The sequence below is a fragment of the Flavobacterium sp. genome, from assembly GCF_052437795.1.
In the GTDB taxonomy this organism is placed as follows: domain Bacteria; phylum Bacteroidota; class Bacteroidia; order Flavobacteriales; family Flavobacteriaceae; genus Flavobacterium.
Map to the genome: position 1 here is coordinate 1 of NZ_JBQVPA010000002.1, position 57,671 is coordinate 57,671.

The 57,671-nt window shown below is 46.2% G+C and carries 53 protein-coding genes and 1 tRNA gene (1 of these 54 running past the window's edge); 27 read left to right on the forward strand and 27 right to left on the reverse strand.

Annotated features, from left to right (window positions below; all coding sequences use genetic code 11):
* The first annotated feature begins 307 nt into the window (after positions 1–307).
* Both ACT6R0_RS06680 and ACT6R0_RS06685 read left to right on the forward strand, forming a co-directional pair.
* Complete coding sequence (locus ACT6R0_RS06680) at positions 308–1,300, forward strand: PorP/SprF family type IX secretion system membrane protein (protein WP_444653163.1); 993 nt, start codon at positions 308–310, stop codon at positions 1,298–1,300.
* A 65-nt stretch (positions 1,301–1,365) separates the two neighbouring features.
* Positions 1,366–1,878, forward strand: coding sequence for a gamma carbonic anhydrase family protein (locus ACT6R0_RS06685; RefSeq protein ID WP_444653162.1), 513 nt, complete (start codon positions 1,366–1,368; stop codon positions 1,876–1,878).
* Between the two features lie 7 nt (positions 1,879–1,885).
* Here the strand turns inward: ACT6R0_RS06685 and murI are convergent, their stop codons facing one another.
* The 8 genes from murI to ACT6R0_RS06725 all read right to left on the reverse strand — a co-directional run bounded on the left by murI (position 1,886) and on the right by ACT6R0_RS06725 (position 10,438).
* Positions 1,886–2,671 (reverse strand): glutamate racemase, encoded by a 786-nt coding sequence (murI, locus tag ACT6R0_RS06690; RefSeq protein WP_444653160.1) that lies wholly within the window; start codon positions 2,669–2,671, stop codon positions 1,886–1,888.
* Positions 2,672–2,734: 63 nt separating this feature from the next.
* Positions 2,735–3,244, reverse strand: coding sequence for an OmpH family outer membrane protein (locus ACT6R0_RS06695; protein ID WP_444653195.1), 510 nt, complete (start codon positions 3,242–3,244; stop codon positions 2,735–2,737).
* 41 nt (positions 3,245–3,285) lie between these two features.
* Positions 3,286–4,452 (reverse strand): OmpH family outer membrane protein, encoded by a 1,167-nt coding sequence (locus tag ACT6R0_RS06700; protein ID WP_444653158.1) that lies wholly within the window; start codon positions 4,450–4,452, stop codon positions 3,286–3,288.
* A 37-nt stretch (positions 4,453–4,489) separates the two neighbouring features.
* Positions 4,490–7,234, reverse strand: a complete 2,745-nt coding sequence (locus tag ACT6R0_RS06705) for a BamA/OMP85 family outer membrane protein (protein ID WP_444653156.1) — start codon at positions 7,232–7,234, stop codon at positions 4,490–4,492.
* A complete protein-coding gene (locus ACT6R0_RS06710; RefSeq protein ID WP_444653155.1) occupies positions 7,167–7,907 on the reverse strand; it encodes an isoprenyl transferase in 741 nt (246 codons plus the stop codon). Before ACT6R0_RS06710 ends, ACT6R0_RS06705 begins: the two co-directional genes overlap by 68 nt.
* 4 nt (positions 7,908–7,911) lie before the next feature.
* Positions 7,912–8,592 carry a type IX secretion system protein PorG gene (gene porG, locus ACT6R0_RS06715; RefSeq protein ID WP_444653154.1) on the reverse strand — a complete coding sequence of 227 codons (681 nt, stop codon included), beginning with the start codon at positions 8,590–8,592 and terminating at the stop codon, positions 7,912–7,914.
* Positions 8,593–8,885: 293 nt separating this feature from the next.
* Complete coding sequence (locus tag ACT6R0_RS06720) at positions 8,886–9,773, reverse strand: NAD kinase (protein WP_444653153.1); 888 nt, start codon at positions 9,771–9,773, stop codon at positions 8,886–8,888.
* Positions 9,774–9,778: 5 nt separating this feature from the next.
* Positions 9,779–10,438, reverse strand: coding sequence for a CBS domain-containing protein (locus ACT6R0_RS06725; protein ID WP_444653151.1), 660 nt, complete (start codon positions 10,436–10,438; stop codon positions 9,779–9,781).
* A 97-nt stretch (positions 10,439–10,535) separates the two neighbouring features.
* On the opposite strand from ACT6R0_RS06725, the gene ACT6R0_RS06730 reads away from it, so the two are divergent.
* Positions 10,536–11,249 carry a pyridoxine 5'-phosphate synthase gene (locus tag ACT6R0_RS06730; RefSeq protein WP_444653149.1) on the forward strand — a complete coding sequence of 238 codons (714 nt, stop codon included), beginning with the start codon at positions 10,536–10,538 and terminating at the stop codon, positions 11,247–11,249.
* A 1-nt stretch (position 11,250) separates the two neighbouring features.
* Complete coding sequence (locus ACT6R0_RS06735) at positions 11,251–12,015, forward strand: alpha/beta fold hydrolase (protein WP_444653147.1); 765 nt, start codon at positions 11,251–11,253, stop codon at positions 12,013–12,015.
* 186 nt (positions 12,016–12,201) lie between these two features.
* On the opposite strand, the gene ACT6R0_RS06740 is transcribed toward ACT6R0_RS06735, so the two are convergent.
* The 4 genes from ACT6R0_RS06740 to ACT6R0_RS06755 all read right to left on the reverse strand — a co-directional run bounded on the left by ACT6R0_RS06740 (position 12,202) and on the right by ACT6R0_RS06755 (position 16,880).
* Positions 12,202–13,302, reverse strand: a complete 1,101-nt coding sequence (locus tag ACT6R0_RS06740) for a DUF4407 domain-containing protein (RefSeq protein WP_444653146.1) — start codon at positions 13,300–13,302, stop codon at positions 12,202–12,204.
* 126 nt (positions 13,303–13,428) lie between these two features.
* On the reverse strand, positions 13,429–14,751 hold the full coding sequence (locus ACT6R0_RS06745) for a M56 family metallopeptidase (protein WP_444653145.1): 1,323 nt from the start codon (positions 14,749–14,751) through the stop codon (positions 13,429–13,431).
* 12 nt (positions 14,752–14,763) lie between these two features.
* On the reverse strand, positions 14,764–16,512 hold the full coding sequence (locus ACT6R0_RS06750; protein WP_444653144.1) for a M56 family metallopeptidase: 1,749 nt from the start codon (positions 16,510–16,512) through the stop codon (positions 14,764–14,766).
* Positions 16,512–16,880 carry a BlaI/MecI/CopY family transcriptional regulator gene (locus ACT6R0_RS06755; protein WP_444653143.1) on the reverse strand — a complete coding sequence of 123 codons (369 nt, stop codon included), beginning with the start codon at positions 16,878–16,880 and terminating at the stop codon, positions 16,512–16,514. Before ACT6R0_RS06755 ends, ACT6R0_RS06750 begins: the two co-directional genes overlap by 1 nt.
* 172 nt (positions 16,881–17,052) lie before the next feature.
* On the opposite strand from ACT6R0_RS06755, the gene ACT6R0_RS06760 reads away from it, so the two are divergent.
* Positions 17,053–17,472: a DoxX family protein gene (locus tag ACT6R0_RS06760; RefSeq protein ID WP_444653142.1), complete on the forward strand. Its 420-nt coding sequence runs from the start codon at positions 17,053–17,055 to the stop codon at positions 17,470–17,472.
* A 39-nt stretch (positions 17,473–17,511) separates the two neighbouring features.
* On the opposite strand, the gene ACT6R0_RS06765 is transcribed toward ACT6R0_RS06760, so the two are convergent.
* Together ACT6R0_RS06765 and ACT6R0_RS06770 are read right to left on the reverse strand one after the other, a co-directional pair.
* Positions 17,512–18,048, reverse strand: a complete 537-nt coding sequence (locus ACT6R0_RS06765; protein ID WP_444653141.1) for an endonuclease V — start codon at positions 18,046–18,048, stop codon at positions 17,512–17,514.
* Positions 18,049–18,095: 47 nt separating this feature from the next.
* Positions 18,096–19,484 carry a dipeptidase gene (locus ACT6R0_RS06770; RefSeq protein WP_444653140.1) on the reverse strand — a complete coding sequence of 463 codons (1,389 nt, stop codon included), beginning with the start codon at positions 19,482–19,484 and terminating at the stop codon, positions 18,096–18,098.
* 144 nt (positions 19,485–19,628) lie between these two features.
* Here ACT6R0_RS06770 and ACT6R0_RS06775 point away from each other — a divergent pair.
* Positions 19,629–19,710: transfer RNA gene (locus ACT6R0_RS06775), tRNA-Leu, on the forward strand.
* A 92-nt stretch (positions 19,711–19,802) separates the two neighbouring features.
* Positions 19,803–20,453: a hypothetical protein gene (locus tag ACT6R0_RS06780; RefSeq protein ID WP_444653138.1), complete on the forward strand. Its 651-nt coding sequence runs from the start codon at positions 19,803–19,805 to the stop codon at positions 20,451–20,453.
* Positions 20,454–20,478: 25 nt separating this feature from the next.
* Here the strand turns inward: ACT6R0_RS06780 and ACT6R0_RS06785 are convergent, their stop codons facing one another.
* The 3 genes from ACT6R0_RS06785 to ACT6R0_RS06795 form a co-directional block, all read right to left on the reverse strand.
* A complete protein-coding gene (locus tag ACT6R0_RS06785) occupies positions 20,479–20,973 on the reverse strand; it encodes a hypothetical protein (protein WP_444653137.1) in 495 nt (164 codons plus the stop codon).
* Between the two features lie 78 nt (positions 20,974–21,051).
* Positions 21,052–22,605 (reverse strand): SGNH/GDSL hydrolase family protein, encoded by a 1,554-nt coding sequence (locus tag ACT6R0_RS06790; RefSeq protein ID WP_444653135.1) that lies wholly within the window; start codon positions 22,603–22,605, stop codon positions 21,052–21,054.
* A gap of 11 nt (positions 22,606–22,616) precedes the next feature.
* Entirely contained in the window at positions 22,617–23,864 is a 1,248-nt protein-coding gene (locus tag ACT6R0_RS06795; RefSeq protein ID WP_444653133.1) for an OmpP1/FadL family transporter, read from the reverse strand.
* A 249-nt stretch (positions 23,865–24,113) separates the two neighbouring features.
* Between ACT6R0_RS06795 and ACT6R0_RS06800 the strand changes: the two genes are divergently transcribed.
* The 5 genes from ACT6R0_RS06800 to clpX all read left to right on the forward strand — a co-directional run bounded on the left by ACT6R0_RS06800 (position 24,114) and on the right by clpX (position 29,687).
* The gene (locus tag ACT6R0_RS06800) at positions 24,114–25,709 is read left to right on the forward strand and encodes a hypothetical protein (RefSeq protein WP_444653132.1); all 1,596 of its coding nucleotides are present in this window, start codon (positions 24,114–24,116) and stop codon (positions 25,707–25,709) included.
* Positions 25,710–25,808: 99 nt separating this feature from the next.
* Complete coding sequence (locus ACT6R0_RS06805) at positions 25,809–26,159, forward strand: phage holin family protein (protein WP_444653130.1); 351 nt, start codon at positions 25,809–25,811, stop codon at positions 26,157–26,159.
* A gap of 117 nt (positions 26,160–26,276) precedes the next feature.
* Positions 26,277–27,602 (forward strand): trigger factor, encoded by a 1,326-nt coding sequence (gene tig / locus ACT6R0_RS06810; RefSeq protein WP_444653128.1) that lies wholly within the window; start codon positions 26,277–26,279, stop codon positions 27,600–27,602.
* A 96-nt stretch (positions 27,603–27,698) separates the two neighbouring features.
* Positions 27,699–28,382, forward strand: coding sequence for an ATP-dependent Clp endopeptidase proteolytic subunit ClpP (clpP, locus tag ACT6R0_RS06815; RefSeq protein WP_444653126.1), 684 nt, complete (start codon positions 27,699–27,701; stop codon positions 28,380–28,382).
* Positions 28,383–28,454: 72 nt separating this feature from the next.
* Positions 28,455–29,687, forward strand: a complete 1,233-nt coding sequence (gene clpX, locus ACT6R0_RS06820; RefSeq protein ID WP_444653125.1) for an ATP-dependent Clp protease ATP-binding subunit ClpX — start codon at positions 28,455–28,457, stop codon at positions 29,685–29,687.
* A gap of 120 nt (positions 29,688–29,807) precedes the next feature.
* On the opposite strand, the gene ACT6R0_RS06825 is transcribed toward clpX, so the two are convergent.
* From ACT6R0_RS06825 to ACT6R0_RS06835, 3 genes are all read right to left on the reverse strand, one after another.
* Positions 29,808–29,990 (reverse strand): hypothetical protein, encoded by a 183-nt coding sequence (locus tag ACT6R0_RS06825; protein WP_444653124.1) that lies wholly within the window; start codon positions 29,988–29,990, stop codon positions 29,808–29,810.
* Positions 29,991–30,060: 70 nt separating this feature from the next.
* Positions 30,061–30,729 (reverse strand): M949_RS01915 family surface polysaccharide biosynthesis protein, encoded by a 669-nt coding sequence (locus ACT6R0_RS06830; RefSeq protein ID WP_444653122.1) that lies wholly within the window; start codon positions 30,727–30,729, stop codon positions 30,061–30,063.
* Between the two features lie 10 nt (positions 30,730–30,739).
* Positions 30,740–32,269: a GH3 auxin-responsive promoter family protein gene (locus ACT6R0_RS06835; RefSeq protein ID WP_444653121.1), complete on the reverse strand. Its 1,530-nt coding sequence runs from the start codon at positions 32,267–32,269 to the stop codon at positions 30,740–30,742.
* A 40-nt stretch (positions 32,270–32,309) separates the two neighbouring features.
* Between ACT6R0_RS06835 and ACT6R0_RS06840 the strand changes: the two genes are divergently transcribed.
* Entirely contained in the window at positions 32,310–33,104 is a 795-nt protein-coding gene (locus tag ACT6R0_RS06840; protein ID WP_444653119.1) for a DUF2797 domain-containing protein, read from the forward strand.
* Positions 33,105–33,217: 113 nt separating this feature from the next.
* Here the strand turns inward: ACT6R0_RS06840 and ACT6R0_RS06845 are convergent, their stop codons facing one another.
* Both ACT6R0_RS06845 and gldA read right to left on the reverse strand, forming a co-directional pair.
* On the reverse strand, positions 33,218–34,216 hold the full coding sequence (locus ACT6R0_RS06845) for a metal-dependent hydrolase (RefSeq protein WP_444653117.1): 999 nt from the start codon (positions 34,214–34,216) through the stop codon (positions 33,218–33,220).
* A 73-nt stretch (positions 34,217–34,289) separates the two neighbouring features.
* Positions 34,290–35,192: a gliding motility-associated ABC transporter ATP-binding subunit GldA gene (gldA, locus tag ACT6R0_RS06850; protein ID WP_444653115.1), complete on the reverse strand. Its 903-nt coding sequence runs from the start codon at positions 35,190–35,192 to the stop codon at positions 34,290–34,292.
* A 166-nt stretch (positions 35,193–35,358) separates the two neighbouring features.
* Between gldA and ACT6R0_RS06855 the strand changes: the two genes are divergently transcribed.
* Together ACT6R0_RS06855 and ACT6R0_RS06860 are read left to right on the forward strand one after the other, a co-directional pair.
* Positions 35,359–36,450, forward strand: a complete 1,092-nt coding sequence (locus ACT6R0_RS06855) for a chorismate mutase (protein WP_444653193.1) — start codon at positions 35,359–35,361, stop codon at positions 36,448–36,450.
* A gap of 97 nt (positions 36,451–36,547) precedes the next feature.
* Positions 36,548–38,212, forward strand: a complete 1,665-nt coding sequence (locus ACT6R0_RS06860; protein ID WP_444653114.1) for a hypothetical protein — start codon at positions 36,548–36,550, stop codon at positions 38,210–38,212.
* A 52-nt stretch (positions 38,213–38,264) separates the two neighbouring features.
* On the opposite strand, the gene ACT6R0_RS06865 is transcribed toward ACT6R0_RS06860, so the two are convergent.
* From ACT6R0_RS06865 to ACT6R0_RS06880, 4 genes are all read right to left on the reverse strand, one after another.
* Positions 38,265–39,671, reverse strand: a complete 1,407-nt coding sequence (locus ACT6R0_RS06865) for an FAD-binding oxidoreductase (RefSeq protein ID WP_444653113.1) — start codon at positions 39,669–39,671, stop codon at positions 38,265–38,267.
* A 232-nt stretch (positions 39,672–39,903) separates the two neighbouring features.
* A complete protein-coding gene (locus tag ACT6R0_RS06870; protein WP_444653112.1) occupies positions 39,904–40,341 on the reverse strand; it encodes a DoxX family protein in 438 nt (145 codons plus the stop codon).
* Between the two features lie 193 nt (positions 40,342–40,534).
* Positions 40,535–41,758 (reverse strand): MFS transporter, encoded by a 1,224-nt coding sequence (locus ACT6R0_RS06875; RefSeq protein WP_444653111.1) that lies wholly within the window; start codon positions 41,756–41,758, stop codon positions 40,535–40,537.
* Between the two features lie 5 nt (positions 41,759–41,763).
* A complete protein-coding gene (locus ACT6R0_RS06880; RefSeq protein WP_444653110.1) occupies positions 41,764–42,675 on the reverse strand; it encodes an AEC family transporter in 912 nt (303 codons plus the stop codon).
* 125 nt (positions 42,676–42,800) lie between these two features.
* Between ACT6R0_RS06880 and ACT6R0_RS06885 the strand changes: the two genes are divergently transcribed.
* The 12 genes from ACT6R0_RS06885 (at position 42,801) to kynU (ending at position 57,113) form a co-directional block, all read left to right on the forward strand.
* Positions 42,801–43,208, forward strand: coding sequence for an Rrf2 family transcriptional regulator (locus ACT6R0_RS06885; protein ID WP_444653109.1), 408 nt, complete (start codon positions 42,801–42,803; stop codon positions 43,206–43,208).
* Positions 43,209–43,297: 89 nt separating this feature from the next.
* Positions 43,298–44,275, forward strand: coding sequence for a ribosome small subunit-dependent GTPase A (gene rsgA / locus ACT6R0_RS06890; RefSeq protein ID WP_444653108.1), 978 nt, complete (start codon positions 43,298–43,300; stop codon positions 44,273–44,275).
* Entirely contained in the window at positions 44,275–44,727 is a 453-nt protein-coding gene (gene dtd / locus ACT6R0_RS06895) for a D-aminoacyl-tRNA deacylase (protein ID WP_444653107.1), read from the forward strand. The genes rsgA and dtd overlap by 1 nt, the downstream gene beginning before the upstream one ends.
* Positions 44,728–44,779: 52 nt before the next feature.
* On the forward strand, positions 44,780–46,684 hold the full coding sequence (locus ACT6R0_RS06900; protein ID WP_444653105.1) for a DUF3857 domain-containing protein: 1,905 nt from the start codon (positions 44,780–44,782) through the stop codon (positions 46,682–46,684).
* Positions 46,684–48,642 carry a DUF3857 domain-containing protein gene (locus ACT6R0_RS06905; RefSeq protein ID WP_444653104.1) on the forward strand — a complete coding sequence of 653 codons (1,959 nt, stop codon included), beginning with the start codon at positions 46,684–46,686 and terminating at the stop codon, positions 48,640–48,642. Before ACT6R0_RS06900 ends, ACT6R0_RS06905 begins: the two co-directional genes overlap by 1 nt.
* A gap of 6 nt (positions 48,643–48,648) precedes the next feature.
* Entirely contained in the window at positions 48,649–50,655 is a 2,007-nt protein-coding gene (locus ACT6R0_RS06910) for a DUF3857 domain-containing protein (protein ID WP_444653103.1), read from the forward strand.
* A 9-nt stretch (positions 50,656–50,664) separates the two neighbouring features.
* Positions 50,665–52,608: a DUF3857 domain-containing protein gene (locus ACT6R0_RS06915; protein WP_444653101.1), complete on the forward strand. Its 1,944-nt coding sequence runs from the start codon at positions 50,665–50,667 to the stop codon at positions 52,606–52,608.
* Between the two features lies 1 nt (position 52,609).
* Positions 52,610–52,936, forward strand: coding sequence for a nucleotide pyrophosphohydrolase (locus tag ACT6R0_RS06920; RefSeq protein ID WP_444653100.1), 327 nt, complete (start codon positions 52,610–52,612; stop codon positions 52,934–52,936).
* Positions 52,937–52,964: 28 nt separating this feature from the next.
* The gene (locus ACT6R0_RS06925) at positions 52,965–53,171 is read left to right on the forward strand and encodes a hypothetical protein (RefSeq protein WP_444653098.1); all 207 of its coding nucleotides are present in this window, start codon (positions 52,965–52,967) and stop codon (positions 53,169–53,171) included.
* Between the two features lie 2 nt (positions 53,172–53,173).
* Positions 53,174–54,445 (forward strand): 3-phosphoshikimate 1-carboxyvinyltransferase, encoded by a 1,272-nt coding sequence (locus ACT6R0_RS06930; RefSeq protein WP_444653097.1) that lies wholly within the window; start codon positions 53,174–53,176, stop codon positions 54,443–54,445.
* 140 nt (positions 54,446–54,585) lie between these two features.
* The gene (queA, locus tag ACT6R0_RS06935; protein WP_444653095.1) at positions 54,586–55,635 is read left to right on the forward strand and encodes a tRNA preQ1(34) S-adenosylmethionine ribosyltransferase-isomerase QueA; all 1,050 of its coding nucleotides are present in this window, start codon (positions 54,586–54,588) and stop codon (positions 55,633–55,635) included.
* A 194-nt stretch (positions 55,636–55,829) separates the two neighbouring features.
* Complete coding sequence (gene kynU, locus ACT6R0_RS06940; protein WP_444653094.1) at positions 55,830–57,113, forward strand: kynureninase; 1,284 nt, start codon at positions 55,830–55,832, stop codon at positions 57,111–57,113.
* A gap of 80 nt (positions 57,114–57,193) precedes the next feature.
* On the opposite strand, the gene ACT6R0_RS06945 is transcribed toward kynU, so the two are convergent.
* Positions 57,194–57,671: the final stretch of a glycosyltransferase family 117 protein gene (locus ACT6R0_RS06945; RefSeq protein ID WP_444653092.1), read on the reverse strand. Its footprint extends 2,804 nt past the window's final position; the window shows 478 of its 3,282 coding nt (coding positions 2,805–3,282); the start codon falls outside the window, past its right edge; it ends in the stop codon at positions 57,194–57,196.

Below are 57,671 nucleotides of genomic sequence, written 5' to 3' on the forward strand. Positions count from 1 at the left end.
ATTACTGGTTCACCGTCGAGTTCACAATAGGCGATCAAAAGCGTGAATTCAAGGCGCATTTCTCGCTGAAAAGATAACATGAATGTTAATTGTAAGAATGCTGTCAGCAATGACAGCATTTTTACAATATTATTAATATTAATTTGCCAACCTAAAACAAAAAATTTATATATTTGACCGCTACGTAAAATTACCGGGAGGGAACGGGGGCACGGCAAAGGGAACAAGCCGTTGCAACAACCATCGCCTGATTGGAATGTTACCGGGAAGGGTTAAAAAGTCATCTCAATTAAACGATAAGGTTAACATGAATTTTAAAAAGATTTACCTGATTTTTGGATTGCTATTAACGCAAATGTCTTTCTCGCAGGAAGGTATTGCGGTTTATTCGGATTATCTGTCAGACAACTATTACCTGATACATCCGTCAATGGCAGGAGCTGCAAATTGTGCGAAGATAAGGCTTACGGCACGCCAGCAATGGTTCGGTCAGGACGATGCACCGCAATTGCAAACCCTTAGCTTCAACACCAGCCTGGGTGAGCAGTCAGGTATCGGTATCATTGCTTTTAATGATAAGAACGGTTACCACTCACAAACAGGAGCAAAGTTAACCTATGCCCACCACATCCGCTTTTCGCGTAGCGATGCCGATCTCAACATGCTTTCATTCGGTATGAGCGCCGGCCTTATCCAAAGCCGTCTTGACGAAAGCGAGTTCGATCCTGAATTCGACCCTATCGTAGATGGTGGTATGCAGCAAAAAGACTCTTACTTTAACGTAGATATAGGTGCTTCTTACCATTACCTGGACTTCTTTGCACACTTTACCGCTAAGAACGTTTTGGCCAGCAAAAGGGATATTTATACCGATATTGAGAGCGACAACCTTAAAAAATACCTTATCTCTGCCGGATATGTTTTCGGTTCACAGGAAAGCCTTCAATGGGAACCGTCGATCATGTTCCAAATGGTAGACGAGACCAAAGAGAAGACTATAGATGTTAACCTTAAAGTGTACAAGGAAATGGATTTCGGAAGGCTTTGGGGCGGACTGTCATACAGGAGGAGCCTTGACGGTGCCCAGTATGTAGATGGCAACGGTACTTCTGAACAAAACCTACAGTACTTTACACCTATCATTGGTGTGAATTATAAGAACTTTATGTTCGCTTACACCTATTCATACCTTACAGGTAACGTAAGGTTCGATAACAGCGGTTTCCACCAGATAACGCTTGGTATCAACCTTTTCTGTAAAAGGGAGAAATGGGATTGTAACTGTCCTGCAGTTAACTAATACTAAAGAAAATATTATTAATTCCGTCCCGATGATCATGTTATCGGGACGTTTTTTTTACAGCCATGGTAATAAAAGAAGTGAACGGGAAATACCCGCAGATACCGGAAGATTGTTTTGTAGCGGAGAATGCTACAATAGTTGGCGACGTTACTCTCGGGTCACAATGCAGCGTGTGGTTCAATGCTGTGATCAGGGGCGATGTAAACTACATAACGATCGGGGATAAGGTCAATATCCAGGATGGGGCGATAATTCACTGTACCTATCACAAACACCCCACAATGATCGGGAATAATGTTTCGATAGGGCACAACGCCATTGTGCACGGCTGTACGGTAAAAGACAACGTACTCATAGGAATGGGGGCCATCGTTATGGATAATTGCGTTATCGAAAGCAATACTATCATTGCTGCCGGTGCCGTGGTCACGCAGAACACAGTGGTTGAGTCCGGTACGATTTATGCAGGCATTCCCGCAAAAAAAGTAAAGGATATCAATGCTTCGGATTTTGCAGGTGAGATAGGCCGCATTTCCAATAACTATGTAATGTATTCTTCGTGGTTCAAGGAGTAGGCAGCTACTAAAAATCCTTCGTCTCTATATTGTATTTATCTTCCAATATCCCGTTCAGTACGTCCGGGCTGGCATTGGAATAAAATACGGGATTTCCTTTATGGTTCGCGTCAGGGTTAAGCATTTGGGTGCTTTCCAGTACTTTCTTCGTTTGGCGGGCCACTGCAGCGCCGGAGTCTAGTATTTTGACATGTGGCGGAAGTATCTCTTTGATCTGCGGGACTAGATAGGGGTAGTGGCTGCATCCCAAAACAAGATGATCTATATTGGCATCGATCATGGGCTGCAGGTATTCCCGAAGCAGCTCCCTTATTTCTTCTGATTGCAGCTTGCCCGATTCTATGAGCGCAACGAGGCCGAAACCCACTTGTTCCACCACATTAACGCCTTTAAAATCCGCTACGGTTTTATTGAACAGTTCACTGGACAGGGTCCCTTTTGTGGCCAATATGCCAATAGCATTCGTTTGGGTATGAATGGCGGCCGGCTTTATCGCAGGCTCAATGCCAATGAACGGCACATCATATTTTTCGCGCAGTTCCTTAATGGCATTAGTGGTTGCCGTATTGCAGGCCACAACAATAAGCTTGCTGTTCTGCTCCAACAGGAACTCGGTATTCTTGCAGCTTAATGCGATGATCTCCTCTTTCGACCTTTGGCCGTAAGGAGCATTTTTGCTGTCGGCTAGGTAAATGGTGTCTTCGCCGGGCAGGAGGCTGTGTATTTCTTTCCAGATGGACGTCCCGCCAATTCCCGAATCAAATAATCCTATGGGGTTTTTGCTATTCTCCATTTAGCAAATATAAAAAATACGGCTCAAATTGAGCCGTTTTGTACTATATGGTTTACAGGTTTATTAGAAACCAAGTTCTTTTTTAACATCGGCAAGAAGGTCCGGACCGTCGTGTACAAGTACGCCGCTTCCCTGAGAAGCATCAAGCACATACTGGTAGCCTTTGGCTTTTGCAACTTTAGAGATGGCAGCTCTTGCCTTATCGATGATAGGCTTGTAGATATCCTCCTGCTTTTGCTGAAGCTCTTTAGAAGCGCTTTGCTGGTACTCCTGGATCCTCTTCTGCATATCCTGAACTTCTTTGCTGCGTGTTTCATTAACCGCCTCAGTAACTGTAGCCGCCTCTTTTTCGTACTGCGTAACTTTATTCCTGAATTCGGTCACCATCGCATTATAATCATTGTCATAGGTTTTTGTAAGCTTTTCAAGTTGGGCATCAGCAGCTTTTTTATCCGGCATGGTGCTCATCAGGTCCATAACGTTAATGTGTGCTACTTTAGCTTGTGCCGATGCGACCTGGTTCATTCCCACAAAAAATATGGCGGCGATTAATAAAGATCTCATTTGTTTCATCATCTGTCTAATTTATAATTAATTTTTTGTTTTTGTTCCGTTTATTGAGGGTCATTGCCATCTGTTGGCGAACCCGGTGTTGATGGTGCCGGTTCAGCAGGTGTTGTTTCTGCCGGCTTATTCTTATTTTGTTTTTCTTCTCTTGCTTTTTGGGCTGCTTCTCTCCTGGCGCGGAGTTCGGCCTGCCTGTCTTCTATAGCCTTTTTCTTTTCTGCGGCTTTTTCGGCAGCTTTCCTTTCACGTTCTTCCTTCGCGGCAGCTGCGGCATTTTGCTTGTCTGTAGCAGCCTTAGTACCGTCTTTCGGGGTTTCTGTCGCTGTTGTTTTTACCGAAGTAGCATTCTCACCCTCTTTAACATCATCACCGTCCGTTTCTCCCGCAGGGGTTCCTGTTGCGGCATTCCTTTTGTTGCTTGCGGCAGGTTCATCTGTTTTTGCAGTTGGGGGTGTAGTGCCATTCTTTTTGGCTTCCCTCTCCTGCTTCAGCTGTTCTTTTTTGGCTTCATAAGCATCGCGTTTGGCTTGCTGAGCAGCTTTTTTGTCGTCTACGAGTTTTTGCTTCGCTGCTTTTTTATCGTCAAGTTTTTTCTGCCTTTCAATAATGTCAGGATTCGAGTTGCGCTCTTCCTCTTTTTCTTCTTCATCAAGCTTCTTAAGCTGGCGGCTGCTCAATGTTTCCTGCTTGGCGGCGCGGTCCATCCTTTTTAATACAAGGTCGCTTATATCGTGCTTATTAGCCGCAAAAAGCATGGTAAGGTCTGATGATTTGTCGAATACAAAATCATACTTACGTATCTCGGCCAGGTCCTGTACTATCGTAAATATCTGGTCCTGTATCGGCTTAACAAGAACCGACTTTTGTGTTATAAGGTCGCCCGTAGGCCCGAATTTCTTTTCCTGGAAATCAAGCATCTCCTTTTCAAGATATGTTATCTCTTCTTCCCTTTCTTCGATCAGCTCTTTGGTCAAAAGTGCCCTCTCGGCCTTTAGCGCATCGGCAAGTTTGGTTATCTCGCTCCTTTTTACATCGATATCCTGTTTCCATTTCTGCGCTTTCTGCTCCAGTTGGTTTTTTGCTTCGGCATAGTCAGGTGCTTTGTTCAGGATGTAATCCATGTCGATGTAAGCGATCTTTACACCTTTTGCACCTTGTGCTACAGCGGCAAGGCAGCTTAAAACAGTAACCAGTGTTAATAAATATTTCTTCATAGCTTTTTATGTATTAGAAAATATCATGCCAATTTTTTTAGAACTGCTGGCCTATGATAAAATGCGTTTCCCATCCGTTCTTTTGTGTCTGTCCGGGAAGCGGGTCAAATCCATGGCCAAAATCAATACCCAGTAGACCGAACGCCGGCATGAACACCCTTAGGCCGAAACCTGCCGAACGCTTAAGCGCGAACGGGTTGTAGTTGGTAAAGCTGTCATACGAAGCACCTGCCTCAAGGAATGTAAGAGCGTATATGGATGCCTGCGATTTCAGTGTAATAGGATAACGCAGCTCCAGTGTGAATTTATTATAAATGGTAGCACCGATCTGTATGCCGGTAGCATCTATAGGCGAAAGCGACTGGTTAGGGTAACCCCTTAACTGGATCACCTCGCGTCCGTCAAGTGCGTAGTTCGCCATACCATCACCACCAAGGTAGAACCTTTCAAATGGTACTAATCCCCTGTCAGAGTTATATGCGCCCATGAAACCGAATTCACCCAATGCGCGCAAAACCAGTTCGTGCGATGGCGCTCCTGCAAGCTTGGTGTAGGCATCGGCTTTGAACTTAAACTTCCAGTACTCCAGCCAGTTAAACCTTTTTTGGTCGTATTTGGCAGAGTTTACGGCTGCATCCTGATAAGTCGCTACACGGTTGCCATCGCTGTTGATGTAATCACCGGGGTTAATGGTTTGTCCATTAGCACCCGTGTAAGGCAGTCCTGTCTCATTTTTAAGTTTATAGGCCTCCTCATTCTTCAGGCCTGCATAGTCAATCCCGTTTACCAGCGAATATGGGAAGGTAGTCCTGAAGCTCGCGCTGAACAATGAACCGTAAGTTGGGTAAATAGGGTTGCGGCCCCTGTTGTCCCTGCTCAGCTCTACCGTATACGCAAGGTTCTTAGACGTTCCGTTACCAAAGGTAAACAATCCTGTGTTATAATTACTAAGACTGTAGTATTGGAATGTAAGCGAGTGCGATAACCTCATGTAGTAGTCAGGTTCACTTAACCTTTTAGACATACCCAGTGATATGGACGATATGGTAAAGCTCCTGTTCCTGTCTACATCACGCGATGAGAAATTGTAAAGGAATTGCTTACTGTGCGATAGCGACCCGAATAGCTGTATCGGTTTTTTACCCCCGAACCATGGCTCAGTGAACGACAGGCTGTACGTTTGGAAATAGGTACTACCCTGCGCACGAAGCGAAAGTTTTTGGCCGTCGCCCATTGGCAGCGGGTTGTAAGCCTCCTTGTTGAAAATATTCCTTATCGAGAAATTGTTGAACGAAAGCCCCAGTGTACCAATGAAGCCACCGCCACCATAACCTCCCTGAAGTTCTATCTGGCTCGATCCTTTCTCGGTCACGTTCCACTCAATGTCTACCGTTCCTGTTGCAGGGTCCGGGTTTTGCACGTCAGGACGGATGGTTTCCGGGTCAAAGAAGCCCAGCGCACCCAATTCGCGGATGGTGCCGATCACATCTTCCTTGTTCCACTTCTGGCCAGGCCTTGTGCGGAGTTCGCGGTATATTACGTGGTCATTGGTCTTATCGTTACCCACTACGTTTACTTTGTTAAAATAAGCTATTGGGCCTTCCACGATACGTATTTCAAAATCAATGGTGTCATTATAGGTCCTTACCTCCACAGCATTGATGTTAGAGAACAGGTAGCCGTTATTCTGGTACAGGTTGGTAAGGTCATCGCCATCCGGTTTTGTTGGGTCAGCGATACGTTTCTGGAGCATAACGCCGTTATAAACCTCGCCTTTTTTAATGCCCAGTATCTGGTTTAGCTGGTTGTTGTTGTATACGGTATTACCCAGGTATTTTATTTCCCCGAAGTAATACTTGTTACCTTCCTCTAAGTTGATGGTGATGCCTACCGTGTTCTTTTTCGGGTTGTATATTACAGTATCCGATGTGATACGGGCATCACGGTAACCTTTCTCCTTGTATTTGTCGATCACGCTCACAAGGTCTTCCTTGTACTTATCGGCTATGAATTTCGATGGCTTGAATATACGCAGCGGGTTGAGCGGGAATTTGCTCTTGCGTTTTGTGTTTTTCATCGCACCGCGCAGCTTGCCGTCGGTCAGCTGTGTGTTACCGTTAAATTCAATATCCGAAACACGAACCTTTTTGCCCCTGTCAATGTTCACTACCATCTTTACGGTATTGGTACTGTCAGGTATTACATTGATCGCTACTTTGGTATTAAAAAAGCCGTCTTTCCTGTATTTGTTCTCAATGTAGTTCTTGGTGTTCGTAATAAGGTTCTCATTTACGATCTTACCTTTATTAAGGTCAGTATCTTTAATAAGCCCTTCGATCTTACCTTTGCGCACGCCCTGGATCTTTACATCGCTGAGCTTCGGCAATTCGTTAAGGTACAGCTCAAGGTATATGCTGTCGCCCTCTACTTTATTCTGGTAAAAGTTAACGTCGCTGAAAAGCCCCAGCCTCCATAGCTTTTTGATGGCCGCGCTTATTTCCTCTCCGGGAACGTGGATCACCTGGCCCTTTTCAAGGCCGGTGAAGTTTACGACCGTCTGCTCGTTGTAGCTGATCTTACCTGTTACGGTAATATCTGCAAGGATGTATTCCCTTGGCGACTCCATCGTGCCAAAGTCCTGGGCATTCGCCGAAGTGCCTGCAAATAATAAAATGCCAAAAAGTATTGCAAGGCCCGTTCGGAGCTTGTGCGTGTTACTTAACTTGTTCACTGGTTTTTCCAAATCTACGTTCTCTTTTTTGGTAACTGATGATCGCTTCATGCAGGTCTTTCTCCCTGAAATCGGGCCAAAGCACTTCTGTAAAGTACAACTCGGCATAGGCAACCTGCCAAAGCAGGAAATTGCTTATGCGCTGCTCCCCACTGGTCCTTATTACAAGGTCCACATCCGGAAGGTCGTGCGTATACAAATGCTGGCTTAGTACCGACTCGCTAATATCAGCTATGTTTAATTGGTTATTCTGTACTTTTTCGCTTATCATTTTCACTGCCGAAATGATCTCCTCCCTCGAGCCATAGCTCAGGGCAAGTGTAAGCGTCATGCGGTTGTTGCCCTGGGTCAGCTCCATTACGTCCTGAAGCTTTTTACGGGCGCTGTCCGGCAACAGGGCAGTATTGCCTATCGTGCTCAGCTTAATGCTGTTCTTTTGCAGGGTAGGCAGCTCTTTTTCAAGAGAGCTTACCAGCAGGTTCATCAGGGTGTCTACCTCCAGTTTTGGCCTGTTCCAGTTCTCGGTAGAGAAGGCATACAGTGTAAGGCACTCAATGCCTAGTTTCGCACAGCTCTCTACAGTTTCCCGCACAGCTTTGGTGCCGTTCTCATGGCCAAACATACGCAGCATACCTTTCTTTTTTGCCCAGCGCCCATTGCCGTCCATGATGATGGCTAGGTGCTTTGGCAGGTTTTCGGTATTTAGTGTGGTAGTTGTATCCATAGATCTAGTCGCAATAGCACGGCTTCTCGCCAAAAGTGTAGGTTAGGGTAAAGCCTGAGAATACATACCAGTCCTTGCTTTCAAGGTTCCCGAAACGGAATTGCTGATTGTCTTCCTGATTGCTTCCATCGAGGTTGTCTGTAAATGTTGTACGTGCGCCCACTTCAAATCCAAGGACCATATTTTTTATTATGTTTGCCTTTACACCCACGGTCATGGGTATGGAAAGCCCGCCTTTCGAATCGCCGCTATGCGTTTCCCGCGTAAGTGTGTTTATATAAATGTCGTTATACCAAAAATAGCTCAGTCCTCCGTATATATAAGGAGTGACCTGTAAGTCCGATTCATGCAGGTTGAAATCAAAAAAATTGAATTCAAGCCCTAAAGATAATTCCTTTACGCTGTTCTCAAATTTGTAGCCGCGCTGTTTCCTGCCGGACATCTCAGAGTCCTTATCTTCCGAAGACAGTTTTCCATAAGTAAAGGATGCCCTCCACGAATGCCTTGGGCTGCGGTTCCATTTGTAAATGATACCAAGGGCAAGGTCATTGGGCGCGACATAATCCGTAGGCCCTACATCGCCTATGTAATTAGCGCCACCCGCGAAAATACCCAGTTCGTTGATCTGGGCTTCGCTCCTGAATGCCGTCATGATTATCAATATCAAAAATACAGTCCTCTTCATTCTACAAAATTGGGTGCAAATATAGTAATATAGATTTCTAATCTGCCTATTAATACCGAATTTACATCCTTAAAAAATACATAATTCGGCAACTTACAGACTTGAAAACGGAAGAAGTGTGTATGTAGTATGCGTGCGTGATAAATTTGTGGGTAAAGTTGTCTCTAAATTTCACCAAAAGCCGGTAAGGAGGAAAGTATAGTGCCCGAATACTGCGAAGCAATAAATCGCGGCTTAAGAAAATATCGGTCCACTATATGTTTGCCGCCTTTGCGTGAAATAGATCTTTCGGATTAATTCCTCTTGTCCTCACCCCAAAGCAGTTTTTTTCGCAGTGTATCGGTAAATTTCTCCTCGGCAAATTCTACAAGGTTTATTTTAAATCCTTTCTTTTTAATGCAGATGCAGGTTTCCACATCCATCGATATGATGCGGGAGTCGAGTGACACCAGGTGTTGTTCCTCACGGCTGCTTACCCTTAATTCGATCTCGGTATCGTCAGGGATTACCAATGGACGCGCGTTAAGGTTGTGCGGGGCAATAGGCGTTATTACCAGGCTGCTCACTTCGGGCATCAGTACGGGGCCGCCGCAACTCAGCGAATAGCCTGTAGATCCGGTAGGAGTGGAGATAATAAGTCCGTCCGCCCAATAAGAATTCAGGTATTCCCCGTTCAGGCGGGTCTCAATGGTTATCATCGAGGTGGTGTCCTTTCGGCTCACGGTCACTTCGTTCAGCGCGAAATCCAGCTCATCGGCCGGGGTTTCGGGCTTGCCGTCATAATCTACAGAAAGCAGGGTGCGCGGCGATATTTTATATTTATTTTCGAATAGCAGCGGCAGCAGGTGTGGAATGGCTTCCTGTTGTACGGTCGCTAAAAATCCGAGCCTTCCGGCATTGATGCCCACGATCGGGATGTTCTTGTCGCGTACGTAGGTGGCTGCCCTCAGCATCGTGCCGTCGCCACCGATGCAAATCAGGATGTCAAAGCCGTTCAGTTCTTCATGATTCGCAAACACAGGATAATTTCGACCTGTGAGCAGTTCCTTTTCTGCCAGGGTATCGTAAAAATTCGATTCAAAGGCAATGTGCGGGCCATAACTGTCGAAAACCGCCAGCAGCCTGTCGATGATCTCTTCGGTATTGTCCTTATAGTACTGCCCGTAAATTGCTATTTTCATTTGTGCTAGATATTCAGGTATTTGTCCAGATAGTCCGATCGGTCCTTAAGCGTATTCAGGTAGGCATCTTCCTGGTGCTCCGAAATGATGTCGTAATTATAGCGCCTGAAGGTCTGTATGATTTCACTCAGCCCGCCCAGGCTTATCTTCAGTGTGATCTGCACTTTTTGTATATCGGCCTGCGATATGAAAAAGCCCAGCAGCCTGCCATTGTTACTTTCTACTATCTGCGCCACTTCGCTCATGCTGTAGTCGGTAATGCCTTTCTCTACTACCAGTATGCCGCCTTCTTCCTTCAAAAACGGCGTTTGGTGGAACATCGTTATAATATCGGTGATCTCATAATAGCCAAGGTATGTATTATCGGCACTGAGCACAGGCAGCAGGTTGGTTTCATTCTTGGCAAAAACCTCCAGCACATCCAGCCAAATCGTTGTATCGCGTACAAAAAAACGTTCAAAGTTATACCGAAGGCCGGCCATGGTTGTTTCAATATCCATCAGCTCCGTATCTTCTGCTATGGCACACCCTATATATACGCCTTCTTCCAGCACAGGGAAGTGCGAGAACGGGTATTCTGCAAAAAGGTCCTGCGCGTCGGCAACGGTGTCGGTGGTGCGCAGCGGTTTCACGGTATTGCTCAGGAAGTCGGAAATGTCAGTCATCGGGGTTGTGCTAAATATTATGCAAAATAATCAAAAATAAGGATATTCTGCCTTTTTAACTTCGTATTTTTGCTGTAAAAGCAGACTTAACAAAGATATGGCAAAACTCAGTGTCAACATAAATAAAATAGCTACCCTGCGTAATTCAAGGGGCGGTAATGTTCCCGATCTTCTAAAAGTAGCCGCCGATGTGCAGCGCTTTGGTGCCGAAGGAATAACCATCCATCCAAGGCCCGACGAAAGGCACATCCGCTACCAGGATGCCCGCGACCTCGTGCCTGTGGTGTATACCGAATATAACATTGAAGGCAACCCGGTACCTAAATTCATCGACCTTGTTCTGGAAACAAAGCCCACACAGGTAACACTGGTCCCGGACGCGGATGATGCCATTACTTCAAATGCCGGCTGGGACACCCTAAAGCACAAAAGCTTTTTGCAGGAAGTGATACAGGAATTCCACCGCAACGGGATCCGCACATCGATATTCGTCGACCCGGTACTTACTATGATAGAGGGTGCCAAAGAAACCGGTGCTGAAAGGATAGAACTCTATACCGAGGCGTTTGCGCACGAGTATGGCCTTGGCAACCACCAGGGGATAAAGCCTTACACTGATGCCGCCACACTTGCCAACAGCCTTGGCCTTGGCGTGAATGCCGGGCACGACCTGAGCCTTGACAATATCAAATTCTTTAAGGAGAATATACCCGGGCTGCACGAGGTATCCATAGGACACGCGCTTATCGCGGAATCGCTGTACCTGGGATTAGAGAATGTGATCAATATGTACCTGCAAAAACTCAAATAACATGCTGTATTCAAGGATAGAAGGAAAAGGGAAGCCCCTGCTCATCATACACGGCTTCTTAGGCACGTCAGACAATTGGAAAACTTTGGGCGGGCAGTATGCGGCCAAAGGATTTCAGGTACACGCAATTGATATGCGCAACCATGGGAAGAGCTTTCATTCGGATGAGTTCAGTTATGATGTTATGGTGCAGGACCTTGTGGAATATTGCGATGCTAACGATCTCGACAAAACGGACATCATAGGTCATTCAATGGGAGGGAAGGCAGCCATGTTCTTTGCCGTGAAATATCCCGAAAGGGTTGGCAGGCTTTTAGTAGCCGACATTGGCCCCAAATATTACCGTCCGCACCATCAGGACATTTTAGCAGGGCTCAATGCTGTCGATCTTTCAGTAAAGCCGGAAAGGTCGGATGTGGAGGCTATCCTTTCGCAGCATATTGACGATGCCGGAACCCGTCAGTTCCTCATGAAAAACCTGTATTGGAAAGAGCCGGGGCAGCTGGCGTACCGCTTTAACCTCGATGTGTTCAACGAAAAGATAGATAATATCGGGCAGGCATTGCCGGAAGGGACCAAGTTTGACGGACCAACGCTTTTCCTGCGCGGCGACCGTTCCAACTATATAAAAGATGAAGACTTTGCCCTGATAAAGACCCATTTCCCCAATGCCGAAATAAAAGGCATCGCCAACTCCGGGCACTGGCTCCATGCCGAGAACCCGAAACAGTTCATGGAGGAAACGCTCGGATTTTTGGACGTATAACGGTGCTTTTTTAGTAGGATAGGTCCCGTAACATACGTCCGTCAGGATAACGCTGCTAACTGTCATTTCAAGCGGAGCCTGTGAAGAGAGAACCCTCAAAAATGAGAATCTTTCGACTATGCAGGCTCCGTTTAGAATAACAGGATCATTTTTGTAGGATCAACTTCAGAGATCCGGTCAAAAAAACTACATCACCCCTTTCTGCTTTTCGGCAAACTTGTCCGCCTGCATTTCGAGCATCTCAATGGCTTTCTTTTTCTTATAGTTGTAAAGCTCGCGGTCGTTTCGTATCTCGGCATACACATCGTCATAAATGCCTGCATCGGTAGTTTTTAGCAGTTCGCGCTGGTAATTGTTCTGCTCCAGGTTGGTTTTTACAGCCATTTCGGCATCTTCCAGTTTAAAGTCATATTCCCCTTTAGGCGAAAGCAGCTTGGCGATAATTGGCGAAGTTTCGATAGCTAAAAACAACAGCATGATGAAAAATGACGGCAGCCAGGGCAGTTTGTCCAGCGCGTTGATGCGCGCCATCAGCCCGTCGAAACCATCGATCACAGGCTGCGATTCGTTTATCTTTTTGTCGAGGTCGGTTTTCAGCGTAGCGGCTTCTTTTTCCTTTGCGGTTATCTTGTCGTTGTTGGCTTTTCGCAATGCTTCCAGCTCCTTCAGGGCTGCGTCATGCTTGTCGCGCTTTTCTGAATATACGGGGCCTTTGCCAAGCTTCATGGTCCCTTTTGTACCTTCGGCTTCTGTAATGTAGGTGCTGTACAAAGCGTTTACTTCTTTTTCCTTTTGGGTAATGGCCGATCTCAGGCTGTCAGTATCAGCTTTGTTCTTGTCGAGGTCTCCCTGGAAATAGTTGGCGATCTGCTTTTTATTGGCCAGGGCCATATCATTTTTTTCCCTGAGCAGTACAGTATCGATCTCTTTTTGGAAGATCTTTATCTCCAGTGGTTTTGATATAACAATGGCAATGATCATTGCCAGCAGTATGCGCGGGGTGGCCTGCAAAAGTTCCTGCCCGAATCGGTTGCGCTTGCGAATGGTCGATACAATGTACCGGTCGAGGTTGAAGATGAGCAATCCCCAAATGAACCCGAAAAATGCGGCCATCCACACATTATCGAACACTGTGTATAGTGCATAACCCGCGGCTATCCATGCCATGAGGGCTGTAAAGAATACGGTTGCCCCTATGCCGGCGTACTTGTTTTGCTCCCCATTGGAGCAGCTGTAAATGAGGTCTTTGTCGACCCCTGAAGAGATGATGAAAAAGCGTTTTAACATGATTATCGTTTTTGATGATTGATGATTGATCACACAAATGTAACGCGTTTTTCGATATAATGTTATAAACAGGTAGTATGTTTTACCAAATAGCAGGAGATCCGCCACAAGGGCAGATCTCGATAACTATTTTAGAGCTACGGTCTTTTTTAAAAAGATCTCCCGTATCACCTCTCCATTTTTCAGCATATATACCATCATGCTATAATTGAGATGGTTAGTGTCAGTATATTTATTGGGGCGTGCGTCGTGAAGCGAATCCATCTGCGCTTCAGTAAGGGAGTATACGTTAATGCTCACAAGATCGTTAGGGTCGATCTTGGCTACCCGGCTCTCCTGGTCGCGTTCGTAATCAGGTTCTACCGATCTTTTTGCATAACTGACTTTGGTTGACGTGCTGCCATCCTTTTTGTTTTCAGTTAGTGTTATCTTATGATAGCTTGCCGATGGGTCATCGAATATCTTAGGTTCCGTTACCAGCAATTCCCGTTTTTCATCTTCGGTGACCGATTCAACATCTACCTTATCTACAGATGTAACATCAGTAGCATTAACGGAAGCGCTGACAGTTCGGTTTTCATTCATTTCGGATGTACTGCACGAAAACAGCATCAGTGTCGCGGCTACGGGCAATACTGCGATCTGCAACAGCGCCGCCTTACTTTTTGAAGTGGTTTTTGTCATCATTATAAATCTTTTTTTGGTTATACTGAAATTAATACTGCTTGCCAGAGGATATATCCCTGCAGGAAGCGCCTTAGTTAAAAGCAGTTGCTGGTATGCCGGAATATTGAGATGGCTCCGCACCACGTTTTCGTCGGCCAGGAACTCGTGGTTCACCTGTATGGCTTTTTTATACAGGTACACCAGCGGGTTGAACCAAAGCGCCACCTTTACAGCTTCTATGAAAAGTACATCGAGCGTATGGCGCTGGCGTATGTGAGCCAGTTCGTGCGAAAGCAGTTCAGGGGTCGCCAATCTTTCCTGATAGTCTTTTTCGGAAATATAGATCGTGCCAAGGAAAGTGTGCGGCAGGATATCTTCTTTAAAAAGAACTAATGCCGCACCCCGGTAACTAACTCGTTCTCCTTGTTTTTTTATGCTGTAAAATCGTCCTATGTTAACCATAGATCGAATAGCCATTGCGAATGCAACAATACCGTAAATACACCAAAGCAAAGTAGGCATGTGATCGGTTGTTTCAGCGGTAACGACAGATGGCACTGATGGCAGCATCAGTTCGTGCGGCACGGCATTTAGAATTACAGGCTTCTCTATTATCCGAACCGGAAAAGGAAGTTCTATGAGAGGCATAATAAGCGATAGTACTAAGGCACACAGCAGATAGAACCTGTTGAAATGGTGCATTTTTTCCCTTTCTAAGAGCAGGTGGTACAGCCCGAGCAAAACTCCCATGCTTATGGCCGATGAAATGAGGTAATTTATCATGATCCTCCCGGTTTATTTTCCAACATTAATGCTGATCGGTAATGTATACAATGTCCGCACTGCCTTTTTGTTTTTTATGCCCGGCTTCCATTTTTCTGTAATTCCCTTTAATACGCGTTCGGCTTCAGCGCCCAGCCCCCTACCAGGGTCCCTCAAGATCTTTATTTCAGACATACTGCCGTCCTTTTCGACCACAAAGCTTACATATATCTTTGCATTGGTGCTTCCTGCCGCATCAGGACGTTTGAAGTTTTTAGCGATAAGTGCATAAAGCCCGTCCATGCCTCCCGGAAATAGGGGCTGCTCGTCCAGGTCGCCGGGACTGTAGAGCGTATCCTGTTTCAGGTAAAATTCCACATCAGCCCAGTCACCACTTTTAACTACTTTTCTATTGGCAACAGGTTCAACATCTTTAAGTTCTTTTGTTATTGTCATTGTAAATGTGCCACCCGGATAATGCTGATCCGTGCCCTTAAGGTGTTTTTCAAAATATTCAGGCGTGTAAAGCTGGTAATGAAATATCTGGGGCTTCGCTTTGGTCAGGGCCCTTTTGCTCATGGTATACCCTGAGTAGTAGGCAAAATCTTCAGGCTTATACTTGTTCAGCACCGCATTGTCAACATCTTTTCCGTCAATTTGCAGGGCATAACCCTTTTTATTTTTAAAGAGTTCATATTCCTGTTTTGATGGATGCTTTATAGCATATGTCTCCGGCGCATAAAAATGATACTTTTGTTTTTGTTCTTCCGTCAGGTCTTCAAACATCTTATCTATCCTGATGTCGCTGGCTTTATCGTTAATTATCACGCGAACGCCTTTGTAGTACGCATCACGCCTTTCATTATTGGTTTGCCCGGAATGAGGCATTACCTTTTCGGGTCTTTTATTCACAGGCTTTTCCTGTGCTACGGTCTCAATACACAACAGGGCGATCAACCCGGCAACAACAGGCACGGCCGAAAGTTTCAGCACCAGTGCCCTGGATGTTGTGGTGGCTTTTGTCATCATGGTAAAACGTTTTTTGGTTACAGAAAAATTAAGGCTGCTGGCAAGCGGGTACAATGTCGCAGGATGGGTTTTTTGCAGCAAAAGCATTTGATAATTGGCAACATTAGCAAAAGCAACCACTACCTCATCTGCAAGGAACTCATGGTTGAGCTGTATGGCCCTCTTATAGAAATATAACATAGGATCAAACCACAGGACAGCCTTTAGCATTTCGATGAAAAGGATGTCGAGCGTGTGTTTCTGGCTTACGTGCACCAATTCGTGCGTAAATAATTCGGGCTCAATGGCCCGTCGGCAGTATTCTACTTTATTGATGAAGATATTGTCCAGGAACGTGTGCGGCAGTATTTCATCTTCAACCAATACCAGCCGGGCATTTTTATATGGAATGCTCTCGTTGGAGCGGACCTTTTTTATCATCCGCAAGAAGTTGACCATAAATCGCGCCATCAATACGATGACAACAAATGCATAAATTCCGAAAATAATGTATGGCAAATAATTTGCTTCTTCAATCACCGGAGCACTCAGGCCAGCCGGTGTACTAGGGAGGTTTTCCAAAACGGGCATCGGTTCGGCGGCAACTTCGGTGTAAACCTCGATGGTCAGGAACGGAACGGCCAATGAGAAAACGAGCGATGCTAACAGGTAAAACCTGTTGAAGCAGTGCATTTTCTCCCGTTCGAGCAGTAGGTGGTACAGTCCGAGAAGGATCGCCATACTTATGGTCGATGTGATGAGGAAGTGGCTCATTACTTTTTCTTTTGGATCTCCTTATCAATGATCTTGCGGAGTTCTTCGAGTTCTGAGGCATTCAGGTCGGTCTCCTTGGTAAAGAAGGAGGCGAACTGTGCAGCGGAATTATTGAAGAAGCTTTTTATCATTCCGTTCACCTGTTTCGAAAAGTAATCGGATTTTTCCACCATCGGAAAGTACTCACGGCTCTTGCCGTACTCTTTATAGCCCACAAACCCTTTATCGGCCATGCGCTTTAGTAAGGTTGCCACGGTAGTTGTAGCCGGCTTGGGGTCGGGGAATAGCTCTAGCAGGTCTTTCATAAAGGCTTTTTCCTGCTTCCATAGCAATTCCATCAGTTGTTCTTCGGTCTTTGTTAATTGCATTGCTCTACAATTTTAGAATTGTTTCTACAAATGTAGAATAAAAATTTATCCGTGCAACTTTTTAGTGATTTTTTTAGGTTTAAAAATTCACAATTATTTAAATTTCAGAAAAGTAACATGGGAGTATTGATTTTCCTACCTTTAGCTTTAACCCAATAAAATGGTCACGGATATGAAAAGTACTGTACTTACAACCAGAACCCAGGACGCCTTCAGGATATTGCTGGGCCTGACGCTGCTCTTTACGGGTGCCAGCCACCTCACATTTGCCCGTACCGACTTCCTGGCGCAAGTCCCTGATTGGGTACCGCTGGAAGATGATCTTGTAGTATTGCTGTCGGGCATTGCAGAAATAGCTTTGGGGCTGATGCTTGTTGCGTTTGGAAGGTATAAAGTATATGTAGGCTGGCTCGCGGCGATCTTCTTCATTGCCATATTCCCTGGCAATTATGCACAATATAAAAACCATGTGGATGCCTTTGGATTGAATACCGATAATCTTCGATCGATGCGCCTTTTCCTGCAACCACTATTGGTCATCTGGCCGCTATGGAGCACAGGGGCCTGGAAGGCTACTTTTGGGAAGGAATAATTTCAGTCGCAGCCACAGTGGTGTGAAGCAAAAAAGCTTTTACCCATCAGCTTTTGTAAGACCGTCAAGCTTTTGGAGTAGTGTAGGCATGCGGTAAGTTCCATGCATGGCTTGGATATTTCGTGCAGAATCATTCAACGCTAACCCGATGGCAGTTACAAACAATGGGTTTTTGCTCTCACCGCGGTATACAGGTGCTTTGAGCTTTTCTATGGTGGCAAAGTTGGTTTTTGCTACGCCAATGACAGGGGTCTTAACTTCTAAAACACTGTACAAATGGCCGCCAAGGCCGTGAGTTTTGTCATCATCCAAATAAACAAAACCATCAATTATGATGCAGGTGATTTTGCTCAGATCGATCTGCTTCATCAGGCTGAGGATGCACGGCAGTTCCCTTTTGTAAAAATTCCCCGGCTCATACTCCGCGATCCCCTGTAATATTTCAGAATATACGGCAATCGGCTCTGCATCCTGCCAGTCGGCAAATTGGAGGGCGACAGTTTTTGCCTTGTTGTCGAAATAGTAGGAGTCGAATGCGAGGATCATAATAGTCTCATCCCTCAAGCCCCTCTTCAAAGGAGAGGGGCAGCTTTATTCGGGATGGGAAGTTGAAATTAAAAAGTTTATTTACTCATCTCTGTAAAATGCTTGTAGAACAACGGAATGGTCTCGATGCCTTTCATGTAGTTGAAAATACCGTAGTGCTCGTTTGGCGAGTGTATCGCATCGCTGTCAAGGCCAAAGCCCATCATGATGGTTTTACTCTTAAGCTCTTTTTCGAAGAGCGCGACAATAGGGATGCTTCCCCCCGAACGTACCGGTATCGGTTTAATGCCAAAGCTTTCTTCATAAGCAGCCGCTGCGGCACGGTAGCCTATGCTGTCGATAGGCGTTACATAAGCCTGCCCGCCGTGGTGTGGCTTCACTTTTACGCGAACACCTTTTGGGGCAATGCTTTCAAAATGCTTCGTGAACAGTTCTGTAATTTCGTTCCAGTCCTGGTCAGGCACCAGCCTCATCGATATTTTGGCGTAGGCCTTACTGGCAATGACCGTTTTGGCGCCTTCGCCGGTATAGCCGCCCCAAATGCCGTTCACGTCAAGCGTCGGGCGGATGGAGTTGCGCTCATTGGTCGTGTAAGTCGCCTCGCCGTATATGTCTTCTATGTCAAGCGCTTTTTTGTAGTTGTCGAGTGAGAACGGCGCTTTTGCCATCTCATCGCGTTCCTCGCGCGATAGCTCCTGCACCCGGTCATAAAAACCCGGAATGGTAATATGGTTGTTCTCATCGTGCAGCTGCGCGATCATCTTTGCAAGGATGTTGATGGGATTTGCTACCGCACCGCCATACAATCCTGAATGCAGGTCGCGGTTAGGGCCTGTAACTTCCACCTCAACATAGCTAAGGCCGCGAAGCCCGGTTGTTATCGACGGCTGCTGGTTGGATATCATTCCCGTGTCGGAAATAAGGATCACATCGTTAGCGAGTTTTTCCTGGTTGCGCTCTACGAACCATGCAAGGCTTGGCGAACCTACCTCTTCCTCACCTTCTATCATGAATTTTACATTGCATGGCAAGTCATTATTCTGCACCATGTATTCCAATGCTTTAACGTGCATGTACATCTGGCCTTTGTCATCGCAGGCGCCTCGTGCAAAAATGGCACCTTCAGGATGCAGTTCTGTTTTTTTGATCACCGGCTCAAATGGCGGCGAGTCCCAAAGGTCGACCGGGTCCGGCGGCTGCACATCATAGTGGCCGTATACAAGCACGGTCGGGAGGTTGGGGTCGATCATCTTTTCACCGTATACGATCGGGTAGCCCGGCGTTTCGCAAAGCTCCACCTTGTCGCAGCCTGCTTTTTCGAGGCTGGCCTTAACGGCATCGGCTGTGTTGATCACATCCTGCGAATACGCGCTGTCAGCGCTCACGGATGGTATTTTAAGTAATTCTATAAGTTCGTCAATAAATCTTTGCTTGTGCTGCTGCACATAGTTTTTTATGTTATCCATTTAAAATTAGTGATATACGTTCGTTAGCCAAAAGTACGAAAAAATAAATTTTAAAAAATTTCGATTTTCGCTTGCAAAGATGGAAAACGTTCGTATATTTGCATTCGCAATAATGAAACAACGCTACTTGTTCATTTAAAGCCTGCGGGTGTGGTGAAATTGGTAGACACGCCAGACTTAGGATCTGGTGCCTCACGGTGTGTAGGTTCGAGTCCTATCACCCGCACAAAAGCCTCTGAGAGATCAGGGGCTTTTTTTATGGCTATAAATTTCAATGGCTCAGGGAATTTCTCCTATATTTGGATAAAACCTTTCGCCATGCCGTCCACCCAAGATCACGCAACTCTTCCATCACCTGATAAGCTAAGATCCATCTGCAAGGCCATTTCCGTACTCGATGCTATACTTTCGCCCGAATGGCAATTCCGGTATTACTCCTATAGCAGCAAATGGGGCGATGGTGAGGAGTGCCTGCAAATGCGAAATGGCCAGGGTGATGAAATGCATATCCTGTTTACAGCCACAGGCTGCGCCATAAACGGCTTTGTCCACGAATATCCCCAGCCGGATAAGGAACAGGTAACAAAAGGGCTGCCGGCACAATTTGATGAGTTCATTTTTGGCGAACCGGTCAATTCCATTGGCACAACCTTCTGCCTGTGGAATGAAGGCAACGTATGGCAGGCAGGGAGCATCGAGAACTTTGATGATAATTCGGTAGAAATGCTTTCGATATTCGATTACGAGCCGCAAAGCTATATCAATTATGCTTCTGACTATTTTGAAACAGAACTGCCTTTGCCAACAGTTGCCTCAATTTATAGCGGTGAAACGCTTACAAAGGAAATGGTTTTGTCTATTGTAGAAGATCTTGCCGACTGGGATGTCCTGAAGAAAGATCTTATCGAGATCGATTATCCTTTTGATTTGCCGGATAACCCTAAAAAAAGTAAGTGGAAATTATGGTAGGGTATTAACCCCCGCTATCAGTGGCTCAATCAGTGACAAGGTATAGCCTTACGCACTCCTCTGTCAGGTAATAGCTGCCGTTAACGTTTATGGCATCCATGATGATAAAGCAAAGCTTTTTGCCGGAGCAGTCAAAATAAATGCTGATATCTGTAACGGTAATAGGATCAAGCCGTCTGCCTTCCCTTTTCAGTTTCATTTCGCGATCTGATGCCTCCGTTTTCGTTATAGTGACTTTTGAGAGGTCAAGCCCCATTTCTTTGGCTGTGTCCTGCCATTTCTGGAACTGTTTTATTCCCCTGGCCTTGTACAGTTCAAAAGCCTTAGGTATCATTTCGTCCGGGATCGTGGGGTCGACCTGCTGCATGAAACTCTTTATCACTTCAGGTGTAGCCAGGAGATCTTCATAACGCTTCATATCGTTAGCCCGGCAAGCCTCAAAGACACTGTTGGCAAATTCTGTAGCTTTATCCTGGGCAAAGGTGATACAAGGGAGCAGGAATAGGAGGAGGTATTTCATGATTATCATTTGACACGAATGTAATAAAAAAAGCGCCCCTCTCGGAGCGCTTTCTCATTTATATAAAGTGTAAAACCATTAGTTAGATGGCAGAACCGTAGCGCCAGGATAACTTCCTGCGCTTACAAATGGCAGCTTGGCATTGTAATGCGAGTTGATCACTTTTATCACCTCGTTGGCAATAAGAGCATAACCGCGGGCATTAGGGTGGATGCCGTCAAGCGAGAACATTACAGTGCTTAGCGTAGCCGTGCTGAAGTAATTGGCAGTATATATCGAGCCATCCTCTACACGAAGCCCTGATACCAACTGGTTCATGATAGCATTCATGTCTACCACGCCCAGGCCTTTCGCCTGTGCTGCGGTCCTGATTATGTTATTGAACGTGGTCGTCGCGGCTGTTACATCGGCAACTTCGGAAGCAATAAGCACATGCTGGTCATCAAGTGGGTAAGTAACGCCATATTTGTTTAGCGGGTCGATCGCCAGCGGGCTGCTTGGCGCTGTACCGATAACGCTCCTTGTAGTAAGCAGCACAAGGTCCTGCGATGTAGCGTGGCGTGCCTGGCCGAAGATCATCCCGATAAGTGCTGCCTGCTGTGCCGGAACACCGGCAGCGGTAAGCGCACCGGTAAGCTGCGGCTGCATGTTGGTAAGCGTCTCATCTTTTATAAGCAGCGGATTGGCTTCGGTAGTCGAAAGCAGCTGCAGCCTGTTACCCTGGCCAAAAGCCGTTAGCACCTGCTTTACCGGCCCGATAAGGGAGGTGTTCAGCTGGTTGATAAGCGCGGTACCGTTCGCCTCGTTGCCACCACCTATTGCTGATGCGGTAAGAGGATTGTAAGGCACTGTAGTAAAGAACGGGATAGCTGTAACGTTCGGGATGGTTGCTACAACGCCTTTTGCCCCGCCCGATGTAAGTGTATTGATGATCATGTTGTACGACTGGTCAAACACAGGGACCGGTGTAATGTCGCCACCACCAAGGCCGGCGGTCGTACCTACGCCACCGCCTGTAGCATAGCCCAGTACGTCGTTATTGCCTATCCAGTTGGTAAAGAATGTCGGGTTCTTCATCATGGCATCACCTAATACGGTAGATGTAGTAGATGTAGCCATCCTTACATAGTATGGGTTCGCCATCGGCGGGTTTTGGGCAAGCCCTGCTGGGTTACCATAACCGGCGGCAAGGAGGTGGAATGTTTTCGCTCCCGGCACCCCCATGTTATTAAAGGCCGATGCCTGTGGTGTAAGTGATACGGTCGACATACCTGCTATCGGCTCCGGCCCTCCGGCTGATGCATCGATGACAAGCCTTGTAGGGAATCCCGGGATCCCGCTTATGCCGCCCAGGTTATTCGTGTCTTCCGCATATGATGGCTGCGTGAATTCGCCGCCGCCAACCAGTGCGAACTGCTGCGCAAGGATGTTAGGAAACGAGTAGGACTGCCCAACCCTGGAAACGGTTCCGTCCATGTAGCCTGAAGTAAGCGAGTTGCCAATAGCCACATAGCTGCTGAAATCGGCATCGCCGGCGCTGTAATTGCCGTTGCTCAGTTCGTTCTCAAATTCCGGTTCGCATGAGGCAAAGCCTGCCGCGAGTATCGCTAAGTATATTACTTTATTTTTCATTTGATTTTTTATTAGAATCTATAGTTTAAGCCAACGCCCGGAGAGAACACAACGTTCTTGTAAGTGCCTCCGAAAGATACGTTCGGGTTGCCATCTTCGTTGTAGTGGTCGTAAGAAGCGTCCACCTGGTCGAAATGCAGGTAAAGGAATGACACGTCGATACCAAAATTAGCATTGATCATGTAGGTAAGTCCTCCTGTGTAGCCCATAGAGTCGTTCCTTGGCGTCTCAGGGGCAAAATAACCTTTGCGAACAGGGCTCTCATCGTGGTAAATACCCGCGCGCAGGATCAACTTATCATTTGGCTTGAATTGCGTACCGAACCTGAAGGTGCTGGCATCTTTATAGTTCCTTGGGTTAACCGATGTAGCGATGCCGGGATTAGCGAAGTCTACAGTAAGTGATTCGTAAACGTTCCAGAATGCCCTGTTGTAATCGAATGCAACAAGCCACTTATCGTTGATCTGCCATGAGATACCTGCAGTGATCTCAGCAGGCAGCGGCAGGTCGGCATTAAAGGTCGTATTGGTATAAATACCCTGTGCGAAAGCAGGCAGGTCGTTAAAAGTAGCATCGCCGTCACGAGCTTCCATGGTGATCTCAGAGCGGTAGTTAAGCCCCAGCCTTACATTGTCAACCGGGTTGAACATGAAGCCTGCGCTCCATCCCCATGCTGTTACGTTCTGGGCATCAAGGGTAACATCCGACCTGTTCCCTTCCTCATCGGTAAGGCTGCGGGTAAGGTTCCTGTTGAACTCCACACCGCCGGTAACGAATATAGGGCCACCACCGATACTGAATTTTTCGGTAAGCCTTATCGATGCGATCGGCTGTATGTAAATGGCTTTTAGGTCAATGTTATTAACAAGGTGCGAACCTGCCCAGTCCTGGTCCCACTCAACGGCAGAACCGTATGGCGAGTATACCGCAAGGCCCAGTGCCAGCCAGTCCATCGCTTTGTAAGAGGCGTATAGGCTGAAAGGCGTACCTGTATTCTCGGTAGAATCCTTCCAGTTGTAGGTTTCATTCTGGAACTTTGTACGGGCAAAAAGCGCGTTGGCACCTACCGAAATGTTGAAGCGGTCTTTAAGGAATACCGCACCGGCAGGGTTAAAGAACAATACCTCGGCACTGTTGGTAACAGCTACACCTGTATGGCCCATACCCAGCTGCTGCTGTCCCTGAAGGCTCACGCGGTATCCGCCCGCAAAGGCAGATGTAGCAAGGGCCATCATTGTTAAGGATAATAGTTTTCTCATAGTTGCAAATAAGTGTTAGTTTCTCGTTATTAATCTTATATCAAATTTAAGATAAAATATGAATTATACAATATTCCGGTAAAAATATTATGCATTCATAATAATATTATCTTCAAAAAATACGTGTAGTTTTTTGAGATTTCGTTAAAAGTGTCCTAAATCACATAAATACTCTCAAATATTAATTAAAACTTAAATGATTTCCGCATCAGGACGATCTGTAGTACATTACATCATAATCTAAACGAAATGAAGGTCTTAAAGAAAATTGCCGTTGGAATGCTTATTCTGCTCCTCCTTATCATATTAGGTGGTTACGGACTGGGATGGTATATAGAGAAGAAACTACCTTCCATCATCAGTGCTGAAAAGGGTATACCTTACAACGTCAGCTACAAAGACCTGGATGTTGACATCCTTGGCGGGAGCTTTACCATGCACAATGCCTTTATTGCGCCCAAGGACAGTGTGGGCGTATCGTTGCAGCAGGGCGCTTTCGCGGAAGTGAAAGCCATAAGGGTGGTAAACTTCGGGATATTGGATTTGCTGACGAACGACCGGATCACCGTAGATAAAGTGATTATTGATGAGCCGGAAGTTACCCTGTATCCCCGCCCGAAAAAATACAATACCAATGATGATATCAAGCCCTTTAAGAATGCCATTCGCACAGGGAGCCTTGAGATACGCAATGGTAAATTCCAATTGCTTGATTCGCTGAAAGGGAAGATATTAAGCGCCAATAAGATCAACTTCGAGCTGAACAATATCCGTATCGACAGCAATACCGTAGAGAAGAATATCCCTGTGCGTTATCGTGATTACAACTTTGCGTGCGACAGCCTTTTTTACAGGGTTGACGGATTTTATAACCTTTCGGCCGATAAGTTCACATCGTCGGATAGTACCATTGCCGTGAAGAATTTTAAAATGATACCGAAACAAAACCGTGTGCAATTCACCCAAATGCAGCCAAAGGAGAAAGACCAGTTTGCCATCGTGGCAGAAAGTATAAGCATACCGAAAGCCGACTGGGGTTTTGTGAACGATACGATGTACGTGCATTCGCCCGAAGTTGTGTTTGAAAAAGTGAATGCCAATTTATACCGCAGCAAGGTGCCAAAGGATGATCCCACCATAAAGAAGCTATACAGCCAGATGCTGCGCGAGCTGAAATTCGATCTGAAAGTGGAAAAACTGCTCTTTAAAAATTCTACCATCGTATATGAGGAACAGCTGAATTTTGAGCGTCCGCCCGCAAAGGTCTCCTTTTCTAAATTCTACGCAACGGTATCGAATATTTACAGTCCTGTGCGCAAGGGCAAACTGCCCAAAACCACTATCGATGTGCAGTGCCTGTTCATGAAATCCACGCCCCTTACCGTCAACTGGTCGTTCAATTCGCAGGATGCGAGCGATTCGTTCACCATTGTCGGGCGTTTGAAAGACATCCGCAGTGAAGAGGTAAATCCCGTATCGAAGCCGCTGATGAATGTTTCGACCACCGGTAGCCTCAATGAAGTATATTTTACCATGAACGGGAACCGCAACCGTGCCGAGGGTGACTTTGCCATCAACTACGACGATCTGAAAGTGACCATACACGACAAGGACGACCTGAAGAAAGAGAAAAAGCTGGTAACGGCTATCGGTAATTTATTGGTGAAGAACGACACGAAGGACGGCCTGAAGGAAGTCCATATAGGTGTAGACCGGAACAAGGACAAATCGGTTTTTAACTACATATGGAAATTCGTGCAGGAGGGATTGGTGCAGACAGTCCTGCCGAAGCCTGTCGCCAAAGTAGCCAGCAAGAAATTGGATAAGAAGAAAAAGAAAAAATAGGCGTAGGCATGAAAAGCCTTTGGGCTTTCCGGTATATTTTTATGAAAACTCATTGACTTTACAGGGGTTTTCGTATTTTTACAGTAATTCTTTACAGTAATGAAAGCACTCATCAATATATTCTTTACCACTGTTTTTGTACTGATATTGGCGCATTTGCTGCCGGGTATCTTTGTGCCTAACTTTATGACTGCCCTTTTGGTGGCGTTAGTTCTGGGTCTGCTGAATATGTTCGTAAAGCCGCTGCTGGTGCTGTTTACGCTTCCGGCTACCATTTTTACACTGGGTCTTTTCCTGCTGGTGATCAACGCTGTCATCATACTGCTGTGTGCCGAGCTTGTGCCAGGATTTAGGGTTGACGGTTTTTGGGCGGCACTGCTTTTCAGTGTGGTGCTTTCGCTCTGCCAGTCGCTGGTGTCGGGCATGACGAAGGAGGAGAAGCGGTCGTAGATCTCTCCCGGATAATATTTTCATGCACTTGTGATACAATGCCTTAAAAAGTTGTGCAGGTTGTAAAAAAACAATAATTTTGCAACCCAATATTTGAAGGTATAAACACATAGTAGAATGAATATTACAAGAGAGAATAAAGATGCATTGAATGCGGTAATTACCGTATCGGTTACGAAAGACGACTACAGGCAAAAAGTAGATAAAGTACTTGCAGATCACAGGAAGAACGCTTCTATCCCCGGATTTAGGAAAGGCGCTGTGCCTATGAGCCTTATCCAGAAGCAATATGGCAAAGCCGTGCTTCTTGACGAAGTGAATAAACTGCTTCAATCATCCCTTAACGATTACCTTGCTAAGGAGAAACTTGACATACTTGGCAACCCGCTTCCGAAAGTGACGGAAGACTTTAACTGGGATGCCGACGATTTCTCTTTTGAGTTCGAGCTTGGCCTTGCCCCTGAGTTCTCTGTAGATCTTGGCGCTAAGAACAGCATTGTAAAATATAACATCATTGCCGATGACAAAATGCTTGATGAGCAGGTAGAGCGCATCCAGAAGCAATATGGCAAACTGGTATCTAAAGATACGGTTGAGGAAGGCGACGACATTGTAGGTACTTTTACTAACGAAGAAAAAGGCATCAACAACAGTACAACGATCACGACGGAGATATTTAAAGATAAGAAAACGGCTAAGAAATTCATCGGTAAAAAAGTAGGCGATATAGTTACCATAGGTACTAAAGGCCTTTTTGATGACGACCACAAACTTATGGATCACCTTGCGGTTAGCCATGACGACGTACATGGCCTTGATGTTGAGGTGAACTTTACGATCGAGGAGATCAACACGCATGAGAAAACAGAACTGAACCAGGAGCTTTTCGACAAACTTTTTGGTGAAGGCAATGTTTCGTCAGTAGAAGAGCTTAAGGCAAAGATCAAGGAAGATGCCGAGCAGCAATTCGCACAGCAGGCGGACCAGAAATTCCTTAATGACGTTACTGAGTCACTTATCGCCAATACGAAATTCGACCTTCCGAATGAATTCCTTGTAAAATGGCTTCAGACCGCAGGAGAGAACCCGCTTACCCCGGAGCAGGCAGAGGAAGAGTTCAAAAAGTCGGAGAACGGCCTTCGCTACCAGCTTATCGAAGGCAAGGTAATGACCTCGAACAACCTGCAGCTTTCTTTCGAAGACCTTAAAGCGTACACTGCTGAGGTGATCAAAAAGCAAATGGCACAATTCGGGCAGCTTAACCCTACAGATGCTGATGTAGACGGTATCGTGGCAAGGGTGCTTTCTAACAAAGATGAAGTGAAACGCCTTTCTGAGCAGGTAATGAGCGAGAAATTGCTGAACCTCTTTAAAGAGAACGTAAAATATGAGACTAAGGAAGTTACTTATGAGAACTTCATTAAAGAAATGTACGGGGAATAATTCTCGTAAAAAATGAGTATCTTTGAACGTCAGGCCATAATGTGCCTGACGTTTTTTCGTTTCATTTAATAAACTAAAAAAATTATTACACAAACTATGGATCACGGTAAAGAATTCAGGAAATATGCCACGAAGCACCACGGTGTGAATAACTTATATTTTGACAAGATGATCGGCCGCGTGACGCCGATGAACCCAACGAACCTTACGCCCTACATCATGGAGGAGCGCCAGATGAACGTTGCGCAGATCGACGTGTTTTCACGCCTTATGATGGACAGGATCATCTTCCTTGGCACCGGTATCGATGACCAGGTAGCTAACATCGTACAGGCACAATTGTTGTTCCTGGAGAGCACAGATGCTTCCAAGGACATCCAGATCTATATCAACTCGCCGGGCGGCAGCGTATACGCGGGCCTTGGAATGTATGATACCATGCAGTACATCAAGCCCGATGTGGCTACGATATGTACGGGTATGGCGGCATCTATGGGTGCTGTATTGCTTTGTGCAGGCGCAGCAGGCAAGCGTTCGGCATTGCCGCATTCAAGGGTAATGATCCACCAGCCGTCGGGCGGCGCGCAGGGCGTGGCTACAGACATGGAGATCAACCTTCGTGAAATGTTGAAGCTGAAAGATGAGCTGTACCAGATAATCGCAAAACATTCGGGCCAGACCTTTGATAAGGTACACAAGGACAGCGAAAGGGATTACTGGATGAAAGCCCCGGAAGCTAAAGAGTACGGGATGGTAGATGAGGTTTTGATCAGGGAATAAATATAAAAATTTCAGCTTATCGCAACCTAAGGCGTTAAAAATGCGTCTTAGGTTGTATAAGCAAATAAACAGATGGCTAAAGAAGTATTAGAATGTTCCTTTTGCGGCAGGAAGAAGCCGGAAACCAGCCTGCTCATAGCAGGTATAAGCGCGCACATTTGCGACCGCTGCATTGAGCAGGCGCATGGCATTGTGATCGAAGAATTGCGCCAAAGCGGGTCGACCGCAATGGCCGCCGAACTGGAGTTGAAAAAACCGAAAGAGATAAGGGCCTTCCTTGACCAATATGTGATAGGGCAGGACCAGACGAAAAAGGTAATGTCAGTAGCGGTATATAACCACTACAAAAGGCTGATGCAGCAACAGGGCGACGACGACGTAGAGATCGAGAAGAGCAACATCCTTATGGTGGGGCAGACCGGCACAGGTAAAACGCTGGTAGCAAAAACCATTGCGCGCATGCTGAACGTGCCGCTTACGATCGTTGATGCTACGGTTTTGACCGAAGCAGGCTATGTGGGCGAGGACGTAGAAAGCATCCTGACACGCCTTTTGCAGGCCGCCGATTATGATGTGAAGAAAGCTGAGCGTGGCATTGTTTTCATCGACGAGATCGACAAGATCGCGCGCAAGGGTGATAATCCATCCATAACCCGTGACGTATCGGGTGAGGGCGTACAGCAGGCTATGCTGAAGCTATTGGAGGGCACTGTGGTGAACGTTCCGCCGAAAGGTGGGAGGAAGCACCCGGACCAGAAATTCATAGAGGTCAACACGCAGAATATATTATTTATTGCCGGTGGTGCCTTTGATGGTATCGAACGCATCATATCTAAAAGGCTGGGCCGCCAGGCAGTGGGCTACAGCAGTTCTAAGAACACGGATAACATCGATAAGGATAATCTGCTGCAGTATATTATACCTAAAGACGTGAAGGACTTCGGGCTTATCCCTGAGATCATCGGGCGTATGCCGGTACTTACGCACATGGATCCGCTGGACAGGGAAACGCTGCGTGCCATACTTACCGAACCTAAGAACGCTCTGGTAAAGCAGTACCAGAAACTATTTGCCATGGACGATGTGGCGCTGACCGTAGAAGACGATGCGTTGGATTACATTGTTGAAAAAGCATTGGAGTATAAGCTTGGTGCCAGGGGATTGCGTTCGCTTTGTGAGGCTATCCTTACCGAAGCCATGTATGAACTGCCGGGGTCGGATGATAAGGAGCTGCACATTGACCGTGAGTATGTGGAGCACCACCTTAACCGCACGCTGCTGAAGCGATTGAAAACCGCGTCGTAGAACGATATTGTAGAGACGCATTGCATGCGTCTCGCGTAATACGTGCCCTATAATACAATTGTACAGCACGTGAGACGCAGGCACTGCGTCTCTACTGTAGGAAAAACAAAAAAGCCACCCTTATACGGTGGCTTTTACTTTTTTGGCTATCTGCCCGGCGGTGGGCAGTGGTGTCTTGTCTTTAATTTCGTTCTCTACGATGCAACGGCGACGGCTGCAGCCGTAGCGGTGTACCTGCGGCCCACAGGAGGTTAATAATACTAATCCGGCAGCGGCAAGTGTTAAGAGCGTTTTCCTTTTCATTATATCATTTCGGTTTAACATACTATTTGCAAAGGTAATGCCAAAGTGTAAATTACTGTAAATGTTTGTGTTAAAGTTTTTTATCTTCCGGCCCGGACGCATCCATAAAATTATTCCACAGCTTTTTGGCGTACGTACGCACTTCCGCAGGAGCTTTCATAAAAGCGGGGTCAAATTTGTATTCGCCGCCATCATAGCTTTTATTGCCATTTTCATCTACTCCCTGTAATATCTTTTCCGTTCCCCGCATCGCATATTTCTTTCCATTCTCATACATGATCAGCTTCATTTCGGCAGGGCTTACATCGCCACGGCATGCGGTTTTATAAACCATCCAAACTTCTGCTATGCCGTTCTTGTCAATGTCGCTGATGCGAAAGTCGTCAAAAGAAGCGGTAAGGTCTAAGGGGCAGTCGGAAACAAGATCATATAATTTCCAGGACAGTGAAGGTTTACCATCTTTCATTATAAAGTGGTACGCGAACAATTCCGCGTCAATGCCGTCATCACCATCATGTTGGAGTTTAGGGTTCCGGTATTCGCCGGTCTCACAGATAAAAGCAATATTATCGCCCTTTGAATCGCTCCAACGGTAGCCGGACTTCAACTTTCCTTCATATTCGATACCGGGAGGCAGTTGCTTTGCATTGATCTTTGTTGCCGAAATTTTCGCTTGTGCTAAGGATACAGCACTATTTATGAGTAGTAGTAACAGTGTGAAATTACGTATTGTCTTCATAAACATAAAGTTAAGCCATTAGTCCGTCCAGTTGCATTGCCTTCAGCTGCTCCAGGTAATGGCGCTCGTTGGAAAGCCTCGGTATCTTATGCTGCCCGCCCAGCTTGTCTTGTTCCTTGAGCCAGTCGTAGAACAGTTTTGGCCGTGCCACGTTTAGAACAAGCGGGTTCAGGGTCATGTTGTTGTAGCGCTTGGCTTCGTAGTCGGAGTTGAGGGTTTGCAGTGTTTCGTCGAGTGTCTTGCGGAAATGCTCAGGGTCTTCAGGCGCGTGCCTGAACTCGATGATCCACTCGTGCGCGCCTTTCTCGCGCCCCTGCATGAACACTGGGGCGACGGTATAGTCAATTACTTCCAGCCCGGTAATGGCACAGGCTTTGGCAATAGCGGTATCGGTATTCTCTACCATGAGTTCCTCGCCAAACACATTGATATGGTGCTTTGTACGGCCTGTTACCTTTATGCGATAAGGATCAAGGGAAGTGAAGCGTACAGTGTCGCCTATCATGTAGCGCCATAGACCCGCATTGGTCGTAATGACGATAGCGTAGTTCTTGTTCAGCTCCACATCGGCCAGGCGGATGACCCTTTGGTTCGGTGTCCCGAAAGTATCCATAGGGATGAATTCGTAAAAAATGCCGTAGTCCAGCATCAGCAGGAGTTCGTTGCTGTCATTGGTATCCTGTATCGCAAAAAAGCCTTCGGAGGCATTGTATATTTCGTAGAATTGAAAATCACTTTTCGGCAATATCTTTTTGTACTGTTCGCGGTAGGGCTCAAAACTCACCCCTCCGTGAAAATACACTTCCAGGTTGGGCCATATCTCCAGCAGGTTGCCCTTTCCGGTCTCTTCGAGTATGCGGTTCAGCAACACCATCATCCACGAGGGCACGCCCGCAAAGCTGGTTACATTCTCGTGTATGGTTTCCTGCACTATGGCTGCCAGTTTGCTTTCCCACTCGCTCATAAGCGATACCTTATTGCTTGGCGTACTGCTGAACTCGGCCCATATCGGCATGTTATCGATGAGGATGGCCGATAGGTCGCCAAAAAAGGTGTTGTTATCGGCATACAGTTGTTTGCTTCCGCCAAGGCGAAGGCTTTTCCCGGTAAACAGCTGTGAGTCCTCATTGTTGTTAAGGTACAGGCACAGCAGGTCTTTCCCGGCTTTATAATGGCAGTCCTCGAGCGCTTCGCTGCTCACAGGGATGAACTTGCTTTTGGCATTGGTGGTGCCGCTCGACTTGGCGAACCATTTTATCGGCGTGGGCCAAAAAACGTTTTGCTCGCCCCTGCGGGTCTGCTCGATCAGTGGCTCAAGGTCTTCGTAGGTGGAAACGGGGACCCTTTCGGCGAATGCCCTGTAATTGCGTGCGCTTGCAAAGTCGTATTTTACTCCTATGAGCGTGTTTTCCGCGTTGCGGATAAGGTTCATCAGGAGTTCTTCCTGCACTTCATTGGGGTATTTCATGAACAATTCCATCTGGTGGATACGTTTTTTGAGTATCCAGGAAGCAATTGAATTGATGATCGGCAATGCCATATTTTAGTATCTTTATGCCCTAAATATACCAAATTTTTCCATGCAATACGAAGGCGTACTCACAAAAATGCAAACCGAGCCAGGCAGTCCCATACAATATTATATGGTTTTCGAAAATAGCTTTTTGAACGTGAACCAGTTATTGGGAAAGGAAGTCGAGATCAACTTCATGGGGTACAGCTGCCTTAACTGCGCTAAGAAAAAGAAGATCTACCGCATGGGCTTTTGCTACGACTGCTTTTATGCGATACCCTCGGCGGGCGACTGGATCATGCGCCCCGAACTGAGCACAGCGCACCTGGATATTGCCGACCGCGATCTGGACTACGAGAAAAAAGTACAGATGCAGCCCCACGTTGTGTACCTTGCCGCGGCATCTGACATTAAAGTGGGCGTAACGCGTAAGAACCAGATCCCCACACGGTGGATCGACCAGGGTGCATCATGGGCCATTCCGTTTATCGAGGTGCCCAACCGATACCTTGCCGGGATAACCGAAGTCGCACTAAAAAGCCATTGTTCCGATAAGATCAACTGGAAAAAGATGCTGTGCAATGAGATCAACGCGATCGACCTGATCCTGCACCGCAACCAGTTCCGTGCCCATCTGCCGGATGAAGTAAAGGACTATTTTGACACTACTCCCGAGAAATTATATACACTGGAATATCCCGTTCTTGAATACCCTAAAAAGATAAAAAGCCTTAACATTGCCACTACGCCGATATTCAGTGGAAAGCTGGTTGGCATCAAAGGGCAGTACCTCATCTTTGAGGATGGCACAGTGTTTAACGTACGGTCGTATGAGGGTTTTGTGGTGCAGGTTAATGTGTAGGCCTCTCCCCCAACCCCTCTCCGAAAGAGAGGGGCAGCTTCACTCGGGGCGGAAGTTTAGTGCGTGCCTGAATTGTAAATACGACCTGTCTTTGCCTGCAGGCAGACTAAAAACTAATTCCCCCCGATCCTTTCCCAAATCCCCTCCATCAATTTCTTCCCATCCCGCTTTTGTTTTGGCACTTCGTAGGCTTTCAATATACCATTCTCCTCTTTAAACACATAGCTGAAGGCAAATTGCGGGTGTGCGGGGTTGTCATTCAGCAGGCCGAAACGCAGGTCGTTGAAGTAATATTGCCCGTTGTTTTTGGTCACGATGTACCACCCTTCGCTAACGTCTTCCAGGGTTTGGAAGTCACGGTTGCGGGCAAGTTCTTGTGCAAGTGCGTTATTTTTTTCATAACGCTTAAAAGTGATAGGCTGACTGTCGAATAGGGAATAGTCCCCAAGCAGGTAGGCATCCTCGATCTCTACATTGGCATTCCACAAAATGCAGTTGAAAGCGGCAGGCTTTACAATGAGGCCGCTATAATTTATGTTTTGCTGTTCCAACGCATTCGAGAATTGTTGCAAGGCATACAACTTGATGCCGCAGGTCAGTGCCAGATAGGCCGAGCTGATATAGATACCCCGCAGGACGTACTTTTTGCGTAAAGCAAAGTCACGCTTCCGCCACGCGATGATAAGGCAGATGAGCAGCGGTACTGTATAGAGCGGGTCGACTACAAAGATGGTTTTAAAGGCTATGAAGTAATTGAGCGGCCAGAATACCTGTGTACCCCAGGAAGTGAACATATCGAGCATTACGTGCGTAAGCAGGCACCAAAAAGCCAATGTAGAGGCATTCGATAAACCGATCCTGCCTTTCTCGATCTTTGCAATAACCCTTCCAAGCAGGGGTGCGATAGCCATAAAAAGGAAAAGTGAATGGCTCAGCCCGCGATGGATGGCAACGCCGCTAACCGGGTCTAGGAATAACTTTCCCACCACCACGTCAAGGTCGGGAAGTGTACCCAGAACAGCCCCATACAGGAACGTCCTGCGCCCCAATTTATCACCGGCATACAATTCGGCCGTCGCAATTCCGAGGGCGATTTGGGTAAGGGAGTCCATATGATGATCGTACTGATTTTAGGGAATGAGTAAAGCTCGTTCCCTGTCCTTTGGAGCGGGGTTGGGGAGAGGCTTATTTCCTCGTCATTTCCCTGAACACGGTCTCTAAATTCTTATTCTTCAGCGAAAGCTGCAATGTCTTGAGCCCGTTCGCCTGCGCGAAGTCGAACAGCACCGGGCGCATGTCGTCTTCAGTAGTAAAGGCAAGTTCCCAGGTATTGTCTTTTGTATTGTTCGATGCCACAAGGTTGGGCAGTGTTTGGAGCAGGCCGGTAGTAACGGCCTTGTCAAATTCCACTTCTATGACCTGGCCTTTTTTATCTTCTCTTACAAGATTTTTGAGTTTCTTGTCGGTAACGATCTTGCCGTGATTGATGATGATCACGCGGTCGCATATCGCCTCCACCTCCTGCATGATGTGCGTGGAGAGGAATACCGTTTTATCCTTGCCGATGTTCCTGATCAGGTCGCGTATCTCCACTATTTGGTTAGGGTCAAGGCCGGTAGTAGGTTCGTCGAGTATCAGTACTTCCGGGTCGTGCAGTAGTGCCGTGGCAAGGCCCACACGCTGGCGATAGCCTTTAGAAAGCTGTCCTATCTTCTTATGTGCTTCGGGAGTAAGGCCGGTAAGGGCGATGACCTCGTCGATACGCGATCTGCTGACTTTATATACATCGGCATTAAAGGCAAGGTATTCCCTTACGTACAGGTCAAGGTACAGCGGGTTATGCTCAGGGAGGTAGCCTACCGACCGCTGTACAGCCTTTTGCTGTTCGGCCACATCGTTGCCATTTACTGCCGCCGTGCCTCCATCGGCATTGATATAGGTGGTAAGGATCTTCATCAGGGTCGATTTTCCGGCACCGTTAGGACCAAGGAAACCCACGATCTCTCCCTTATTGACAGTAAATGAAACGGCATCGAGCGCTTTCTGCTCGCCATAGCTTTTTGAAATATCCTTTACCTCGATAGACATATCCTTTAATTTTGAAACAAAAATAGCAATTCCAAATTCCAAATCGCAATTCCAGATCACAAATTCCAGATCACAGATGCCTGCTCCCATGCTTTCGACTTTCAACTTTCAACTTTCGACTCCTTTATTGCACCAAAACCCTTAAATTTGTACTATGATCGAGAAAATGGAAAACGACAAAAGCCTGCGCCAATGGCTGGATGAGTTTAAGCTTTCACGCCCCCTGGTGATCGCAGGGCCGTGCAGTGCCGAGACGGAGGAGCAGGTGCTGGACATAGCAAGACAGCTGAAAGGTTCGGAAGTGAGTATTTACCGCGCCGGGATATGGAAGCCGCGTACCCGCCCGGGTGGGTTTGAGGGTGTTGGGGCAATTGGCCTGGAATGGCTGCAAAAGGCCAAAGCAGAGACCGGACTGCTCATGGCGGTAGAAGTAGCTAATGCTACCCACGTAAAGCTGGCTTTGGAACACGATATCGACGTGCTGTGGATAGGCGCACGTACCACAGTAAACCCTTTTGCAGTACAGGAAATTGCCGATGCCCTTGTTGGGACAGACAAGATCGTACTGGTCAAAAACCCGGTAAACCCCGACCTCGCCCTGTGGCTTGGGGGTGTGGAGAGGCTGTACAATGCAGGTATTCGTAAGTTGGGCGTGATACACCGTGGTTTTTCCACCTATGAAAAAACAAAGTACCGCAACATACCCGAATGGCAATTGGCTATCGAACTGCATGGGCGTTTCCCCGACCTGCCCATCATTTGTGACCCGTCGCACATAACAGGCAGGCGCGACATGATACAACAGGTATCCCAGCAGGCACTCGACCTTAACTACGACGGCCTTATGATCGAGACCCACAATGATCCTGACAAAGCCTGGAGCGATGCCGCACAGCAGGTCACGCCTGTAAGGCTTAAAGAGATACTGGACAGCCTCATCGTTAGGGAACGCATAGATGACTCCCACGAGTTCAACGGCCACCTTAGGGAAATGCGTTTCAGGATAGATGACCTTGATACCAAGATCATTGAATTGTTGGGTAAACGTATGCGCATTGCCGATGAGATAGGTGGCCTCAAAAAAGAGAACAATGTGGCTGTGCTCCAAAATATACGCTGGAAACAGGTGCTCGAAAAAATGAAAGAAGAAGGGAGTGCAGAGAACCTGAGCGAGGAATTTATCCTGCGGCTTTTCCGTGCGATACACCAGGAAAGTATCGTACACCAGGAGAAAATAATTAATACTTCAAATTCCTAACAAAAAGTTAAATTTTAACATTTACGGCTTTCTTTACCTCATTTTCTTTTTGTACTATAGCGTACTGAAAAATACCTCATTAACCAACTATCACACAATGAAGAAAGCAAAGATCGTTTTGGCTGCCCTGCTATTGGGGCTTGGATCGCTACATGCCCAAAACAAACTTGAAAAAGTGAACATCACCTATGGTGAAGAACTCCCCGATGATAAACAGACCCTCGTAGAAATACTAGGAGAAGCCAACGGCAAGATCTACGGCGTTGGTTTAAAGAAGGATGATTATTTCCTGAAGATATTTGATCAAAAGAGCATGAAGCTGCTGTCTTCAAGTCCGATCAAAATTCCGGACCTTAAAGATAAAGAGGTAGAATTCGAGAACGTATATCTGCTCAACGGCAAGCTGTATGTGTTGGGAAGTGTTTACAACCGTAAGGAAAAAGCCTATAGCCTTGTTGCTAATCCGCTTTCGGAAGCAGGCAAGCTGGGTGCTGAAGGTACAGTATTGTTTAAAGTCCCTGTTGAGAAAAAAAGGGAAATGGGCAGCTTCTTTTTCAGGACCACACAGGATGAGGCAGGACTGTTGGTGATGCATGCCACAAAACTTAAAAAAGAAGATGCGGTAAAATATGAAATAAAGTTCTTTGACGACAACCTGAAGACAATTTTCAATACCACTGAAAAAGTAGTATTTGAAGATGACAAGAAAAAAGATGTGACCTTTAATATCCCTGATTTCCAGGTAGGGCTTAACGACGACATTTATGTTGTTGTAAGTGAAGGCTACCGCGACAAAAAAAGCAAAAAGCGCATTGAAACGTTTGAGGTGCACGCGTACAAGAGCGCTAAAGGTTATGCCAAGGAGGTGATCACGATCAATTCAGAGGGGCGTTATCCGCTCAACTGCCAGATCGTGCCGTCGGGCAACGAGCTGCACCTTATGGGCTTTTACCTTAGCGTTCGAGAAAGCGGAAGGGTAAACAACGACCTTGAGGGTGTATATGCCGCTACTGTCGACCTGAAGTCGAACACGACTACGGCACTTAAATTCAATGAGCTTGATCACAAGACCAAAGTAAAACTGATAGGTGAGCGCAGGGCGAAAAAAGGTAAGGACGTTCCGCCATTGTACAATATCATCCACATAATCGGCAGGCAGGATGGCGGCATGATCATGCTGTCGGAATACCAGACAGTATACGTAGGGCAGCCTAGCGGACTTGCCATTGGCGGAGTGGGTATAGGTGTAACACCGATCACATATACTAAAAATGAGATCATTGTAACTTCACTTTCAAAAGACGGTACGCACGAATGGAGCAATGTGGTGCCAAAAGAGCAGTCAGCTTCGATCACTACTATGTTCGTAGGACTTGCGGCCGGTGGTTTTGGCAATAATTTTGCCGTGGGTGGCGCAATTTCCATTCCGATCGCGCAAATGGGCAGCGGCCCTGAATATCTTGGTGCATTGCCGATCTATAAGAATGGCGAGCTGAGCATTATGATCAATGACAACGTAAAGAACAAAGGCATTACCGATATTGAGGAGATCAAGTCGATGGGCAACTATAACAAAGCGGTACCGTCATTGTTCATATTTGATAAAAATGGCAACATTACCCGCAAAGACCCCGAAGTGGCCGTTAAAGAAGCGCTTGTTTTAAGGCCGGGCGTGAGTTATGAAGTATCGGACAACGAATATATCATTTACTCTGCAAGGAAAAAGGCCGACAAGCTGGCCCGTATGGTGCTGGAAGATTAAATAAACCTTCTTATATATTTAAAATGCCGCTGCGATCACAGCGGCATTTTTATTACAGATTGTCAGGCAGGATCTTTCCCGGGTTGAGTATGTTATTAGGGTCGAAGAGTTGCTTGATCCCTTTCATCATTTGCAACTGCCCCTGCGGGAATGCGATGTCCATGTAATTCTTCTGCACATAGCCTATGCCGTGCTCACCTGAGAGCGTCCCTTTTAATGATACTGTGAGTTCAAAGATCTCCCGGATACCCTTCGGTACTTCGGTATTCCAATTCTCATCGGTCATGTCGCCTTTGATGATGTTAACATGCAGGTTGCCGTCGCCCGCGTGGCCGTAGCACACCGACCTGAAACCGTACTTCCTGCCCGCTTCCTTAATGCCGGCAAGCAGTGTTGGCAGTTCGTAACGCGGCACTACGGTATCTTCTTCCTTATAAACTGAATTGGATTTTACTGCTTCGCCCACGGCACGGCGCATTTTCCAGAGGGCATTTTTCTGGTCTTCTGTATCGGCAAAAAGTATTTCGTCAATGTCAAATTGCTCCAGCACGCCCATTATCTTTTCTGCTTCCGCGAAAAGCACGTCAGGATAGTTGCCGTCTACTTCGATAAGCAGGTGGGCTTCTACCTCGTCCTTAATATCGATGCTTACATCTTCTACGAACCGCAGTGTCCAGTCAATAGCATCGCGCTCCATGAATTCCAATGCGCTGGGAACGATCCCGGCACGGAATATTTCGGCGACTGCCTCGCACGCTTGCGCCGATCTAAAGAATGGCACCAGCATGAGAATGTTATGGTTGTTTTTCGGCAGCAGCTTCATTACTATTTTGGTAATGATACCCAGCGTACCCTCGCTACCCACCATCAATTGGGTTAGGTTATAGCCTGTGGAGTTCTTGAGTGTATTCGCTCCCGTCCAAATGATGTCGCCATTGGGCAAAACCACTTGCAGGTTGAGCACATAATCTTTGGTCACGCCATACTTGAGCGCCCTTGCACCGCCTGCATTCTCTGCAACGTTACCACCAATAGTACAGCTCCCCTGGCTGCTGGGGTCGGGTGGGTAAAAAAGCCCTTTTTCAAATGCCGCGTCACGAAAGGCCTGCGTTATCACAGCAGGTTCTACAGTGGCCTGCAGGTTCTTTTCATCGATCTCAATTTTATTGAAGCGTTCCATCGAAAGCCCTATCCCGCCGTGTATGCTGAGTGCACCACCGCTAAGGCCCGTCCTGCCGCCTATAGGCACTACGGGGATCTTATATTCGTTAGCCAGTTTCATGATTTGTGAAACCTCTTCAGGCGTGCCGGGCTTTACGACAACAGCAGGCGGGAAATTATAGTCTTCCGTTTCGTCATGGCCGTAGTGGCGGCGGGTCTCTTCGTCGGTAAAAATGTACTGTTGTCCTACGATCTGCTGTAGGGTGGTGATGTTTTCGGGGGAAAGAGTGGTGTTCATAATTATGGTACTTCAGGTTCAAAAGTACTATAATTTTTGGTTTAGCAAGGTTGCCCAGCTTACTTCTATACCATCAAAAACTTCAACCGCATAGATCCATAGTATTCATAGTTTTGAAAAATTTCAGGAGTCATAATGTCACATAAGGAAAAGAAAAGCTTCTTTCCATGTGCCTCTCTGCTTAAACTTTTGTCACCAAGCAATACTATGTACCTGTGTGGTAAAAAAAGCATCAATAATTCACAGATTTCTTATTCTTCCTGATTAAAAAATCAACAGAGAATTTCCCCGCACCGGTTACAAAGAACACTACAAAAACCAGCAGGTACAGTACAGGAAGTTCTTTCGCTTCAAGCGGGTCAGGAGCATGCACATAAAATATGGCCATAAACATGGTAACGATAAGCGGGATGCAGGAAAGCCGGGTCGCAACCCCAATGATGATCAGGAACGAGCAAACGACTTCGGCAAAAATGGCTAAAATGAGTGATGGCACTACACCGATCCCTATTGGATCGGGGAATTGTACCGTGTCAGGTGCCAAAAGCATAGTGAGTTTTTGAAGCCCGTGTGTCATGATGAGGCAGGACACCGTAATGCGGACTAATAATAAGGCAGTGTCATAAAGAATAGTACTGTTTGCTGTAGAGGAAGAACCGTACGAAGCCATTTTTATTTACTTTTTATGCTTATCATGCGCCCTCCCTTTGCGCATGATACTGCTATTCAACATAGTTAGATTTTCGATTTCCAAATATGGTGAAAAAAGTTAAATAAATGTTAATCTGTAAGTTATTTTTTATGTTTTAAAAAACCATTTTATTGTTGTCTAACCATATAGCTGATCATCACTACAGCAAAACCTACTTCTTCCCTTTCTTCAAATTGGGTAAAAACCACGCTATGATCCCTATTAGTGGGAGATAGGCACATATATGGTATACGTAGGTGATGCTGGTATGGTCGGCCACGTAGCCAAGCACTGCCGAACCAAGGCCGCCCATGCCGAATGCGAAACCATAAAAAAGGCCGGAGATCATACCCAGCCTTTTTGGCAACAATTCCTGTGCATATACCAGTATGGCAGGGAATGCGGATGAGATGATCGTACCTATAACGACAGATAGCACCCCTGTCCAGAACAGGTTAGCATACGGCATCATGAGCGTGAATGGCGCCGCGCCGAGTACCGAGAACCATATTACATATTTACGCCCGAACCTGTCGCCCAACGGCCCGCCCAGCAGTGTACCGGCCGCAACCGAAAGCAGGAACAGGAAAAGATGGAACTGCGCATCCTGTACTGAAAGGTGGAATTTCTCTATCAGGAAGAACGTAAAGTAACTGGTAATTCCCGCAAAGTAAAAATATTTGGAGAAGATGAGTACCAACAAGATGATCACTGAAAGTGTTACCTGCCTTGGCGTAAGGTTGGGAAGGTCGACTAGGGTAACTTTCTTTTTACCATTAAGGTCCAGATGGCTTTGGTACCAGCGGCCTATCCTGTACAGGACCGTTATGGCGATCACTGCAATGATCGCGAACCAAATGATGTACCGCTGTCCGTTTGGCACAACGATCCACGCTATGAGCAACGGAGCTATGGCCGTACCCGAGTTGCCCCCGATCTGGAAGATAGACTGCGCCAGGCCGCGCTTGCCGCCAGATGCAAGGTAAGAGACCCGCGATGCCTCAGGATGGAATATGGATGAGCCAATGCCTACCAAAACCACCGAGATCAGGATCATTGGGAATGAAGCGGCATAGGACAGCATGACGATCCCTGAAAGGGTAAATAGCATGCCGTATATCTTGGAGTAAGGTTTAGGTTTTTTGTCGGTATAAAAGCCTACGAAGGGCTGCAGTATCGATGCTGCCATTTGGTAGGAGAACGTAATGAGCCCTATCTGTCCGAAGCTAAGGTCATATTTTTCTTTGAGTATGGGATAGGCTGCCGGAATCACCGCCTGCAGCAGGTCGTTGAGCAGGTGTGCGAAGGCTACCGAGAAGAGTATCGAGTATACGGTTCTTTGCACTATTTGCTGGTGGTTATCATCAAGGATAACCGATTCGTTCTCTTTTATCATTTTAATTAAAAAGTATTTATTACCCAGTACCAAAATGCCAGCGTGATAAAGGAAAGCGGTATGCCTACGCCTATCATCATTCCGGCCAGCTTTGGCTTTAGGCCATATGTAGATGCCAATATGGCGGCAGTGATCATGGGGGCCATGGCAGCTTCCATGATGCACACATCAATAACCATCCCTTCACCTCCAAGCGCCAGTTTATAGAGCAGGAACAAGAACAGCGGCATTAGCAATAGTTTGAACGCAAGCCCCAGTGAGAGAAAACCCCAGTGCCTGCTTTTGCGCTGTATCTGCAATTGCATGCCTACCGCCACAAGTGCTACGGGCGTTACCGTACTGCCGAGCCTTTGGAACACGGGCTGCACCATATCATGAAAGTCAAAACCTGCAAGGTTCATGCACAGCCCTATGGCAAAGGCTACGAACGGAGGGAATAGCGCGATCTTTCGCAACAGTCCCGATGTACCCGCGTTCTCTTTGGAGTAGGCAGCGGCTACCAATATGCCCAGTGTAGACACTACGACAAACGTTCCGGGCTGGTCGATAATAATGGCTGTTTCGAGCCCCTGCTTTCCAAAAAGAGCTTCTATTACAGGAAAACCTACGAAGGCTGTGTTACCCAATCCGGCGGTCAGCACAAGGCACCCGATGATCTTTGGGGGCCAGCCGAGCCATTTTCCCAACAGGGCAAAAAATAGCCATGAGAGGCCAAACCCTATCCATGCTACACCAAGCGGTAGTAATAACTTACTGCTTATTTCGATCTTAGGGAGGTAATATAGTGCAAGCCCGGGAAGCGATATGTATATGACGAACTGGTTGAGGACCGTGTGCGCGCCCTGGAGAACTATCTTCATGCGGCGAAGGGCCACCCCGGCCAAAAGGCATAAAAATATCAGGATAATGCTGTCCATTTAGTCCCTTAAGGGTTAGGTTCCTGCAAATTTACGCATGCCTGTCCCATGCCGCAATAAAATTGGTATAAAAATTATGGCTGTTTAAAAAACTTTTATACTTTAGTCCATTATTTTGATAGACAATGATCTCAGGCAAATTTGCCATAACGCTACACATCCTTACGCTCCTGTATAAATTCCCGGAAGACTACCTCTCATCCGAATTTATCGCAGGAAGCATGAACATAAACCCTGTGTTGGTGCGTAAGGAAATTGCCAACCTCAAGAAGTACAGCATTGTAGAATGCCGCGAGGGTAAATACGGTGGTACGCGCCTTGCCGGGCAGGCTACGGGCATTACGCTCGAAGACATTTTCAAAATGACCTTTGAGGAAGTCAATCTCGGCTTCTCCAAGAACGACCCCAACCCCGCTTGTCCTGTTGGTAAAAATATCAACCAAAATCTTGACTCCCTTTACAAGGAGATCAATACCGACATCTGTAAAAAGCTAAAGGCAATTTCGCTGCGGGAATTTACAGAGGCTTTTTAAGCGCACTGCCATTTAGCCTCAGAATATCCATCGAAGACAGAACGCATTTTTTAATGTGCATCCAATGCCATATTCTTTATCTTTGCGCCATGACAGGACTGGTTTATAAATCTACAGGCAGCTGGTATACCGTAAAAACGGAGCAGGGCGAAGTGTATGAGTGCCGCATTAAAGGGAAATTCCGCATTAAGGGCATTAAAAGTACGAACCCCGTTGCCGTGGGCGACATTGTGGACTTTGACCTTGATGAGACTTCTGATGCCACTACAGGTGTGATAAAGAACATACATGAACGCAAGAACTACATAGTGCGCAAGTCGGTAAACCTGTCTAAGCAAGTCCATATCATTGCATCTAACATTGACAAGGTGTTCCTGCTCGTTACCATTAACAATCCGCCAACCACGACCAGCTTTATCGACCGCTTTTTGGTTACTGCCAAGGCTTATGACATTGAGGCTGTAATTGTATTCAATAAGATCGATACGTTTGACGACCCAATGCTCGATGAGCAGCTGTACCTGCAGTTCGTGTATGAAAGAATCGGTTACAAGTGCCTGCGCGTTTCATCGACAACTGGCAAAGGCATCGACAAGCTCAAGGAGGAAATGGTTGATAACGTGAGCATGTTCTCCGGCCATTCGGGCGTGGGTAAATCTACTCTTGTAAACACACTGCAGCCCGGCCTTAACCTGAAGACAAAGCAGATAAGCGAGCAGCACAGCCAGGGACAGCATACCACTACATTCGCCGAAATGTTCGACCTGGATCTTGGAGCCAAGATCATCGATACCCCGGGCATACGCGGCTTTGGCATCGTAGATATGGAAAAGGAGGAGATCGGTGATTACTTTCCTGAATTCTTTGCTTTAAAAGAGCAATGCAAATTCAACAATTGCCTTCATAAGGAAGAACCTCAATGCGCCGTAAAAGATGCCTTGGAAAATGACGAGATCGCCTGGTCACGCTACCGCAGCTACCTGCAAATGCTGGAAGGTGATGACGAACATTACAGGACTGACCATTATGCCGACGGGAAGAACAATGATAACGGTTTGGAAGAATAATGAGGGCCGTTATCCAACGCGTAACTGATGCTTCGGTAACCATATCGGGTAATAAAGTAGCCGAGATAAATACCGGGTTACTGATACTGGTGGGCATTGAAGATGCCGATACACAGGAAGACATTGACTGGCTCGCGGCCAAGATCGTAAAGCTGCGCATTTTTGGCGATGCCGATGGCGTAATGAACCTTTCAATTCAGGATATTGGGGGCGATATCATCGTGGTAAGCCAGTTCACCCTGCATGCTGCGACCAAAAAAGGCAACCGCCCATCGTACATTAAAGCCGCAAGGCCAGAGTTCGCCATTCCAATGTATGAGGAATTCGTAGCACGGATGGAGCAGGAACTGGGTAAAAAAATACAGACCGGGCAGTTTGGTGCCGATATGAAAGTCGCACTCCTTAACGATGGCCCTGTAACCATTATTATTGATACCAAAAACCGGGAATAAAGTTTTGATTTTTAACAAGATCGACTATTTTTGACGAAAATCCAACTTTAACATGTTTTTAAGAATTTCCCTGTTACTTATGCTGGTCCTTCAGCTACATGCCGTTGCGCAGGAGAATCCAACCGTATCTTCTATCCCCAAGGCTTTAATTGAAAATGCCAATGCCGTTATAAGGTTGGACAGGAAGGATATAGCCATTTCGTCACGAAAGTCGATGACCATTAAGACCACCAGGATAGTAACCATTTTTAATGAAAATGGGTTGGGATATATCGATGCATCTGAATATTATGACAAGTCGACGAGCATAAGGGACATCAAAACTGTAGTCTATAATGCATTTGGACAGGAAATAAAAAAAATAAAGCAAAAGGACTTTAAGGAAAGGGCAGTCTCTGAAGGCTCTATGATCACTGACAACCGTTTGATATATCTTGACTATATCCCGGTGCAATATCCATTTACCATAATATATACAAGCGAGACGCAGACTTCCAATACGGCTTTCCTGCCACGGTGGTCGCCGGTAGAAGGGCCTTTTGCCAGCGTAGAAAAGGCGGTGCTTTCGATCACCTGCGATCCCGAGCTGGGATTGAGGCACAGGGAGTATAATTTTGAAGGGCTGGCGCTGGATAAGCAGGAGGCCGGTACTACACTAACGCTGACGGCTACGAACATTGCTGCTCCCAAAAATGAGGATCTTTCGCCATCCTACCAAAAGTTGGTGCCACATGTGTTGTTTGGACTGAAGAAATACCATCTGGAAGGAGTGGATGGAGAGGCTGACAGTTGGGAGAACCTGGGGACCTGGATGCATAAGGCCCTAATAGCAGGTACAGACGAACTTTCGCCCGAAACGCAGGCAAAGATAAAAGCGCTGGTGGGAACTGAAACGGATCCGCTGAAAAAGGCGAAGATAGTATATGAATACATGCAGGGCAAAACCCGCTATGTAAGCATACAGCTGGGCATAGGCGGATGGAAGCCGATGCTGGCCAAAGACGTTGATCGCCTGGGATACGGCGATTGCAAGGCGCTGAGCAACTATACGAGGGCGTTGCTTAAAGCGGTAGGTGTAGACTCCTATTGCGTAGTGATATATGGGGACAGGAAAAAGCGCGACATGACGAACGACTTTGTGTGCATGCAGGGCAACCACATGATACTGGCCATACCGAATAATGGTAAATATACATGGCTGGAATGTACAAGCCAGGTAGCGCCGTTCGGTTTTCAGGGAGATTTTACCGACGATAGGATGGCATTGGTCATCAAGCCTGAAAAGAGCGAACTGGTGCGCACGGCAGTATACGATAAATTTGGGAATACCCAGGTTTCAAAAGGCAGTTATGCGATAACCGGCACAGGCAGCATTACCGGTGGCGTTATGATAACATCGAAAGGGTCGCAGTATGACAGCAAGTATGTGCTGGAGTCGAAGTCGAAAGATGAGTTGGATGATCTTTATAGATCAGTATTTAATACCATTGGCAACCTTAAGCTTAAAAAGACCGGCCTGAAAAATAATAAGGACAGCCAGGAATTTACAGAAGACATTGCGATCGAGGCAGAGAACTATTGCAGCAGGAGCGGGAACATGATGATGTTTGCCGTTAATGCCTTCAACCAGTATTCGTACATACCGCAGCGATACCGCGACAGGAAAACGCCTTTTGAGATCGCAAGGGGTTTTTATGATACCGATGAGATAACCATCGAACTGCCTGAAGGATTTACCATGGATGCGAAGCCGGATAATATAATCATAAACGAAAAATTTGGCGAATACAAAGCTGAGTATGTAATGGTAACACCTACACAAATGCTCTTTAAGCGTTCGCTGCTCATAAATGAAGGCTTTTATGACAGCAAGGAATATGAGAATTACAGGCAGTTCCGCGAGAAGATAGCCAGGAATGATAACGCCAAGGTGGTGTTGCTTAAAAAGGCGCAATAATGGTACGATACGTATTAATTTTTATATGGCTCTGGAGTGCCAGCATTTATGCGCAGAATGGTGTAACCAGGCCACCAGCTGTAACAATAGATGAGCTCTCGGAAAGTTTGCATCCTAACGACAGCAGTGCGGTCGCAGCTTACAAGTACCGTTATGGCAAAACCTGGTTTGAGCGTACTAATGGCGGCACATGGATAATGGTTACCGAGGTGTATACCCGGATCAAGGTATACAAAAAGGCAGGACTTGGTTATTCCAATTCTCAAATAATATATTATTCAGATACCAGAAAAGCCAAAGGCTCTTTTTCTGATGCAAATACTTATAATCTTGTCAACGGCGCTATTGAAAAAACACCTTTAAAAAAAGAGGGGCAGTTCGAGGAGGAAGCGGAGGAAGACTTTATGGTAAAAAAGATCGCTATGCCCAATGTAAAAGAAGGCAGTATAATAGAATATACTTACACCCTCAGGACTCCTTATTTTTTGTCGATCGAGGATTGGTACTTTCAGTTCACGATCCCGGCAGATGAGGTTTGGTATGAATTATATATACCCACTTATTTTAAATTCAATGTATACACAACAGGTTTTGTGCCGATCGAAAAAGGACTTACAGCATATAACCAAAATGAAAAAACAAACGTATCGGAGCAATATTACACCTATAAGGCCAAAAATGTGAAGGCGATCCGAAATGAAAAGTACGTAACTAATATTGATAACTATACATCGTCTATAAAGCATGAATTGTCATCTGTGTATGTACCCGGTATGCCATTGCAGCGATTATCGACAAACTGGAATAATATTGCCAATGAGATATATAAAAGGGATAAATTTGGTAGGGAACTGGAACTCGCTTCCTATTACAGGCATGACCTCGACCTGCTATTAAAACCTGGTTATACCCAAAGGCAGAAAACAGACAGTATTTATAAGTTCGTACGCAACAGGATGGCCTGGGACAAATATGTAGGTTTTTTTTGCCGAAAAGGGGTAGAAAAAGCATATGCTGACAAGACAGGCAATGCGGCAGAAATAAACCTGATGCTTACTTCTATGCTACGCTATGCAGGCCTGGATGCAAATCCTGTACTTGCAAGTACGCGCTCACATGGCAGTGCACTGTTCCCTACACCATTCGCTTTTAATTATGTGATCTCTTCGGTAAGTGTCGACGGGCAGATAATTCTATTAGATGCTACCAGCAAGTATTCTTTGCCGGGGATATTGCCGGAACGGGTTTTGAACTGGAACGGGCAAATGGTTAAGAAAGGAAAAGGAACTGTTGAGGTAAACCTTATGCCATCAATAAATTCTCATGAAACGGTAAGTGTTGTAGCAGCAATTGATGCTGACGGTAATGTAGCCGGTAGAGCGCGATACCTGCACATGGAATACATAGGGCATATTTTAAGGGAGATGTTTGCGATGATCCCTAAAGATGATTACGTCGAGAAACTGGAAGCAACCAATAAGGGTACTGTGATCAGTAATTACAAGATGCTGAATGATAATGATCCGGATAAGGTATTAACTGAGGAATTTGATTATGTAAATACAATGCTTGCAGACAATGTAGGAGGGAAAATATATTTCAGCCCGATGCTTTTATTTGGCGAAAATGAAAATCCATTTTTAAGCGAGACCCGTGACTACCCAATAGATTTTATATATCCCTTTCAGAAGAAATTCAATATAAATATTTCCTTACCGCAAGGATATGAAGTAGAGTCTTTTCCACGAAATATGTCATTGGCTATGAAAGATAATATCGGTAAGTTCAGGTATAATTTGAATACCAGTGCAAATGGTATACAGTTGTCTGCGGTATTCGAAATTAATTTTTCGGTAGTTCCTGTTGAATATTATAAAGAGATCAGGGAATTTTTCCGCCAGATGATAGAAAAGCAAAACGAAAAAGTAGTACTTGTAAAAACCAATAACCCAAAATAACCTGAAATGAAATTATTACGATTGATCGCGGCATTCCTTATAACTGGCTTTTCGGCGGAGGCGCAAAAGTATGAGCTTGGCGAAGTGACAAAGGCTGAACTGGAAGAGAAAAGCCATCCGCTGGATCCCTCTGCCGGTGCTGCCATACTGTTTAGCAAGGGGCAAACATATATGTCGTACTCTGACCAAAGCGGTTTTGACCTGGTGACAGAGACCGAGGTGAAAATAAAGATATATACTAAAGAAGGTTATGAATGGGCTAATAAGATCATACCCTATTATAGTACATCAACAACAAAGGAGACGGTAGATGTATCTAAAGCCGCGACCTATAACCTTGTTGAGGGCGCCGTAAAAAAAACCAAGCTGAAGGGCGAAGGTGAATTTGACGAGCAGGTAAATAAATTTTGGAAGCAGAAGAAGATCGTAATGCCCGAAGTGAAGGAAGGCAGTATAATAGAATATAAATATGTTGTACGGTCGCCTATCATTGACCAGTTCCCTGACTGGCAGTTCCAACAGAGCATACCGGTAAACCACTCGGAATATACGACCAAGATACCTGAGTATTTTATGTACAACACAAATTTCAGGGGCTATATTCCACCAAAAGTGATCAGGACAACAGCGAGTAAGTCCTTTACCATAAACTCGAAAGAGAGGACCGGGGTACATGTTTCCAAAACAACCTTTTCAACAGATAAAATAGACTATTTAGAGGCGCAGGTGTCTTATAAATTAGATAACCTTCCTGCACTTAAGGATGAGAGTTTTGTGAACAATGTACTCAATTATACAGCGGGTGTAGAACACGAGCTTACTATTGTGAAATATCCTAACACTCCGGTAAAGTCTTACTCTACAACATGGGAAGATGTTGTTAAGACCATTTATGCTTATGATGATTTTGGCCCTGAGCTTAATAAAACAGGCTATTTTGATAAAGATATCGACGCCCTCCTTGCCGGTCAAAAAACGGCTGCTGATAAAGCCAATGCCATTTTCTTTTATGTAAGGGACAGGATGAACTGGAATGACTATACGGGATATTCCTGTAATAGCGGTGTGCGAAAGGCATATAATGACAAAGTGGGCAACGTGGCCGAAATAAACCTGATGATGACAGCCATGCTTCGTTATGCCGGACTCAATGCCGATCCGGTCCTGGTAAGCACACGTTCCAATAAAATAGCGCTTTTCCCTAACAGGACAGCCTTTAACTATGTGATCGCTGCCGTTGAGATCGACGGTAAGCTGATGTTGATGGATGCAACGTCAAGATCGGCCATGCCTAATGTTGTGCCACCGCGCGCCATCAACTGGATCGGGAGGCTGATAAAGAAGGACGGTTCTTCGCAGGGAATAGACCTTACGCCTCAAACCAATGCTAAAGAGGTGGTGAACATTGCCGCCCAGCTCGATGAAAAGGGCAATATTACCGGTAAGGCAAGGGACCAGTATTTTGACCATAATGCCTACTATTTCAGGGAGAACTTTGGAGGGGCCAGCAAGGAAAGCTGTATGGAACACCTGGAGAAAAAATACAAAGGCCTTGAAGTGAGCACTTATACTATTGTAGATGATAAAATACTTGCAAAGCCGGCAATGGAAGAATATGAGTTTGTTCATAACGGCCTGTGTGACATTGTAGGCGATAAAATATACCTGAACCCAATGCTTTTCTTTAAGCAGGCCGAAAATCCGTTCACCAAAGAAAAAAGGGAATATCCGATAGATTTTGTTTTTCCGAGGCAGGATAAATACATGATAAGCATTGCGTTGCCAAAAGGTTATGTAGCGGAGTCGCTGCCTGCATCTGTAAATTTTGTCATGGAAGATGGTATCGGTTCTTTCAGGTACAATATCAAAGAAGTGAACAGTACCTTGCAGATAGGTGTACAGCTTGATATAAACCATGCGGCGATATCGCAGGACCGCTATGTTACGCTTAAAGATTTTTTCCAAAAGATGATCGACAAACAAAATGAGAAAGTTGTGCTGAAAAAAGCATAATTTAGTAAAATGAAGAAGATCCCATTGGCATTGTTGCTCCTGCTTACCGGCCTGTTGGCTTATGGGCAGGAGTACAGGCTGGGGAAAGTGAGCCGTGCCGAGCTCGAGCAAAGATCCCATCCCGCAGATACATCGGCCCCCGCGGCGATATTGTATAAAAAAGGCCATACCTATTTTGTGCTTGACCTGGACGGCTATTGGTCGATGATAACCGAAGTAGAATACCGTATCAAGATCTATAAAAAGGATGGCTATAAATACGCGACCGATAAGCTTACCTATTATACTGGGGGCAAAACGGTGAAAGCTTCTTATTCGGACGCATATACCTACAATCTTGTTGATGGTAAAATTGAAAGGACAAAGCTGAAGGGCGATGGCGAATTTCGGGAAAATATTGAGGATAACTATCGGCAACGCATTATTACAATGCCTAACGTGAAGGAAGGCAGTGTAATTGAATATAAATACACCATCACAACCCCATATTTTACGGTATTCAGTGATTGGCTCTTCCAGCATGAGATACCCGTTAACCATGTATCTTATGAAGTAGCCATACCGGTATACTTCAATTATAACCGTTTCCTGAGTGGCTATGTGAAGGTTGACCAGTCCGAAGGAAAAGTACGGCTGGGTGCCGGAGGAAGGTTCAACGAGTCGGTCACGACCTTTACGGCAAAAGATGTCAAAGCAATTAAGGATGAAGGCTACGTTAACAACATCAGGAATTACACTTCCATCCTTATGCACGAGCTGGCTTCTACCCACTTCCCGTCGGGCAAAGAAGAATATGCCACCGATTGGGGATCGGTCACTAAAAGGATCTATGACGATATGGACTTTGGTAAAGAGCTGGAGTATAACTCTTATTTCAGGGCCGATCTTTCCGAGATAACTGCGGGAATAACGTCTGTTACAGATAAAACAGCTGCGATCTTCAAATACGTGCAAAACCGCATGAACTGGAATGGAGAGACCAGCTATTATTGTGAAAAGGGCGTAAAGAAAGCCTATGAGGACAAGGTGGGCAACTCGGCCGAGATCAATCTGATGCTTGTTGCCATGCTTCGTGAAGCCCAGGTTCCCGCACATCCCATATTGGTAAGTACACGATCTAATGGTGTGGCGCTGTTCCCCAATCGCGCAGCATACAACTACGTTGTGGCAGGCGTGGAGGACGGGAAGAACATCGTACTCCTTGATGCTACAAGCAAAAATACGACCCCAGGGATCTTGCCGGTGAGGGCGCTAAACTGGGAGGGAAGGATGATACGCAATGACGGTTCGAGCGTTGAGGTCGACCTGATGCCGCACAGCAATGCGTGCGACATGGTGAGCATAACTGCCGCCATTGACCCGGACGGGAGCGTGGCGGGAAATGCCCGCCTGCAGCATTTTGACCACTATGCCTACTTGTTCAGGGAAAAATATGCCGGAATGGCTTCCGAAAGCTATGTGCAGCAACTGGAGAAAAAATATTCCAATACCGAAATAAGCGATAATGTTGTTGAAAATAGTGGTAAGGACCTGGCAAAACCTGTAACGGAAACCTATTCGTTTATCCATAACGGCAGTATTGAGATCGCAGGCAACAGGATGTACATTAGCCCCATGCTGTTTTTGGGCGGCAGACAGGACACGTTTACCAAAGAGACCCGTGAGTATCCGGTAGATTTTGGGTTTCCATACCAGGACAGGTATGTTTTTACGCTGACCATACCCGAAGGTTATGAAATAGAGTCGTTCCCTAAGCCCATAGCTCTGAAGATGGAGGAGAACATCGGCAGCTTCAGGTATAATATTACTGCTAAAGATGCTACGATACAGATCGGCATTACGCTCGATATTAATTATCCCAATGTGTCGCAAAGTTATTACCCCACACTAAGGAGTTTCTTCATGAAAATGAACGACAAGCAAAACGAGAAAATAGTACTTAAAAAGAAATAGCATGAACCTGCAAAACGCACAACTTGAAGTAGACAACTGGATAAAGGAACACGGCGTACGCTACTTTAATGAGTTGACCAATATGGCGCAGCTTACCGAAGAGGTCGGTGAGGTGGCCCGCATCATCGCGCGCCGTTATGGTGAGCAGAGCGAAAAGGAAAGTGACAAGGGCAAAGACCTCGGCGAAGAGCTGGCCGATGTGGTTTTTGTAGTGCTTTGCCTTGCGAACCAAACCGGGGTAGACCTTCAGGAAGCCTTTGATAAGAAGATGGACCTTAAATCCAAGCGCGACCACGACCGCCATCATAACAACGAAAAACTGCGCTAAAATCGTTACTTTTGGCAAAAGTATTTCCATGAAAGCCAAATTAGCCCAGTTCATTGCCGGACTTATCATTTACTTCCTCTTCGGGATGCTTATGGTATTCATTGCCATGGGCAGCCTCGCCTCCAATTGGGGTTTCATTGGTATCTGGACCGTTGGCATGGCATTGGCACACACATTTATCATGGAACCATTCCGAAAGCGAATGGCAGCCAAAAAAGAAAGGCTCAACAAATAGTTATGGACATCCGCCTTACTACACCGGGTGCTGTAGCCAACCGTCACATTAAGGTTTCAGGCTCGAAAAGCGAAACCAATCGACTGTTGCTCTTACAGGCGCTATATCCCGGGATCGCTATCGAAAATGCCTCCTCATCTGATGATAGTGAGGTAATGTTCAAAGCCCTTACGGGAGATGATGCTGTTGTCGATATCCACCACGCCGGTACGGCCATGCGTTTCCTTACCGCTTATTTTGCCATACAGGAAGGCCGGGAAGTTATCCTTACCGGTTCGCCCAGGATGAAGGAGCGCCCAATAAGTATTTTAGTTGATGCCCTCCGCAGCCTTGGTGCCTCAATAGATTATCTGGAAAATGAAGGCTTTCCACCGTTGAAGATCATTGGAAGGAAACTTTCCGGGGGCATGGTAACATTACCTGCCAACATCAGTAGCCAGTACATTACCGCGTTACTCCTGATAGCCGGAAGGTTGGATAATGAGATCGAAATTACCCTCCAGAGTGAGATCACTTCCCGGCCCTATATCGAAATGACGGTTGCCTTGCTGAATGAAATTGGCATTCCAACAAAATTTTCGGATAACAAAATTATAGTCAAGCCGGCAACCGGCAACCGGCAACCAACAACCGTTAACCTGACAGTTGAAAGTGACTGGAGTTCTGCCTCTTATTATTATTCCATCATCGCATTATCGCCCGAAGGTACTTCTGTACAATTATCCTCTTATAAAAAAATCAGCCTTCAGGGTGATAGTGAATTAGTCGAAATTTATAATACGCTCGGAGTTACAACAAAATTTAACAGCGATACTATCACGTTACGAAAGGAAAACCGACAACTGTCAACTGTCAACTGTCAACTAAATAATACCCCCGACATCGCCCAAACCATCGCCGTAACCTGCTTCGGACTTGGTATTGGCTGCCACCTCACGGGGCTCCATACATTAAAGATAAAAGAAACAGACCGCCTTGCCGCCCTTAAAACGGAACTCGAAAAACTGGGAGCAAAGGTTGATATAACAAATGACAGTTTAACCTTATCTCCATACCAAAATTTTGAGGGAATGAGTGAAGCTCGCTCCCCTCTACTTCGGAGAGGGGCTGGGGGTGAGGTCAATACCTACAACGACCATCGCATGGCCATGGCCTTTGCGCCGCTTGCCCTGAAAAGGGACATCATCATTAAAGATGCAGGGGTTGTTTCCAAATCCTATCCTGCATTTTGGGACGATCTTAAGGCATTGGGGTTTGGTATGGAAGAATTGTAAACTGTTGGTTTATAGCTCAATTTGTAAATAATTCGTAAAACACTTGACAACGCCTGTTTCACGATAGTATATTTGCACGCAATGAAAATTGCCGGGCAGGCCAATGAAGGCCCTCCTATAGCACAAGAAAAGACACATACATGAAATTATCAAACTTCAATTTTAACCTTCCGAAAGAGCTTCTGGCCGAATTTCCTGCAGAGAACAGGGACGAAGCACGCCTTATGGTGGTTGACAGGAAAACAAAGACTATTGAGCACAAGCTGTTTAAGGATGTACTGGATTATTTTGATGAAGGAGATGTAATGGTGCTTAACAACACCAAGGTTTTCCCGGCACGCCTGTATGGCAACAAAGAAAAAACAGGGGCAAGGATAGAGGTATTCCTTTTGAGGGAGCTGAACTCTGAGCAGCGCCTTTGGGACGTGCTTGTAGACCCTGCAAGGAAGATACGTATCGGTAATAAGCTGTACTTTGGCGATGACGATTCGCTTGTAGCTGAGGTTATAGACAATACCACATCGCGCGGGCGTACGCTGCGTTTCCTTTACGACGGTTCGTATGAGGAATTCCGTAACAAGCTTACCGAGCTGGGCGAAACCCCGATACCGAAATATATCAACCGTGAGGTAATGCCCGAAGATGCCGAACGCTACCAAACCATATATGCTAAAGAAGAAGGTGCCGTTGCCGCACCTACAGCCGGGCTTCACTTTTCGAAGCACCTGCTAAAAAGGCTGGAGATCAAAGGTATTGATTTTGCCGAGATCACCCTGCACGTAGGCCTTGGTACCTTCAACCCGGTTGAGGTGGAAGACCTTTCCAAGCATAAGATGGATTCTGAAGAGCTGATCATCACGCAGGAAGCCTGTGATATCGTGAACAAAGCAAAACTGAATAAAAGCCGTATTTGCGCCGTAGGCACAACTACCATGCGCGCTATGGAAAGTTCGGTATCGTCTGCCAAAACGCTAAACCCTTATGTGGGGTGGACCAACAAGTTCATTTTCCCTCCATACGACTTCAGTGTGGCCGATTGCATGATCACCAACTTCCATACGCCAAAATCGACCCTTCTCATGATGATCTCAGCCTTCACCGGCCACGACCTTATGCGCAAGGCGTACGATGAGGCGATCAAGGAAGGCTACCGTTTCTATACATACGGCGATGCGATGCTGATACTGTAATTTACAGTTACACATAATAGTAAAAGCAGCTCTTTTAGGGCTGCTTTTTACGTTATTTCCTCTCTGTGGCATCAGTCGTATCATTTTCCGTAGATCCATTAAAGATCTTCTGTAAAACTACAGAATTTAAAGCCGCTTTTAAGTTTGTTCCAAAATGATTAAAATCATATTTTTACCTCACAAACAAACAACACATGGAATTTCAGAATACGCGTGAATTCGCACAGGGGCTTGATGCCGCCGACAAGCTCGCCAAATACAGGGAGGAGTTCCTTTTTCCGCATGTGAATGGCAAACAGGTGATCTATTTTACGGGCAACTCGCTAGGGCTGCAGCCAAAACGTACCAAAGCTTATGTAGACGAGGTAATGGATGACTGGGCTAAGCTGGCTGTTGAGGGCCACTTTTATGCCGACAAGCCATGGTGGGATTACCATGAGCGCTTTTCCGCGCCGCTGGGACGCATTGTTGGCGCATTGCCATCGGAAGTGACGGTGATGAACACCCTTACCGTAAACCTTCACCTGCTGATGGTAACGTTTTACCGTCCTACGGCCAAGCGTTATAAGATCATTTGCGAGGAGAAGGCTTTCCCGAGCGACCAGTACATGATAAAAAGCCAGGTGCGTTTTCATGGCCTTGAGCCCGAAAATGCCATCGTGGAAATAAAGCGCAGGGAAGGCGAGCACAACATCCGCCTGGAAGATGTGCTTGATAAAATAAAAGAGGTAGGCGATGAGCTTGCCCTCGTCCTCATTGGTGGCGTAAATTACTACACCGGACAGGTATTCGATATGAAAACTATTACTAAAGCAGGGCAGGATGCCGGAGCCTATGTGGGCTGGGACCTTGCGCATGCCGCGGGTAATATCAAGCTGGAGCTTCATGAATGGAATGTAGATTTCGCCGCGTGGTGCAGCTACAAATACATGAACTCGGGGCCGGGCAATGCTTCAGGTGCTTTCGTACACGAAATGCACCACAACGACCTCGACCTGCCACGCTTTGCCGGATGGTGGGGCCACAATAAAGAGCGCCGTTTCCTCATGGAGCCGAATTTCGACCCGGTTCGAGGGGCGCACGGCTGGCAGATAAGCAATCTTCCGGTAATGTCGTTAGCACCATATTTAGCTTCGGTAGAAATGTTTGACGAAGTTGGAATGGACGCGCTCATCAAAAAGCGGGACTGTATCACTTCTTACCTTGAATTCATCCTGCATGAGATCGATAAGGAAGTAGACAGCACGTTCGAGATCATTACCCCGTCCGAACCATCCGAAAGGGCATGCCAGCTATCGGTATTCCTTCACGGGGAGGGCAGGAGCCTTTTCGAATATTTAATGAAGAACGGTGTTATAACCGACTGGCGCGAACCCAATGTGATCCGCCTCGCTCCGGTGCCGCTATACTGCTCGTATGAGGATATGTACGAATTTGGGCAGGTGCTTAAAGCAGGGATATTATCGCATAAGAAATAAGGGACAACGGACCTTACAGTAAATGAAAAAGCAGCAGGTTCAAAACCTGCTGCTTTTTCATTTACTGTAAGGTCCGGATGCTAAAGGTCCTCCCTTTTATGCATCCTGAATTTGGCATTATATTTATTAAATGCCACCTTATGTTTTTCGTAATATTCCATGTCCTTTTGGTCTTCCATCAGGAACAGCAGGCTCCTGTAGCGCTCAATATTGGTAATGATCTCCATGTGCTCATCAAGCTGCTGTGCCGGTGAATAGCCCGCGTAGAAGTCAAGGTTCTCCTGGTATTTCTTTATCAGCTTGTCGAGCAGTTTGCGCGCCTCGTCCCTTTGGCTTACTTCATAATACCCTTGTACGAATGGCTCCAGTAAGGTGTAGTAGCCATAATATTCTACCGGCATTTTGGCCATGGCAAGGTCTATGATCTTTTTAGCCTTGTCCCTTTTGCCCTCGTTAATGAGCGACTGCATCAGCCTTGCAAGGTTCGTGCGATAAGTAATACTGTTCTTGCGTGTTTCCGGGTCGTGGTATATGTCAGGGCTTTCGCTGTTGCCCCAG

Coding starts and splice junctions, on each gene's coding strand:
- ACT6R0_RS06680 (WP_444653163.1), top strand. CDS start 308: ATGAATTTTAAAAAGATTTACCTGATTTTTGGATTGCTATTAACGCAA.
- ACT6R0_RS06685 (WP_444653162.1), top strand. CDS start 1,366: ATGGTAATAAAAGAAGTGAACGGGAAATACCCGCAGATACCGGAAGAT.
- murI (WP_444653160.1), bottom strand. CDS start 2,671: ATGGAGAATAGCAAAAACCCCATAGGATTATTTGATTCGGGAATTGGC.
- ACT6R0_RS06695 (WP_444653195.1), bottom strand. CDS start 3,244: ATGAAACAAATGAGATCTTTATTAATCGCCGCCATATTTTTTGTGGGA.
- ACT6R0_RS06700 (WP_444653158.1), bottom strand. CDS start 4,452: ATGAAGAAATATTTATTAACACTGGTTACTGTTTTAAGCTGCCTTGCC.
- ACT6R0_RS06705 (WP_444653156.1), bottom strand. CDS start 7,234: ATGAAGCGATCATCAGTTACCAAAAAAGAGAACGTAGATTTGGAAAAA.
- ACT6R0_RS06710 (WP_444653155.1), bottom strand. CDS start 7,907: ATGGATACAACTACCACACTAAATACCGAAAACCTGCCAAAGCACCTA.
- porG (WP_444653154.1), bottom strand. CDS start 8,592: ATGAAGAGGACTGTATTTTTGATATTGATAATCATGACGGCATTCAGG.
- ACT6R0_RS06720 (WP_444653153.1), bottom strand. CDS start 9,773: ATGAAAATAGCAATTTACGGGCAGTACTATAAGGACAATACCGAAGAG.
- ACT6R0_RS06725 (WP_444653151.1), bottom strand. CDS start 10,438: ATGACTGACATTTCCGACTTCCTGAGCAATACCGTGAAACCGCTGCGC.
- ACT6R0_RS06730 (WP_444653149.1), top strand. CDS start 10,536: ATGGCAAAACTCAGTGTCAACATAAATAAAATAGCTACCCTGCGTAAT.
- ACT6R0_RS06735 (WP_444653147.1), top strand. CDS start 11,251: ATGCTGTATTCAAGGATAGAAGGAAAAGGGAAGCCCCTGCTCATCATA.
- ACT6R0_RS06740 (WP_444653146.1), bottom strand. CDS start 13,302: ATGTTAAAACGCTTTTTCATCATCTCTTCAGGGGTCGACAAAGACCTC.
- ACT6R0_RS06745 (WP_444653145.1), bottom strand. CDS start 14,751: ATGATAAATTACCTCATTTCATCGGCCATAAGCATGGGAGTTTTGCTC.
- ACT6R0_RS06750 (WP_444653144.1), bottom strand. CDS start 16,512: ATGAGCCACTTCCTCATCACATCGACCATAAGTATGGCGATCCTTCTC.
- ACT6R0_RS06755 (WP_444653143.1), bottom strand. CDS start 16,880: ATGCAATTAACAAAGACCGAAGAACAACTGATGGAATTGCTATGGAAG.
- ACT6R0_RS06760 (WP_444653142.1), top strand. CDS start 17,053: ATGAAAAGTACTGTACTTACAACCAGAACCCAGGACGCCTTCAGGATA.
- ACT6R0_RS06770 (WP_444653140.1), bottom strand. CDS start 19,484: ATGGATAACATAAAAAACTATGTGCAGCAGCACAAGCAAAGATTTATT.
- ACT6R0_RS06780 (WP_444653138.1), top strand. CDS start 19,803: ATGCCGTCCACCCAAGATCACGCAACTCTTCCATCACCTGATAAGCTA.
- ACT6R0_RS06785 (WP_444653137.1), bottom strand. CDS start 20,973: ATGAAATACCTCCTCCTATTCCTGCTCCCTTGTATCACCTTTGCCCAG.
- ACT6R0_RS06790 (WP_444653135.1), bottom strand. CDS start 22,605: ATGAAAAATAAAGTAATATACTTAGCGATACTCGCGGCAGGCTTTGCC.
- ACT6R0_RS06795 (WP_444653133.1), bottom strand. CDS start 23,864: ATGAGAAAACTATTATCCTTAACAATGATGGCCCTTGCTACATCTGCC.
- ACT6R0_RS06800 (WP_444653132.1), top strand. CDS start 24,114: ATGAAGGTCTTAAAGAAAATTGCCGTTGGAATGCTTATTCTGCTCCTC.
- ACT6R0_RS06805 (WP_444653130.1), top strand. CDS start 25,809: ATGAAAGCACTCATCAATATATTCTTTACCACTGTTTTTGTACTGATA.
- tig (WP_444653128.1), top strand. CDS start 26,277: ATGAATATTACAAGAGAGAATAAAGATGCATTGAATGCGGTAATTACC.
- clpP (WP_444653126.1), top strand. CDS start 27,699: ATGGATCACGGTAAAGAATTCAGGAAATATGCCACGAAGCACCACGGT.
- clpX (WP_444653125.1), top strand. CDS start 28,455: ATGGCTAAAGAAGTATTAGAATGTTCCTTTTGCGGCAGGAAGAAGCCG.
- ACT6R0_RS06825 (WP_444653124.1), bottom strand. CDS start 29,990: ATGAAAAGGAAAACGCTCTTAACACTTGCCGCTGCCGGATTAGTATTA.
- ACT6R0_RS06830 (WP_444653122.1), bottom strand. CDS start 30,729: ATGAAGACAATACGTAATTTCACACTGTTACTACTACTCATAAATAGT.
- ACT6R0_RS06835 (WP_444653121.1), bottom strand. CDS start 32,269: ATGGCATTGCCGATCATCAATTCAATTGCTTCCTGGATACTCAAAAAA.
- ACT6R0_RS06840 (WP_444653119.1), top strand. CDS start 32,310: ATGCAATACGAAGGCGTACTCACAAAAATGCAAACCGAGCCAGGCAGT.
- ACT6R0_RS06845 (WP_444653117.1), bottom strand. CDS start 34,216: ATGGACTCCCTTACCCAAATCGCCCTCGGAATTGCGACGGCCGAATTG.
- gldA (WP_444653115.1), bottom strand. CDS start 35,192: ATGTCTATCGAGGTAAAGGATATTTCAAAAAGCTATGGCGAGCAGAAA.
- ACT6R0_RS06855 (WP_444653193.1), top strand. CDS start 35,359: ATGGAAAACGACAAAAGCCTGCGCCAATGGCTGGATGAGTTTAAGCTT.
- ACT6R0_RS06860 (WP_444653114.1), top strand. CDS start 36,548: ATGAAGAAAGCAAAGATCGTTTTGGCTGCCCTGCTATTGGGGCTTGGA.
- ACT6R0_RS06865 (WP_444653113.1), bottom strand. CDS start 39,671: ATGAACACCACTCTTTCCCCCGAAAACATCACCACCCTACAGCAGATC.
- ACT6R0_RS06870 (WP_444653112.1), bottom strand. CDS start 40,341: ATGGCTTCGTACGGTTCTTCCTCTACAGCAAACAGTACTATTCTTTAT.
- ACT6R0_RS06875 (WP_444653111.1), bottom strand. CDS start 41,758: ATGATAAAAGAGAACGAATCGGTTATCCTTGATGATAACCACCAGCAA.
- ACT6R0_RS06880 (WP_444653110.1), bottom strand. CDS start 42,675: ATGGACAGCATTATCCTGATATTTTTATGCCTTTTGGCCGGGGTGGCC.
- ACT6R0_RS06885 (WP_444653109.1), top strand. CDS start 42,801: ATGATCTCAGGCAAATTTGCCATAACGCTACACATCCTTACGCTCCTG.
- rsgA (WP_444653108.1), top strand. CDS start 43,298: ATGACAGGACTGGTTTATAAATCTACAGGCAGCTGGTATACCGTAAAA.
- dtd (WP_444653107.1), top strand. CDS start 44,275: ATGAGGGCCGTTATCCAACGCGTAACTGATGCTTCGGTAACCATATCG.
- ACT6R0_RS06900 (WP_444653105.1), top strand. CDS start 44,780: ATGTTTTTAAGAATTTCCCTGTTACTTATGCTGGTCCTTCAGCTACAT.
- ACT6R0_RS06905 (WP_444653104.1), top strand. CDS start 46,684: ATGGTACGATACGTATTAATTTTTATATGGCTCTGGAGTGCCAGCATT.
- ACT6R0_RS06910 (WP_444653103.1), top strand. CDS start 48,649: ATGAAATTATTACGATTGATCGCGGCATTCCTTATAACTGGCTTTTCG.
- ACT6R0_RS06915 (WP_444653101.1), top strand. CDS start 50,665: ATGAAGAAGATCCCATTGGCATTGTTGCTCCTGCTTACCGGCCTGTTG.
- ACT6R0_RS06920 (WP_444653100.1), top strand. CDS start 52,610: ATGAACCTGCAAAACGCACAACTTGAAGTAGACAACTGGATAAAGGAA.
- ACT6R0_RS06925 (WP_444653098.1), top strand. CDS start 52,965: ATGAAAGCCAAATTAGCCCAGTTCATTGCCGGACTTATCATTTACTTC.
- ACT6R0_RS06930 (WP_444653097.1), top strand. CDS start 53,174: ATGGACATCCGCCTTACTACACCGGGTGCTGTAGCCAACCGTCACATT.
- queA (WP_444653095.1), top strand. CDS start 54,586: ATGAAATTATCAAACTTCAATTTTAACCTTCCGAAAGAGCTTCTGGCC.
- kynU (WP_444653094.1), top strand. CDS start 55,830: ATGGAATTTCAGAATACGCGTGAATTCGCACAGGGGCTTGATGCCGCC.